The 57,671-nt window shown below is 41.2% G+C and carries 39 protein-coding genes, 1 tRNA gene and 1 other RNA gene (2 of these 41 only partly in view); 35 read left to right on the top strand and 6 right to left on the bottom strand.

What is annotated here, in order from left to right; all coding sequences use genetic code 11:
• The 6 genes from ACXAF2_RS08905 to ACXAF2_RS08880 all read left to right on the top strand — a co-directional run.
• Window positions 1-169 carry the 3' portion of a diguanylate cyclase gene (locus ACXAF2_RS08905; protein WP_475138227.1) on the top strand. 1,433 nt of this gene lie to the left of the window's left edge, so 169 of the gene's 1,602 nt are visible here — the last part of the coding sequence; its start codon lies off the left edge, out of view; its stop codon occupies window positions 167-169.
• An 82-nt stretch (window positions 170-251) separates the two neighbouring features.
• Window positions 252-1,217 (top strand): HEAT repeat domain-containing protein, encoded by a 966-nt coding sequence (locus ACXAF2_RS08900; RefSeq protein ID WP_475138226.1) that lies wholly within the window; start codon window positions 252-254, stop codon window positions 1,215-1,217.
• Window positions 1,214-2,626 carry a glycosyltransferase family 2 protein gene (locus tag ACXAF2_RS08895; RefSeq protein WP_475138225.1) on the top strand — a complete coding sequence of 471 codons (1,413 nt, stop codon included), beginning with the start codon at window positions 1,214-1,216 and terminating at the stop codon, window positions 2,624-2,626. The genes ACXAF2_RS08900 and ACXAF2_RS08895 overlap by 4 nt, the downstream gene beginning before the upstream one ends.
• Window positions 2,623-5,856 carry a hypothetical protein gene (locus tag ACXAF2_RS08890; RefSeq protein WP_475138224.1) on the top strand — a complete coding sequence of 1,078 codons (3,234 nt, stop codon included), beginning with the start codon at window positions 2,623-2,625 and terminating at the stop codon, window positions 5,854-5,856. The genes ACXAF2_RS08895 and ACXAF2_RS08890 overlap by 4 nt, the downstream gene beginning before the upstream one ends.
• A 2-nt stretch (window positions 5,857-5,858) precedes the next feature.
• Window positions 5,859-6,230, top strand: coding sequence for a response regulator transcription factor (locus ACXAF2_RS08885; RefSeq protein ID WP_475138223.1), 372 nt, complete (start codon window positions 5,859-5,861; stop codon window positions 6,228-6,230).
• Window positions 6,217-9,093 carry an ATP-binding protein gene (locus ACXAF2_RS08880; protein WP_475138222.1) on the top strand — a complete coding sequence of 959 codons (2,877 nt, stop codon included), beginning with the start codon at window positions 6,217-6,219 and terminating at the stop codon, window positions 9,091-9,093. The genes ACXAF2_RS08885 and ACXAF2_RS08880 overlap by 14 nt, the downstream gene beginning before the upstream one ends.
• A gap of 150 nt (window positions 9,094-9,243) precedes the next feature.
• Here ACXAF2_RS08880 and clpP read toward each other — a convergent pair whose 3' ends face one another.
• A complete protein-coding gene (gene clpP / locus ACXAF2_RS08875; protein WP_475138221.1) occupies window positions 9,244-9,840 on the bottom strand; it encodes an ATP-dependent Clp endopeptidase proteolytic subunit ClpP in 597 nt (198 codons plus the stop codon).
• A gap of 602 nt (window positions 9,841-10,442) precedes the next feature.
• Between clpP and ACXAF2_RS08870 the strand changes: the two genes are divergently transcribed.
• The 16 genes from ACXAF2_RS08870 (at window position 10,443) to ACXAF2_RS08795 (ending at window position 28,133) form a co-directional block, all read left to right on the top strand.
• Window positions 10,443-10,514: transfer RNA gene (locus tag ACXAF2_RS08870), tRNA-Arg, on the top strand.
• A gap of 285 nt (window positions 10,515-10,799) precedes the next feature.
• Window positions 10,800-12,050 (top strand): hypothetical protein, encoded by a 1,251-nt coding sequence (locus ACXAF2_RS08865; RefSeq protein WP_475138220.1) that lies wholly within the window; start codon window positions 10,800-10,802, stop codon window positions 12,048-12,050.
• Between the two features lie 513 nt (window positions 12,051-12,563).
• Window positions 12,564-13,904, top strand: coding sequence for an RNA polymerase factor sigma-54 (gene rpoN / locus ACXAF2_RS08860; protein WP_475138219.1), 1,341 nt, complete (start codon window positions 12,564-12,566; stop codon window positions 13,902-13,904).
• 80 nt (window positions 13,905-13,984) lie between these two features.
• Entirely contained in the window at window positions 13,985-14,230 is a 246-nt protein-coding gene (locus ACXAF2_RS08855) for a glutaredoxin family protein (RefSeq protein WP_475138218.1), read from the top strand.
• Window positions 14,231-14,379: 149 nt separating this feature from the next.
• Window positions 14,380-15,399: a sugar-binding transcriptional regulator gene (locus ACXAF2_RS08850; RefSeq protein WP_475138217.1), complete on the top strand. Its 1,020-nt coding sequence runs from the start codon at window positions 14,380-14,382 to the stop codon at window positions 15,397-15,399.
• 55 nt (window positions 15,400-15,454) lie between these two features.
• Complete coding sequence (gene gap, locus ACXAF2_RS08845; protein WP_044338275.1) at window positions 15,455-16,462, top strand: type I glyceraldehyde-3-phosphate dehydrogenase; 1,008 nt, start codon at window positions 15,455-15,457, stop codon at window positions 16,460-16,462.
• A gap of 182 nt (window positions 16,463-16,644) precedes the next feature.
• Entirely contained in the window at window positions 16,645-17,829 is a 1,185-nt protein-coding gene (locus ACXAF2_RS08840; RefSeq protein WP_282138550.1) for a phosphoglycerate kinase, read from the top strand.
• Between the two features lie 59 nt (window positions 17,830-17,888).
• Window positions 17,889-18,653 (top strand): triose-phosphate isomerase, encoded by a 765-nt coding sequence (gene tpiA, locus ACXAF2_RS08835; protein WP_475138216.1) that lies wholly within the window; start codon window positions 17,889-17,891, stop codon window positions 18,651-18,653.
• Entirely contained in the window at window positions 18,646-20,181 is a 1,536-nt protein-coding gene (gpmI, locus tag ACXAF2_RS08830) for a 2,3-bisphosphoglycerate-independent phosphoglycerate mutase (RefSeq protein ID WP_475138215.1), read from the top strand. Before tpiA ends, gpmI begins: the two co-directional genes overlap by 8 nt.
• A gap of 13 nt (window positions 20,182-20,194) precedes the next feature.
• Entirely contained in the window at window positions 20,195-21,487 is a 1,293-nt protein-coding gene (gene eno / locus ACXAF2_RS08825) for a phosphopyruvate hydratase (RefSeq protein WP_044338271.1), read from the top strand.
• A gap of 338 nt (window positions 21,488-21,825) precedes the next feature.
• Complete coding sequence (gene secG, locus ACXAF2_RS08820; protein ID WP_044338270.1) at window positions 21,826-22,053, top strand: preprotein translocase subunit SecG; 228 nt, start codon at window positions 21,826-21,828, stop codon at window positions 22,051-22,053.
• An 800-nt stretch (window positions 22,054-22,853) separates the two neighbouring features.
• Window positions 22,854-23,600 carry an alpha/beta hydrolase gene (locus tag ACXAF2_RS08815; RefSeq protein ID WP_475138214.1) on the top strand — a complete coding sequence of 249 codons (747 nt, stop codon included), beginning with the start codon at window positions 22,854-22,856 and terminating at the stop codon, window positions 23,598-23,600.
• 27 nt (window positions 23,601-23,627) lie between these two features.
• Window positions 23,628-25,970, top strand: a complete 2,343-nt coding sequence (gene rnr / locus ACXAF2_RS08810; protein WP_475138213.1) for a ribonuclease R — start codon at window positions 23,628-23,630, stop codon at window positions 25,968-25,970.
• A gap of 119 nt (window positions 25,971-26,089) precedes the next feature.
• Window positions 26,090-26,560 carry an SsrA-binding protein SmpB gene (gene smpB, locus ACXAF2_RS08805; RefSeq protein ID WP_044338267.1) on the top strand — a complete coding sequence of 157 codons (471 nt, stop codon included), beginning with the start codon at window positions 26,090-26,092 and terminating at the stop codon, window positions 26,558-26,560.
• A 158-nt stretch (window positions 26,561-26,718) separates the two neighbouring features.
• Window positions 26,719-27,059, top strand: a transfer-messenger RNA (tmRNA) gene (gene ssrA / locus ACXAF2_RS08800).
• Window positions 27,060-27,833: 774 nt separating this feature from the next.
• A complete protein-coding gene (locus ACXAF2_RS08795) occupies window positions 27,834-28,133 on the top strand; it encodes a hypothetical protein (RefSeq protein WP_475138212.1) in 300 nt (99 codons plus the stop codon).
• A gap of 103 nt (window positions 28,134-28,236) precedes the next feature.
• Here the strand turns inward: ACXAF2_RS08795 and ACXAF2_RS08790 are convergent, their stop codons facing one another.
• Window positions 28,237-28,407: a hypothetical protein gene (locus ACXAF2_RS08790; protein WP_475138211.1), complete on the bottom strand. Its 171-nt coding sequence runs from the start codon at window positions 28,405-28,407 to the stop codon at window positions 28,237-28,239.
• A 203-nt stretch (window positions 28,408-28,610) separates the two neighbouring features.
• On the opposite strand from ACXAF2_RS08790, the gene ACXAF2_RS08785 reads away from it, so the two are divergent.
• Window positions 28,611-29,117: an undecaprenyl-diphosphatase gene (locus ACXAF2_RS08785; protein WP_475138210.1), complete on the top strand. Its 507-nt coding sequence runs from the start codon at window positions 28,611-28,613 to the stop codon at window positions 29,115-29,117.
• Window positions 29,118-29,137: 20 nt separating this feature from the next.
• Here the strand turns inward: ACXAF2_RS08785 and ACXAF2_RS08780 are convergent, their stop codons facing one another.
• Window positions 29,138-30,052 carry a superoxide dismutase gene (locus ACXAF2_RS08780; RefSeq protein WP_475138209.1) on the bottom strand — a complete coding sequence of 305 codons (915 nt, stop codon included), beginning with the start codon at window positions 30,050-30,052 and terminating at the stop codon, window positions 29,138-29,140.
• 351 nt (window positions 30,053-30,403) lie between these two features.
• Between ACXAF2_RS08780 and qoxA the strand changes: the two genes are divergently transcribed.
• From qoxA to ACXAF2_RS08750, 6 genes are all read left to right on the top strand, one after another.
• Window positions 30,404-31,429: a cytochrome aa3 quinol oxidase subunit II gene (gene qoxA, locus ACXAF2_RS08775; RefSeq protein ID WP_475138208.1), complete on the top strand. Its 1,026-nt coding sequence runs from the start codon at window positions 30,404-30,406 to the stop codon at window positions 31,427-31,429.
• Between the two features lie 16 nt (window positions 31,430-31,445).
• Complete coding sequence (gene qoxB / locus ACXAF2_RS08770; protein WP_475138207.1) at window positions 31,446-33,410, top strand: cytochrome aa3 quinol oxidase subunit I; 1,965 nt, start codon at window positions 31,446-31,448, stop codon at window positions 33,408-33,410.
• Window positions 33,411-33,412: 2 nt separating this feature from the next.
• On the top strand, window positions 33,413-34,024 hold the full coding sequence (qoxC, locus tag ACXAF2_RS08765; RefSeq protein WP_148970166.1) for a cytochrome aa3 quinol oxidase subunit III: 612 nt from the start codon (window positions 33,413-33,415) through the stop codon (window positions 34,022-34,024).
• On the top strand, window positions 34,024-34,323 hold the full coding sequence (qoxD, locus tag ACXAF2_RS08760; protein ID WP_475138206.1) for a cytochrome aa3 quinol oxidase subunit IV: 300 nt from the start codon (window positions 34,024-34,026) through the stop codon (window positions 34,321-34,323). Before qoxC ends, qoxD begins: the two co-directional genes overlap by 1 nt.
• A 637-nt stretch (window positions 34,324-34,960) precedes the next feature.
• Window positions 34,961-35,599, top strand: coding sequence for a GNAT family N-acetyltransferase (locus ACXAF2_RS08755; protein WP_475138205.1), 639 nt, complete (start codon window positions 34,961-34,963; stop codon window positions 35,597-35,599).
• On the top strand, window positions 35,599-36,561 hold the full coding sequence (locus ACXAF2_RS08750; RefSeq protein ID WP_475139163.1) for an alpha/beta hydrolase: 963 nt from the start codon (window positions 35,599-35,601) through the stop codon (window positions 36,559-36,561). Before ACXAF2_RS08755 ends, ACXAF2_RS08750 begins: the two co-directional genes overlap by 1 nt.
• A gap of 80 nt (window positions 36,562-36,641) precedes the next feature.
• Here the strand turns inward: ACXAF2_RS08750 and ACXAF2_RS08745 are convergent, their stop codons facing one another.
• Entirely contained in the window at window positions 36,642-37,064 is a 423-nt protein-coding gene (locus tag ACXAF2_RS08745; RefSeq protein ID WP_475138204.1) for a VOC family protein, read from the bottom strand.
• Window positions 37,065-37,398: 334 nt separating this feature from the next.
• Here ACXAF2_RS08745 and aspA point away from each other — a divergent pair, with 334 nt between their 5' ends.
• Together aspA and ACXAF2_RS08735 are read left to right on the top strand one after the other, a co-directional pair.
• Complete coding sequence (aspA, locus tag ACXAF2_RS08740; protein ID WP_475138203.1) at window positions 37,399-38,829, top strand: aspartate ammonia-lyase; 1,431 nt, start codon at window positions 37,399-37,401, stop codon at window positions 38,827-38,829.
• Window positions 38,830-39,169: 340 nt separating this feature from the next.
• Window positions 39,170-43,231: a S8 family serine peptidase gene (locus ACXAF2_RS08735; RefSeq protein WP_475138202.1), complete on the top strand. Its 4,062-nt coding sequence runs from the start codon at window positions 39,170-39,172 to the stop codon at window positions 43,229-43,231.
• A 127-nt stretch (window positions 43,232-43,358) separates the two neighbouring features.
• Here ACXAF2_RS08735 and ACXAF2_RS08730 read toward each other — a convergent pair whose 3' ends face one another.
• On the bottom strand, window positions 43,359-43,751 hold the full coding sequence (locus tag ACXAF2_RS08730; RefSeq protein ID WP_475138201.1) for a hypothetical protein: 393 nt from the start codon (window positions 43,749-43,751) through the stop codon (window positions 43,359-43,361).
• A 308-nt stretch (window positions 43,752-44,059) separates the two neighbouring features.
• Between ACXAF2_RS08730 and ACXAF2_RS08725 the strand changes: the two genes are divergently transcribed.
• A complete protein-coding gene (locus ACXAF2_RS08725; protein ID WP_475138200.1) occupies window positions 44,060-45,319 on the top strand; it encodes a helix-turn-helix domain-containing protein in 1,260 nt (419 codons plus the stop codon).
• A 338-nt stretch (window positions 45,320-45,657) separates the two neighbouring features.
• On the top strand, window positions 45,658-49,836 hold the full coding sequence (locus tag ACXAF2_RS08720) for a S8 family serine peptidase (protein WP_475138199.1): 4,179 nt from the start codon (window positions 45,658-45,660) through the stop codon (window positions 49,834-49,836).
• A 249-nt stretch (window positions 49,837-50,085) separates the two neighbouring features.
• Here ACXAF2_RS08720 and ACXAF2_RS08715 read toward each other — a convergent pair whose 3' ends face one another.
• Window positions 50,086-50,742, bottom strand: a complete 657-nt coding sequence (locus tag ACXAF2_RS08715; protein WP_475138198.1) for a YdeI/OmpD-associated family protein — start codon at window positions 50,740-50,742, stop codon at window positions 50,086-50,088.
• Window positions 50,743-51,467: 725 nt separating this feature from the next.
• Between ACXAF2_RS08715 and ACXAF2_RS08710 the strand changes: the two genes are divergently transcribed.
• Window positions 51,468-55,331, top strand: coding sequence for a S8 family serine peptidase (locus ACXAF2_RS08710; protein WP_475138197.1), 3,864 nt, complete (start codon window positions 51,468-51,470; stop codon window positions 55,329-55,331).
• Window positions 55,332-55,679: 348 nt separating this feature from the next.
• Window positions 55,680-57,671, top strand: partial view of a S8 family serine peptidase gene (locus ACXAF2_RS08705; protein ID WP_475138196.1) — the start only. The gene runs 2,154 nt beyond the window's last position; only the first 1,992 of its 4,146 coding nucleotides appear in the window; the start codon lies at window positions 55,680-55,682; its stop codon lies off the right edge, out of view.

The raw sequence follows: 57,671 nt of genomic DNA, 5'->3' as shown, positions 1-57,671 counted from the left end.
TAAGATGAGTGATTCAGATCGTTACAAAGTGTTGATGCTTACTTCAAGGAAGAGTGAAAGGGACATCTCGAGATCACTCCAGCTTGGTGCTGATGATTATATGACGAAACCTTTTAAACTACTTGAGCTTGAAGCGCGTTTAGGACAAATGCTGAAAAGGATGAGGTAAATCAGTGTTCTCGCAAGAGCTTTTTTATTTTTTTGTTGTGTTAGTCGGTTTGCTGGTGATGTTAACAGGGTTGTGCCTGTACTTGTTGATAAAAAAGATAATAGATAATAAGAATCGGGCGCATATTGAGCAGTATAAAGAAGAATATCAGTTAGCCCTCTTTCAATTTCTCCATGAAGGGGTCAAGAGTGAAAGGTTGAATGATCGTTCTCCCTTGAAGATCAGGGCATTAGTGGAATTACTGGCCGGCTTTTCAAAAATGTTTGCCTCTGATGACATTCAAGAACGTTTACAAGCGTTTGCAGAAGAACACTTTCAACCGTTTATCCTTTCTCAGCTTAGGCACAGCAGATGGAGTATCAGGATGAATGCCCTCTATTGGATACAGGATTTTAAGATGAAGAGTATGGTAGAACCGTTGACGGAGCTTCACGCTTCAAAAAAAGTAAGCAAGGCCGAAGAAATCCAACTTTTGAAGATAGCTGCGCTGTTTGAGGAGGAAAATCTGGTTTCAAAATTAATAGATCCGAAGCATGAGCTGACAGAGTTCGAATACAGTCTGTTGCTTCATCCGTTAAGGAAAGAGCAGTTCGTGCCATTGGTTCATGTTTTTGAAGAACTGCCTGAGGTGATGAGGTTTGCCCTTATCGATTCGATCGGGGCAAGAAACAGAATGGAGCACGTACCTTTCCTTCAAAGACTATTGGAAGATGGCTCCACGGAACTAAAGATCCGCGCTTTGAAGGCAGTGGTAGGCATGGAATTTTATCTTGATGTTGAGAGACTTTCCGTTCACCTGCGTGCAGATTCATGGCAGGAGCGGCTGATGGCCATTAAGGCGTGTGAGTACATCCGTTCGAAGCAATTGACTCCTTACTTAAGGGAGCTGATGAGTGACCCGTCCTTTTACGTTCGTTCTCAAGCGGCTCAATCACTCTTGCGCCTGGAAAATGGAGAAGATGTGTTAAGGGATATTGCTGTTCATGCAGAAGATGAATATGCGAGAGATATGGCAGAACAGTGGTTGGAAAGGGGGGCGGTTTCATGAATGTAACAGCAGAGTGGGGGAGTATCCTGATGTCTGTTGGATGGTTTGTTCTCATTTATATGATTCTTGTCATCTCTTTTTATACGATTCTCCTCGTGATTTCCCTTTTTCAATTAAGGAAAACCTATGGACTGGATGATTGGGAGCCGTACGAAGAGCTCTTACATCTCCATCAAACGAAGCCGGTTTCCATATTGGTTCCTGCTTATAATGAATCAGTCGGAATTATGGCCACTGTGAGGTCATTGCTCAGTATTGAATACCCTGAATACGAAATCATCATCATAAACGATGGTTCAACGGATGATTCCATGGAAAAACTCGTGGAATCCTTTCAATTGGTGAAAATCAAATGGGTGATTCGAGAGCAGCTGGATACACAGCCGGTTAATGGTGTTTACCAATCCCGACTGTACAAGAATCTACTGGTGATCGATAAGGAGAACGGGGGCAAGGCGGATGCTTTGAATGCTGGAATCAATGTATCAAATTATCCTTATTTCTGTTCCATAGATGGAGACTCGGTTCTGGAGCGGACGGCCTTCCTGAAAGTGATGAAACCGATCGTCGAGTCCGATGGTGAGGTCATTGCATCCGGGGGAAGTATTCGAATCGCCAACGGATGCGAAATCGAAAGCGGGGAAATTGTGAAGGTGGGTCTGTCCAGGTCGCCTCTTGTCGTGATGCAGGTAATTGAGTACTTACGGGCATTTCTTATGGGGAGAATCGGCTTGAGCCGTCACAATCTTCTTCTGATCGTATCAGGTGCGTTCGGAGTATTCTCGAAACGCTGGGTCGTGGACGCGGGAGGATACTCCCACACAGTAGGGGAAGATATGGAACTCGTCGTCAGGCTCCACCGGTATGTGAAGGAACAGAAAGCAGATAAAAGAATCGTGTATGTACCGGATCCTGTTAGCTGGACGGAGGCACCGGAATCTCTGAAATACTTGCGCCGTCAACGTAGCAGATGGCATCGAGGATTGTTAGAAAGCCTTTGGATTCATCGGCGCCTTCTGTTCAATCCGAAGTACGGTTCGATCGGGATGGTTTCCATGCCATATTTTTTGATTATAGAATTTTTTGGCCCGGTTGTAGAACTGATGGGGTATGTGATTATGATTCTCTCTCTATTTCTTGGCGGGATTTATCTGGAATTTGCAATTCTATTATTCTTCCTCTCTATCCTGTACGGATCGATCCTCTCCATGGCAGCCGTGCTCCTGGAAGAATGGTCCGTCAGAAAGTATCCGAAAGCATCCGACATCGGGAGGCTTTTCGTCTATTCGTTAACCGAGACATTATGGTACCGACCGTTAACCGTTTTATGGCGGTGTGAAGGAATCCTCGACGTGATCCGCAAAAAAAGGGGCTGGGGAGAAATGGCCAGAAAAGGAGTGTCAAAATGACGAAGCTGAAATCCTATTTGTTTCTCTTGTTCATCATTAGCATTGTCCTCATTGTTTCTGCTCCTTTTTGGCTATGGCAAATAAAGAAAGAACAGAACCTGGATTTGCTCATCATCGATAAAACGGTACCCGATACTACTTACCGGGAACATAAAGGGCTGATGTGGCTTTTGAATCAACAGAAATATGTTCAGTCAGACGGGAAGTCGTATGATCTTCAAGAGGACTATATTGGATTCGTACCGAAAGACAATCAAACCTATGACATTAAAAATATCCCCTCCTCCTATGAAAAATATGATGCTGTCTACATAGCAGACACTTATGGAGTGTATGAAGAGGAATTCCAACATAAGAATGTATCCGGACAGCGCTCCTCAAAGCTATATGGAGGCTTGACCGACAATGATATGGATGCATTAAAAGACATGGCGATGAACGAAGGGAAAACGTTGATTGCCGAGTTCAATTCCATGGCACAGCCTACCACTGAAGAAACGAGGAAGAAATTTTATTCCCTGTTCAACCTGGAGTGGTCGGGCTGGATCGGAAGATATTTTTCCGAGTTGCAAAATAGTGAAGTACCCCAATGGGTCCGGGACAATTATGAAAACCAGTATGATGAGTCGTATCATTTCACAGGACCGGGATACGTGCTCGTGGACGAAAATGATCAATTGGTCATTTTAGATAAGGAAGACATCGGGAAAAAAGGTGTGGTCTTTTCAACAACCGAGCAAGGTGAAGGCTTCATTGGGGAAGAAATCAATGTCCCGTACTCGTACTGGTTTGACATTGTAGAAGCGATCAATCCTGATGAGGTGATGGCGAACTACACATTGTCTTTATCCAAGAGCGGGAAAGACACCCTTAAAGCATTGAATCTTCCGGTAACGTTCCCTGCCGTCATTCATGGTGAGAATCGACAATTCGACACCTACTATTTCAGTGGGGATTATGCGGATCAGGCTGATGTACCCAATCTCTATCAAACCGTCGGATTTTCAACATGGAGAAAATGGACGGAATCATCCAGTCCGGATAACATGTCCCAATTTTACTGGAAGGCATACAGCCCGATGATGAAGGCGATTCTTGACAGAATTCAAAATGGAAAGGACAAGAATGAGACCCAACCCATTCCAGTCACCTCTGAAAATGGTCTGAAGCTTGCAGGAAAAGTTGGCTCCGACTACATTCAAGTCAATCAGGATGGAAAATGGGAAGACCTCCTCCTCAAAGGGGTCAACATGGGAATCGCAAAGCCTGGTTCATTCCCGGGCGAAACAGCGATTTCGAAAGAGGAATACTTGAGATGGTTCAAACAAATCGGCGCCATGAATGCAAACTCGCTCCGGATTTACACCATTCATCCGCCTGCCTTTTATGAAGCCTTTTATGAGTACAATCAAATGGCAGAAAATCCACTGTATTTGTTTCATGGAGTATGGGTGAATGAAGAAATTTTCCTGAAGTCAGAGGATGCTTTCGCAAAGGAAAACACCGTTGAATTTTCGGAAGAAATCAAGAAAACCATCGATCTTGTTCATGGAAACGCAGAGATTCCAGAGCGGAAAGGACATGCTTCCGGTTCTTACACATACGATATATCTCCATACGTCCTTGGGTGGATATTCGGAGTGGAGTGGGACCCGGAAGTTGTATCAGCTACAAATGAAAAACATAAAGGTCTCCAGGACTTCGAGGGAAAATACATTGAAACAGAAGGTGCCCAGCCCTTTGAAATATGGCTGACAGAAAGAATGAATGAAGGAATCGGGTATGAAACCGATACGTATCAATGGCAAAGGCCCGTAAGCTTTACCAATTGGGTCACTACCGATTTGTTGGATCATCCAAGCGAACCCCTGGAGAAAGAAGATATGGTTTCCGTGAATCCGAACGTCATGAAAGGAACCGGTCGATTGCACACCGGCCTGTTCGCTTCCTATCACATATATCCGTACTATCCGGATTTCTTGAATTATGAACCCAAGTATGTCAATTATATTGATCATCGCGGGGAAAAGAACAACTACGCCGGCTACTTGAATGATATGAAGAAAGCCCACTCCATGCCATTAGTAGTAGCGGAATTCGGTGTCCCGGGATCCCGCGGACTCACTCACCGGAATGTCTATGGGATGGACCAGGGACATCATTCAGAGAAAGAACAGGGTGAAATCAACCGCTGGTTATTTGAAGATATCGTAGAAGAGAAAATGGCAGGCGGAATGGTATTCGCCTGGCAGGATGAGTGGTTCAAACGTACTTGGAATACGATGGACTATGATAATCCTGACAGAAGACCTTTCTGGCAGAATGCCCAAACCAATGAGCAGCAGTTCGGAATGCTGAGCTTTGATCCCGGTACTGACAAGACCTCGATGATTTATGTGGACGGAAGACCGGATGATTGGGCCTTTAACAGGGTAGAGCCTGCTTTTGATAAGAATGGGCACAGCATGTATGTAACAAGCGACGAGCGTTATGTATATGTTCGGGTTGATTCAGATGCAATTTCTGAGGAAAAAGAAACCTATCTTCTATTCAATACAATCAAGGGGCAGGGACAATCGTCTATATTGGAGGAAAGCGGGGTCACCACATCAGATGTTGACTTTGTCCTTCAGATTCAAGGTAAGAAGGAAGCCCGCCTGTGGATTGACAGCTATTATGATACATTCCACTATCACTACGGGCATGATCTCAATATGATTAAAGAGGAAGCCTATGCGAAGCAGAATAACAATGGATTCTATCATCCGATTCGATTGACATTGAACAAATCATTGGACGTCCAAGGGAAAAACATCCCTTTCCAATCCTATGAAACAGGAATCCTTCAGTTCGGAACATCCAATACCGGTGACCCGGAATATAACTCGTTAACCGATATCAGTGTCAATTCATCGGCTAACCGCTACGAAATCCGCATACCATGGCAGCTGTTAAATATGAAGGATCCCAGCCTTAAAGAAGCGATGGGAGACATTTGGTCGGATGAAGGATTGGATAGTACAACGACCATAGGATCCATTCATATCGGGTTATATGAAAAGGATGGAGAAAAAACCTTCTCCTTTCCGAAGCAAACGAAAGACGGGATGATCGATTCCAAACAGTTTTATCCTTACTCCTGGAACCCTTGGGATCAACCCTCCTCACATGAACGGTTGAAACAGTCCTATTATGAAATGAAAGAAGCTTTTGAAAAAGAAGGAGAATAAAAATGGCGAGAATATTAATTGCTGAAGATGAAGAAGTGCTTCGGATGTTGATGGTGGATACACTGGAAGATGAAGGTCATGAGCTTCATGAAGCCGCCGATGGTCAAGAAGCCATTAATCAAATCATGGAGAATGACTACGACCTCATTCTTCTCGACTACATGATGCCTCTTTTCACAGGCCTGGAAGTAATTGAAAATGTAAGAAACACACCTGAAAAGAGTGATGTAAAAATCATGATGGTGTCGGCTAAGAGTCAGCAAGCAGATAAGGATCTTGTATTGAAGTCAGGAGCCGATTACTTCATTGCAAAGCCGTACAGTCCACTCGAACTGGTTCAGCGGATTGAGGAAATATTGAATGAAGAGAATTAATGAATTATTCCAAACGAGCTTACGTAATCAATTCATTGGATTGATGAGCGGCTTTATCATCATCTTTTTCATTGGGGCCGCCTGTTTGTTCCTCTATGATCAATCCATTACAGCTGATTACCAGGTTCAGAGGGATCAGTTAAATAAAAAAGAAGACGTGGCTGAACAATTGGATAGAGACTTTCAAAAGGCTTTCTTTGATGCGAGGGGATACCTCGCATTTGGAAGACAAGGGTTTAAAGAAAGTATCTTTGATCAAGAGAAAAAAGTGGATGGCACGTTGAAAAAGTTAAAAGGATTAGAAGCAGGAACTGAAGATCAGCGCTTTTTTAAAGATGTTGAGGAATTCTCTACTCTGTATTTTAAGGAAATGGTGCCCAGTGTCATTAGCGATTTCGAAAAGGGGAATAGCGAGGCTGTGAAAGATGCATCGGCTGACGGTGCAACAGCTACAATTGAAACCTTTCAAACACAGCTCAATAGGTATGCGGATTCCATTGAACAAAGTAAGCGGAATGCCTATGACGAACTGAAACGTAAAGAGTCTTTAAGTCAAACAGCCTTTGTAATCTCTATTTTTCTCATGCTCCTTGTTCTTATGAGGATGATGAGAATGATTGCTAAACAAATCGGTCAGCCTTTGAACCAGGTGGCTTCAGCCGCTGAACAAATTGCTGAAAATGAAGTCTATCAGCAATGGTCTTTTGAAAACAAACGGAAAGATGAAATCGGTAAGATGTCCAGGGCATTTGAAAAGATGATCTATAAGATTCAGGAAAAGGAAGAGCATCTCCTTTCCCAAAATGAAGAGTTGATCGCTCAGCAGGATGAGTTGGAATCCCAGCAATCAGAACTTGAACATTTGCTTAATATGACGAAAAGCCGTGAGTCTCAGCTGGAGCGCAGAAATGAATTCATTCATGGGATATCAAGTTCCCTGAACAAACAAGAGGTTTTAGAGAGTATTGTCAAAAGCATGAGTCATGTAATGGGGGCTTCCCGGGGTATGATCGTTCTGATGGATGAGCAGAAGTCCAATGCGACGTTTGGCATATCCGAAAGTGGTGCGAGTCAATTCTTGATGTATATCTACAATGGAATTCATCAAAGGTTGTTTGATTCGAAGGAGCCCTTCTCACTCAAACGGGAGATGAGGCCTTCGGAAAAAGGATACCACGAAGAAATCCTTTATTCGTATGATTTATTCTTACCTATCCTTTCTGTGGACCAACAGGTGGAAGCCATCATGGTATTCAGTCGATTTGGAGATGATTTCAATAAGCAGGAATTAGAGGAGTATTCAAGCTTAGGGAAGCAAATCTCCATCTCTTTGCAAAAGATATATCTTTTCGAAGAATCCGAAACGAATCGTCAATTAACACAGGATATCCTCAACAATATACAGGAGGGGATACAGCTCATTGATAAGGATGGAAACAACTTATTAATGAATACGAAATTATCGGCATTGATTCGAGGGAAGATTGACGAACTTCAACAAGCAAACTATCAAACCTGGAAGCAAGCACTAGTTGATCGGGTCGAAGATAAAGAGAAACTGGATGAGTACTATGAAACGATTGTGACGGAGGGGAAGACAGGTAAGCATCTCCTTACCTATCACGTGGTGGATAGTAAAGAAGTATTCCAGGTTTATTCTGAAACCCTCTATCGTGGAGACGAACAGATAGGGACAATCTTTGTACACAGGAATATCACAAAAGAATTCGAAGTCGATCAAATGAAATCAGAGTTTGTGAGTACGGTCAGCCATGAGCTTCGCACCCCTCTATCAAGTGTGCTTGGTTTTACGGAACTGATGCTGACAAAAGAACTGAAACCGGAAAGAACGAAGAAATATTTAACGACGATCTATCAAGAAGCAAAGCGATTGACGTCCCTCATCAATGATTTCCTGGACGTCCAGCGAATGGAGTCCGGACGTCAAACCTTTGAGAAGAAATATGAAGATGTCGTTCCCGTCATGCAACATGTGATTGATACCCAGAAGGTAAACGCACCTCACCATTCCTTTAATATCGCTAGGGATACAGACTGCACGATCGTTCTTGGGGATAAGGACAAATTGTCTCAGGCATTCACCAACCTGATCAGCAATGCCATCAAGTATTCCCCGGATGGAGGTACCATCACCATCCATTTCCGTGAAGGAGAGGAGTGCATTCTTATCGATATCCGGGATGAAGGGCTCGGCATACCTCAGGATGCCATTCCAAACCTCTTCACGAAATTTTACCGGGTCGATAATTCTGACCAGAGAAGAATTGGCGGTACCGGCTTGGGCTTGACCATCGTGAAGGAGATCATCGAAACCCATGATGGGTACATCACCGTTTCATCAGAAGAAGGGAGAGGGAGCGTGTTCACCATACGTCTCCCAATCGTGACCATCGAAACCTTCAAAGAAGAAGAGAATTGCGGTGATGGGATGAATATCATCGTCATTGAAGACGATATCAATCTGGCATCCCTGTTGAAAGCTGAGCTGTCCGACAGTGGTTTCAAGGTACAGCACACGCCGTCAGGAACCGAAGCCCTGACAAAAATGCAGGAAGAGAAACCAGATGCCATCGTCCTCGATATTATGCTTGAAGGTAGCATGTCGGGGTGGGATGTATTAGAAAAGATGAAAGCGGATGAAGAGCTTTCCCAAGTCCCGATCATCGTATCCTCCGCGTTGGATGAGAAAGAAAAAGGACTCACGCTGGGAGCCAATGATTACTTGGTGAAACCATATCATCCCAGCAGGCTATCCAAAACAATCCTGCATCTCTTACTGAAAAAAGGGATGAACGGTGAGATTCTGATTCCGGTTTGTGAGAAAAAAGCTGAAAAAGAATAAAGGAGAGAGGCTTTCGGTGACGGAAGCCTCTTTTTTTGAGGGGTTACATAGATAGAAGGTGCAGGTTCGAAGATAGCAAGGTTTTTTTACTATTCCCGATAGAAAAATATAAAGCCCCTCACGGAATTCCGGGAGGGGCTTTCAGTAATTTTACTTATTGTTCATTTCATTACGAGTGATGATACGATCGATCAATCCATATTCAAGCGCTCTTTCAGCTGTCATGAAGTTATCACGATCTGTATCTTTTGAAATCACATCAAGTGGTTGACCAGTACGATCAGCCAGGATTTGATTCAGTTTTTCACGAAGGAATAGAATGCGCTTCGCTGCAATTTCGATTTCTGTAGCTTGACCTTGAGCTCCACCAAGTGGTTGGTGAATCATCACTTCAGCGTTCGGAAGGGCCAATCGCTTGCCTTTTGCACCTGCTGCAAGAAGGAACGCACCCATTGAAGCAGCCATACCGATACAAATCGTTTGAACATCAGGCTTGATGTATTGGATCGTATCGTAGATTGCCATACCCGCCGTGATACTTCCGCCAGGAGAGTTTATGTAAATCGAAATATCCTTCTCCGGGTTTTCAGATTCAAGGAAAAGAAGTTGTGCTACAATGGAGTTTGCCACATTGTCATCAATGCCGCTTCCAAGCATGATGACACGGTCTTTCAATAAACGTGAATAAATGTCATACGCACGTTCACCGCGGTTTGTTTGTTCAATTACTGTAGGAATTAAATTCATCCTCGTTCCTCCTTAGAAATCCTTTTTTATTTTTCTGAATTACTTATTCACTTTGTACTGTAATCATACACCCATGGTCAATAAAGGTCAAACTAAACGTTTCCTTTATTCCCCTGTATATAAATCCTTTCTACATGATACCCATTCATTCCTTTTTTAAACGGGAGAGTGTTTGTAAAGTTTATGGTTGCAGTAGAAGTTTATTTCCTTTGAAAATAAGTGGAGCCACCTTTTGATAAGTTACGGCGTGAAAACAAAGACCGTTCCTTTCCGCTGCAGGCAATTGCTTTCCGCGGGGAGGAAGTCGAGCCTCCTCGGGCGCTGCCCTGTGGGGTCTCGACTTTTCCTCTATTACCCGCAGGAGTCAATTGCCTTCCGCTTCAATCCACTCTGTGATTCTATTTTATGAATGACTAATTATAAGGGTAGACAAACAGAAAAACAGATTCTAATGCAAATCAAACTATTTACAAAGGAACTCCAATCAACTTTCACATCTTTAAGAAACAACCATTTATGAGGTTAGGGCTTAAAGAATAAAAATATTGCAAACAAGTATTTTCTAGCTTATAATATATATTCGTGACGGTTATTCATTTCATGCCCTCGTGGTGCAACGGATAGCACGTAAGATTCCGGTTCTTAAAATGGGGGTTCGATTCCCTCCGAGGGCGTACCAAATTACTGAAACCATTGTGTTTTTACAAAACGTGATGGTTTTTTTATGCTCTTTTTTAATGGGTGCAGTTCGTTCATAAATACCACGAAAAGCACCACGCATACCTCAAATTGCTCCTATAAATAACTTTAGGAGTGATTCCCATCAAACGAAGAAAATCTGTCTCCAGTTCACTTTCCAAACAAACCTTTCAATCTATTTCAGAAGATACTCAAGATGATTCAAGAATAATATGGATATATGGTATAATATTGAAATCAACTAATGAAGGTGAATTCCAATGGATTTAAATACTGAAGATGTCTTTACTGCTGGGGGACTACCGAGTATAACTTATTTTTCAAGGGATAATTTCCGTTTGGAAAACAAGTTAAAAAGAAGTTTAAAGATGAAAGGTAAAATGATTTCTATAACTGGTCCCACTAAATCAGGAAAGAGTGTCCTTTGCAATAAAGTTATACCTCCTGAAAATAGCGTATGGGTTATGGGTGGACAAATAAACGAAGAAGACGATCTCTGGAATATAATCACTAGCAAACTACAGATAGCAATTGGTAGAAATGATGAAGAGGCATCTGAAGATGGAAAGAAGTCTTCAATTCAAGCAAAAGGGACTTTTAATGCTTTATTTGGAAAGGCTTCAGTTGGATCAACAATTGACCGATCATCAAAAACAGGTACGAAGACAACAGATGTATATACTTTCGATAAAAAGCAGATAACAATAGATTTTTTAATAGAAAATGGTATCCCGCTTTTAATAGATGATTTTCATTATATTGATAGATCTCTGCAACTAGGTATAGTTAGGGCTCTCAAAGGTGGGGTATTGGAAGGATTAAAAGTAATATTATTAGCTGTGCCTCATAGAAGTTATGATGCTATAGAAGTCGAAAATGAAATGACAGGTAGACTTTTCCAAATAAAAATTTCACCTTGGGAAGAACAAGAACTCCTAGAAATCGCAAAGAAAGGATTTGAAGCATTAAATGTGAATTTTCCTGAAGAAATTGCGAAATACTTTGCTAAAGAGGCATTTGGAAGTCCTCATTTAATGCAAGAGTTTTGTTTATTACTTTGTTTTGAAAATGATATTTATTTTAGGCAAGATATTAAAAACTCTATTACTACTATTCCTGTCTATGAAGATTTTTTTGAAGAAATCGTTCAAACATCAACTTCAAATGTAATCTTTGAAAAATTAGCAATGGGGCCAAATAGGGGAGATAGAAAAGAACGCAACTTCAAATCAGGAAGACAAGGAGATATCTATGAAGCGATCCTTGCAGCCTTGGGTGAGATGCAAGAAACATCAAGGGTTACACCAGAGGATATTAGGCAGAAACTAGTAGACTTATTAGAGCCCAAGTCTGTTCCATTAAAACACCAGATTACTAGTGTATTAAAACAAATGGACAAGATTGCTAAGAACGATATAGAAGGTGAGCCTGCAATAGATTTTAAGGATGATATTTTGCATATCGTAGACCCGTTTTTTATGTTCTATATTCGTTGGGTTCAATTAGTTTAATATTTTTTTGAAGAGTAGTCATGAACTTATTCAAATTATGGCTGCTTTTTTGGTGTGAGTTTTGTACTAAATGGATTTTGATATGACGAAATTTACAATAATAGTAAAATATAAGGGTTTCCCTACGAGAGCGTATATTAATTCGAAGAGTTACTGTGTTTGTAAAGAGATTTTACAAGCATGGGAGTTTTGGTTTGTAAGCTCTCAATTCTACTGAATATAAATAAAAGAATCTTTTTATGACCATCACCATGACAATTGATTGGAGCGGAAGGTGCTCGACTCCTGCGGGAATAGCGGGAAAGTTGAGACCCCACAGGGCAAAGCCCGAGGAGGCTCAACTCACGCCCCGCGGAAAGCGAGCACCTGGAGCGGAAATCAACTACTGCTATCCTCGTGAAAGTTTTTGAGGGAAAAGACATATATATAGTACATACCCACCAACTACCAACGAATTCCCATTAACGAACCACCAATTTTATTGTAGAATAGATAAATGGGAGGTTAAGAATCATGAATTTGAAAGCAGGACTTTTTCAAAATCAACAATTAAAACTTCAAATGACGCAGCAGCTTTCTCAAGCCATCACCATCCTCCAATATTCTACGATGGAACTGAATGCTTATCTAGAAGCTAAGCAATTAGAGAATCCCCTTATACAATTAGAACCGCCTAAGCAAGACCCCCTTCATCAACGAGAACCTCAAACATTTAAACGAAATGCCGTCAATCACGAAAACACGGTGGATTGGTATGAATATGTATCCGTGCCAAAGAGATCCCTTGCGGATGCATTATCTGTTCAATTAAATTTGAAATCGCTTACTTCTTCAGGGAGAAAGATACTGGATGAATTAATATTTAGCTTGGATGATAACGGTTATTTGAGAATAGACGAAGAATCCTTCGTTCAAAAACATGGTCTGGAAATGTCTCAACTAGAAAACTATATTAGTAGGCTTCAGGAATTAGAACCGGCTGGAATAGGAGCCAGATCACTGAAGGAGTGCATAGCCCTTCAGTTGCAGCGGAAAGCCAATGTACCCCCTCTGGTTACGATGATTGTAGATAACCATTTTCAAGCTTTTGCAGAAAAGAAGTGGAAGGCAGTCGCCAAGGATCTTGCGGTTGAGCTAAAAGACATCCAGCTGGCAGCGGATTTCATCCAGCAGTGCAATCCGAGACCCGGATCAAAGTATTCTCATCATATCGCTGAATACATTATTCCTGAGCTTGTCGTAAAAGTGATCGATGGTCATACCGTGTCCGTATCGTTGTATGACGGTACGACTATAAACGTCACATATAATGAAGAGTACACAGATTTCCTAAAATATCACCGGGATAAGGAAGTCCAGTCCTACCTTCAGGAAAAGGAGCAGGATTTCCAATGGCTACTACAAAGTTTACGCCAGCGAAAACAAACCATCCTGAAAGTGGGAAAGATGCTTGCAGAAAAGCAGAAAGCATTCTTCTTAAAAGGACCATCAGCAATCCAGCCCTTGACCTTGAGACAGGTGGCAGAAGAAATCGATGTTCATGAATCGACCATCAGCCGTGCTGTGAAGGGTAAATATATGCAAACTCCATATGGGGTTTTTGAACTGAAGTACTTCTTTACCTCGGCGATCAAATCGGTCAAGCTCGATGATTCAGAAGCAGCTTCAGCCACATCGGTGAAAAATGAGTTACAAAGGCTTGTTGATGATGAAGACAAGAAAAAGCCACTGTCTGATCAGAAAATAGTGAACCTATTATTGGATAAAGGGTATGATGTCTCTAGAAGAACGATAGCGAAATACCGTGATCAATTAGGGATTGCTTCTTCCACGATGAGGAAGAGATATGAATAGAGGGTGTACCAGGTACATTCCAACCATCTTGTACCTGGTACAAACCCTATTCTCAACCAATGAAAAAGCGAGGCTCCAACATGAAACAAGTCCTATTCTATACACGAAACCAATGCGGACTTTGCCAAGACGCAAAAATTACATTAAAGTTGCTCCAGGATGAACTTGGATTCGAAATTAAAGAAATCGACATTGATGAAAGTGACGATTTGACCGAACGTTTCGGACTGATGATTCCAGTCGTGGAGATGGACGGTGAAATCCTTCAATATGGGCAAATTGATTATTTTACGCTAAGCAAGCGTTTACATGAAAAAACCCGATAGTTTCTAGTTGAATTACGATTCATACCCTGATAAAATGAACTTTGAAAGCAGGGATGAATTTTTTTTGGAGGTAGTGGGACATAATATGTCTAGGTGGGACTTTTATAGTCCACCACATCCACGCACTTCATTTGAAGGAGCTTTTATCTATGGAATCTTTAATTGACATACAAAAGCGATTATTACCTGACCTGCTTGAAGTTATGCAAAAAAGGCATCAAATTCTTCGTTCCATCCGATTCATGCAGCCTGTCGGACGCAGAAGTCTTGCTCAGAACATGGGCCTGACCGAACGTGTACTGAGAAGCGAAGTGGAGTTCCTTAACAACCAAGATCTCATTGATATTAAAACCTCTGGCATGATCATGACGGAGGATGGCATTCAGCTTTTGGAAAGCCTTGAAAGTATGGTGAGAGAAGTTTCGGGAATCAACGTAATGGAACAGGAATTAAAATCTTTACTTAATCTTCATGAAATTGTAATCGTTCCTGGGAATAGTGATGAGTCTCCTTGGGTAAAAGAAGAATTAGGGCGTGCATCAGCTTCTAGTATGAAACGTCGCCTGAAAGGAAATACTATCATCGCTGTGACTGGAGGCTCGACGATGGCCGCTGTAGCAGAGATGCTTACACCGGATTTCTCTGACTCTGCCTTGTTTGTTCCTGCTCGGGGCGGGATTGGAGAAGACGTTAAAAACCAGGCTAACACCATATGTGCCAAGATGGCTGAGCATACGAGAACGCGACATCGTGTTTTATATGTGCCGGATCAGGTTAGTAAAGAAGTATACAAGTCCTTCTTGAAAGAACCGATGATCAAAGAAGTTTTGAATTTAATCAAATCGGCTAACATGGTCCTCCATGGGATTGGAGATGCTATCACAATGGCTGAAAGACGAAAGACCACGGAGGAAGACTTTGAGAAGATCACAGATGGTCATGCAGTCGGGGAGTCATTTGGTTATTATTTTAACGAAGCGGGTGAAGTGGTACATAAGGTGCCAACGATCGGCCTGCAATTAGAAGATTTAAGTCACATCGAAAGCGTCATCGCCGTCGCTGGCGGCAGCTCGAAAGCGAAAGCGATTCGAGCGTATATGAAGAGTGCTCCACCGAAAACCGTGCTCATAACGGATGAGGGAGCCGCAAGAGAGCTTTTAAAAGGGTAAGCCCTTTTGAAATATAAAAAAATCATCCTTAACGATCTAAAGGAGGAAATTATTCATGGCAACAAAAATTGGTATTAACGGATTTGGACGTATCGGACGTAATGTATTCCGTGCAGCACTTAAAAATAACGACGTAGAGGTAGTAGCGGTTAATGACTTAACTGATGCAAACATGCTTGCTCACCTTTTACAATATGATACAGTTCACGGAACTCTTCAAGAGAAAGTAACTGTTGACGGTGACTACCTTGTAGTTGGCGGTAAAAAAGTAAAAGTATTAGCTGAGCGCGATCCTGCTCAACTTGGTTGGGGAGATCTTGGTGTAGATATCGTTGTTGAATCTACTGGACGTTTCACAAAGCGTGCTGACGCTGCGAAACACATCGAAGCTGGTGCGAAGAAAGTGATCATCTCTGCTCCTGCATCTGATGAAGATATCACAGTGGTTATGGGTGTTAACGAAGACAAGTATGACGCGGCTAGCCATGATGTTATCTCTAACGCATCTTGTACAACAAACTGCTTAGCGCCATTCGCTAAAGTTCTTAACGATAAATTCGGCATCAAGCGTGGAATGATGACAACCATCCACTCTTACACAAACGACCAACAAATCTTAGACTTACCACATAAAGATTACCGTCGTGCACGTGCAGCTGCTGAGAACATGATTCCAACCACTACAGGTGCTGCAAAAGCTGTATCTCTTGTTCTTCCTGAGCTTAAAGGGAAACTGAACGGTGGAGCGGTTCGTGTTCCAACTCCAAATGTGTCTCTAGTAGACTTAGTTGCTGAACTTGATAAAAACGTAACAGCTGAAGATGTGAATGCTGCGCTTAAAGAAGCGGCTGAAGGCGATCTTAAAGGAATCCTTGCGTACAGCGAAGAGCCTTTAGTATCAACTGATTACAACGGCAGCCCGGCTTCTTCTACAATTGATGCATTATCTACAATGGTTCTGGAAGATAACATGGTAAAAGTAATCTCTTGGTATGACAACGAGAGCGGTTACTCTAACCGTGTAGTTGACCTTGCAGGTTATATCGCTTCTAAAGGACTTTAATCGATAAAGTTTTGTAAATTGACATCATTAGCATGGTGATTGATGGATAAATTTTGTCCCACCATCTATAATGAAGATGTGATGAAGGGGAGCGGGGAAGATTCCCCTCTCCCTTTTCTTATTGCTATTTCTATTTTCTTGAAAAAGATGTAGAAATTGAAAACTAAAGGAGGCCTTTTACGATGAACAAAAAGTCGATTAAAGATGTCGATGTAAGAGGGAAACGCGTATTTTGCCGTGTAGACTTCAACGTACCGATGTCTGAAGGCAAGATTACAGATGAAACTCGTATTCAAGCTGCACTTCCTACCATTAAGTACTTAGTGGATGGCGGGGCGAAAGTCATTCTGGCTAGTCACTTAGGTCGTCCTAAAGGTGAAGTGGTGGAAGAACTGCGCTTAACCCCGGTAGCAGAAAGACTTTCCGAACTTCTTGGGAAAAATGTAGCAAAGGCCGATGAAGCTTATGGTGAAGCTGTTCAATCCAAGATCAGCGACATGGCTGAAGGCGACGTTCTTGTACTGGAAAACGTCCGCTTCTACCCGGGAGAAACAAAGAATGATCCTGAACTTGCAAAAGAATTTGCAGCTCTTGCTGATCTTTATGTAAACGATGCATTTGGTGCTGCTCACCGAGCTCATGCTTCTACTGAAGGGATTGCCAAGCACCTTCCAGCTGTAGCAGGCATTCTAATGGAGAAAGAGCTGGACGTATTAGGAAAAGCTCTATCTAACCCTGAACGCCCTTTTACAGCGATCGTTGGTGGAGCAAAAGTAAAAGATAAAATCGGTGTCATTGACAACCTATTAGATAAAGTGGACAACCTGATCATCGGTGGAGGACTTGCTTACACATTTGTGAAAGCCCAAGGCCATGAGGTAGGGAAATCCCTTCTTGAAGAAGACAAGATTGATTTAGCGAAGCAATTCATGAAGAAAGCAGAAGAAAAAGGCGTCAAATTCCTTATGCCTGTTGATGTAGTCGTTGCCGATGACTTCTCAAATGATGCAAATACGAAGGAAGTGGATATCGATTCGATTCCTTCCGATTGGGAAGCACTTGATATCGGGCCTAAGACTAGAGCATTATTCCAGGATACGATCAAAAGCTCTAAGCTTGTAATCTGGAACGGACCGATGGGTGTATTCGAATTAGAAACATTTGCAAATGGAACGAAAGCCGTAGCGGAGGCGTTAGCCGATGCAACAGATACATATTCTGTTATCGGTGGCGGTGACTCTGCAGCAGCCGTTGAGAAATTCGGCTATGCTGATAAGATGAGTCATATTTCTACAGGTGGTGGAGCTTCACTAGAGTTCATGGAAGGAAAAGAACTTCCTGGAGTAGTGGCTCTTAACGATAAATAATCGCTTTTCAAAGACCAACAATTTTTGGAACCGATTATAAAACAGAAAGGATGGGTACAATGCGTAAACCGATCATTGCAGGTAACTGGAAGATGAACAAGACGTTATCGGAAGCAAAATCTTTTACCGAAGAAGTACAAGGATTAGTTCCTGATCAAGAGGTTGTCGATTCTGTCATTTGTTCTCCAGCTCTATTTTTAGAAAGCTTAGTGAACATTTCAAAAGAATACAAGGTAGAAATTGGTGCTCAAAATATGCACTTTGAAGAAAACGGAGCATTCACAGGAGAAGTCAGCCCTGTAGCGCTTTCTGATTTAGGCGTAAAGTATGTCATCCTTGGACACTCAGAGCGTCGTGAAATGTTCAATGAAACAGACGAGTCAGTGAACAAAAAGACTCTTGCTGCTTTTAAACACGGCTTAACTCCAATCGTTTGTGTAGGAGAGACCCTCGAACAACGCGAAAACAATGAAACAAAAGAACTTGTCGGTAACCAAGTGAGAAAAGCACTTGCCGGTCTATCAGCAGATCAAGTGAAACATACCGTCATTGCTTATGAACCTATCTGGGCAATCGGAACAGGTAAATCGTCTACAGCTGAAGATGCGAACGAAGTTTGTGCTCATATCCGTCAAGTGGTTGCAGGAGAATTCTCTCAAGAAGCAGCAGATGCAGTGCGAATTCAATACGGTGGTAGTGTGAAACCTAACAACATTAAAGAATACATGGCCCAATCGGATATCGATGGTGCCCTTGTCGGTGGAGCAAGCCTTGAACCACAAAGCTTCTTGCAGCTTTTAGAAGGGGCAAGTACACATGAGTAAGTCACCAGTAGCGTTAATCATCTTAGATGGTTTTGCTTGCCGTAACACAAAAGAAGGAAACGCTGTAGCCCAAGCGAACAAGCCGAACTTTGATCGTTTGTGGAATCAGTACCCTCATAATCAATTAACTGCAAGTGGCGAAGCGGTAGGACTTCCTGAAGGACAAATGGGGAACTCCGAAGTGGGTCACTTAAATATTGGTGCCGGACGTATCGTGTACCAAAGCTTAACACGTGTGAATTTAGCGATTCGTGAAGGTGAATTCGAAACGAATGCCACTTTCCTTGACGCCATCAATCATGCGAAGGAAAAAGGCACGAATCTTCATATCTTCGGACTACTTTCGGATGGTGGTGTGCACAGCCATATCGAACATCTTTATGCCCTTCTTGGTTTAGCTTCTAAAGAAGGAATGAAAGATGTCTATGTCCATGCCTTCCTTGACGGCCGAGACGTCGGTCCTCAAACGGCGAAGAAGTATATTGAAGATGCAGAAGCGAAAATGAAAGAAATCGGCGTTGGCCAATTTGCGACGATTTCTGGTCGTTACTATTCCATGGACCGTGACAAGCGCTGGGAACGTGTGGAGAAATCCTACCGTGCCATGGTATACGGTGAAGGTCCAAGCTATCATGATCCGATGGAACTTGTGAACGATTCATACGAAAATGGAATCTACGATGAATTCGTCATTCCATCTGTGATGACGAAAGAAAACGGAGAGCCGGTTGCAACGATTAAAGACGATGATGCTGTCATCTTTTACAACTTCCGTCCTGACCGGGCGATCCAGATTTCGAATACATTTGCAAATGCAGACTTCCGTTCATTTGTGCGCGGAGACAAGCATCCGAAGAACCTTCACTTTGTCTGCTTAACACGATTCAGTGAAACGGTTGATGGATTTGTTGCTTTCAAACCGACAAATCTTGATAATACACTTGGTGAAGTCCTTTCACAAAACGGACTGAAGCAATTGCGTATCGCCGAGACGGAGAAGTATCCTCATGTCACGTTCTTTATGAGCGGTGGTCGTGAAGATGAGTTCCCGGGGGAAAAACGAATTTTGATCGATTCTCCTAAAGTGGCAACGTATGACCTGAAGCCTGAAATGAGCGCGTATGAAGTGACGGACGCCTTACTTGAAGAAATTCGTGAAGACCGTCAGGATGCCATTATCCTGAACTTTGCAAACCCGGACATGGTCGGACATTCAGGTATGCTTGAGCCGACGATCAAAGCCGTGGAAACAGTGGATGAGTGTCTTGGGAAAATCATTGACCTCATCACTGAAAAAGGTGGAACAGCCATCATCACAGCAGACCACGGGAATGCAGATGAAGTTCTGACTGAAGAAGGCAAGCCTATGACGGCACACACTACGAACCCGGTCCCTGTCATCGTAACGAAAAGAGGAATCGAGCTTCGTGAAGGTGGAAAGTTAGGAGACCTTGCTCCAACTATGTTAGATTTATTAAATGTCAATCAACCAGCTGAAATGACTGGAAAATCATTAATTAAAAAATAAGGAGAGATTCTAAATGCCATTTATTACAGACGTATATGCTCGTGAAGTATTGGATTCACGCGGGAACCCAACAATCGAAGTAGAAGTTTACACCCAATCAGGTGCTTTCGGACGCGCACTAGTTCCATCTGGAGCTTCAACTGGTGAATACGAAGCAGTTGAACTTCGTGACGGTGAAAAAGGCCGCTACCTTGGTAAAGGGGTACAAAAAGCAGTTGATAACGTAAACAACGAAATCGCTGAAGAACTGATCGGTTATGACATCACTGAGCAAGTGGCAATCGACCAGGCGATGATCGCTCTTGACGGTACAGAAAACAAAGGTAAACTTGGTGCGAATGCAATCCTTGGTGTATCTATGGCTGTAGCTCGTGCAGCTGCTGACTTCTTCGGAGTTGAATTATACCAATACCTTGGTGGATTCAACGCGAAGCAGCTTCCAGTACCAATGATGAACATCGTTAACGGTGGAGAGCACGCTGACAACAACGTAGACATCCAGGAATTCATGATCATGCCTGTAGGAGCTTCTACATTTAAAGAAGGTCTGCGCATGGGTACAGAAATCTTCCACAGCCTGAAATCAGTACTTAAAGGTAAAGGCTACAACACGGCAGTAGGTGACGAAGGTGGATTCGCTCCAAACCTTAAGTCAAACGAAGAAGCACTTTCTACAATTATCGAAGCAATCGAAAAAGCTGGTTACAAGCCAGGGGAAGAAGTTCTTCTTGCTATGGACGTTGCAGCTTCTGAAATTTACAACAAAGAAGACGGTAAATACCATCTTTCAGGTGAAGGCGTTGTTCGTTCATCTGCAGAAATGGTTGATTGGTATGAAGAAATGTGCAACAAATATCCAATCGTTTCAATCGAAGACGGTCTTGACGAAAACGACTGGGATGGTTTCAAACTTCTAACTGAGCGTATCGGTAAGAAAGTTCAGCTAGTTGGGGATGACTTATTTGTTACAAATACAACTAAGCTTTCTCAAGGTATCGAGCAGGGTATCGGTAACTCGATCCTGATCAAAGTGAACCAAATCGGTACACTTACTGAAACATTCGATGCAATCGAAATGGCGAAACGCGCTGGTTACACAGCAGTCATCTCTCACCGTTCTGGTGAAACAGAAGACAGCACAATCGCTGATATTGCAGTAGCAACAAACGCGGGTCAAATCAAAACAGGTGCTCCATCACGTACAGACCGCGTAGCGAAGTACAACCAACTTCTTCGCATCGAAGATCAATTAGCTCACACAGCTCAATATCTTGGAGCGAAAACATTCTATAACGTAAATCGCTAATACAAGCAATTTGAAAAGCAGCCCCGTCTTTGGAGGGGGCTGCTTTTTTTGACTTGAATGGCATTATTATATCTATAATCAACGGATCGATGGAAATCCAGCCGGTTTTGGTGAAAATCCGGCCGTTTTCGAGAAAAATCCAGCCGGAATTATCCATAATCCAGCCGATTATCATATAATCCCAAAAACGAAATGGACATCGATTCTTAATCCACACCGACGCACACTCTAATTCCTAACCAACTCTTTCCACAATTCAAACAATATTACCTTGTCCACTCCACAATCCCTATGGTAAACTAGTAGTAATGCTATGTTCGTATCAGGAGGTGGGACTCATGCACACAATACTCGTCACTTTACTTATTATTGTATCAATCGCACTAATCGCCATTGTATTACTTCAGTCAGGTAAAAGTGCTGGACTTTCAGGGGCCATCTCTGGTGGTGCAGAACAACTTTTCGGAAAACAAAAAGCTCGTGGTATTGACTTAGTACTGCACAGAATCACAATTGTATTATCAGTACTATTCTTCGTACTAACCATTGCCATCGTAGCTATCTAATACGTACAAAAACCTGATCATTAAGGTCAGGTTTTTTTATTTAAACAGGATTAAATCTTAAAGATTATTTTTTTAACGTATGATCTGCTTTGGCTCTGTAAATGAGGACTTGCTTGATGGTGAGTGGTGTGCATGACAGAGCTAAAAGTGTCGAAAAACAATCCAATTAGAAATATACTTCATAATACTTAAGGCAATTTTAGCAAAGAAGAGATAACAAACACTCGAAGGGAATTAGTGTATCTAATATAATGCGGAAATATACTTATACATACGATGGAAAAAAGCTTTTTGAAAAAATGAATGACATATTCATTAGTTTATAATCTCATGCTTAGAAAGTTGATTCTCGCTGCAGGTGCTCGACTCCTGCGGGAAAAGCGGGAAAGTTGAGACCCCACAGGGCGAAGCCCGAGGAGGCTCAACTCACGCCCCGCGGAAAGCGAGCACCTGGAGCGGAAATCAACCAGCACTCACTCTTTCGACGGGAATCTTAAAAAAGAGTTCTGAAACAAACAAAAACTAAACTGTTTTTTCAAGCGAAATATTGGATTGTCTGACCAATGTTTGCTAAAAATAGAGAAGAAGAGTGGTTTAAACGATCGTTTAATCGAACGAAGCCTTTGGTATCAAGCTTTTCCATAACTAATCAAACGTTTGTTTAACAAAAATCAATCAAAAATCACAGTACATAAGGAAATCATTTAAACAATCGTTTAACAGGTTGAGGCCCTGCAACTCAAGGTTCCAATCAACTAATCAAACGTTTGTTTAAAATCAGATAAAAGGAGTCACTAGCTATGAAAACCGTATTACCAAAACCATTCACCTTTGAAGCAGGTCCCCGTGCCGTTTTATTACTTCACGGATTCACTGGGAATTCCGCGGACGTCCGGATGCTAGGCCGTTACTTAGAAAAGAAAGGCTATTCATCCCATGCCCCTCACTATAAGGGACATGGTGTACCACCAGAAGAATTGGTTCATACGGGACCTGAAGATTGGTGGCAGGATGTCATGGACGGATATGAGCATTTGAAGAGTAAGGGATATGAAGAGATTGCTGTTGCCGGTCTTTCCCTTGGAGGGGTATTTTCTCTTAAATTAGGTTACACTGTACCTGTAAAGGGTATTGTCCCTATGTGTGCGCCGATGTATATAAAAAGTGAAGAAGTCATGTATAAAGGGGTCGTGGATTACGCCCGTGAATTTAAGAAATTTGAAGGAAAACCAGAAGAACAAATTGAAAAAGAAATAGAAGAGTTTAAGAAAACGCCGATGAATACATTGAAGGCACTGCAGGAATTGATTGCAGACGTGCGTGAAAATGTGGATATGATCTATTCACCGACGTTTGTTGTACAGGCAAGGCATGACCATATGATCAATACGGATTCTGCGAATATCATCTATGATAACGTTGAATCCGATGACAAAGACATTAAGTGGTACGAAGAGTCCGGTCATGTGATTACATTAGATAAAGAAAAAGAACAGCTTCATGAAGACGTCTACGGTTTCTTGGAGAAATTGGACTGGATGGTTTAATGAATTCGATGATCAGGAGGGATTGTCATGGACGAAAATATTAAAGGGCATGTGGATAGACTCCTTTCCTACATGAAGGAAGAAGCATACAAGCCATTGACGGTACAGGAGCTTGAAGAAGCATTCGGAATTGAAGGGTCCACGAACTTCAAGGAATTCGTAAAGGCTCTTGTCGTAATGGAAGAGAAAGGGCTGGTCGTACGCACAAGAAGTAACCGCTACGGCTTACCTGAAAAAATGAATCTGGTAAGAGGGAAAGTATCCGCTCATGCAAAAGGATTTGCGTTTGTGATACCGGAAGAATCAGGAATGGACGATATCTTCATCCCTCCTAATGAAACGAATAACGCCATGCACGGCGATATCGTATTAGTAAGAGTATCTACTTCTTCATCAGGTTCCAGAAGAGAAGGAACCGTTGTAAGAATCGTAGAGCGCGGTGTCGACCAAATGGTTGGGACGTTCACGGAAAGTAAACATTTTGGATTCGTCATACCGGATGATAAGAAGTTTGCCAGTGATATCTTTATCCCAAAGTCTGCTCAAATGGGTGCAACGGAAGGCCATAAGGTCGTCGTGAAATTAACTTCCTATCCTGAAGGGCGCAAGAGTGCAGAGGGTGAGGTCATTGAGATCCTTGGTCATAAAAATGATCCAGGAGTCGATATTCTCTCTATCATCCATAAACACGGAATTGACATCGAATTCCCTGAAGAAGTCATGGATCAGGCGAATAATGTGCCAAGTGAAATCGACGAATCAGAAATCCCGAATCGGAGAGACCTGCGTGACCAGACGATCGTGACGATTGATGGTGCTGACGCCAAGGACTTGGACGATGCTGTGACTGTAACGAAGCTTACCAATGGAAACTACAAGCTTGGGGTACATATTGCTGACGTAACGTACTATGTAAAAGAAAGCTCTCCGATTGACCAGGAAGCTTTTGATAGAGGTACATCCGTATATTTGGTAGACCGGGTCATCCCAATGATTCCGCACCGATTATCAAACGGAATTTGCTCTCTTAATCCCAAGGTGGACCGTTTGACTCTATCATGTGATATGGAGATTTCACCTGAGGGGGATGTCGTGAAACACGAAATCTTCCAAAGTGTCATTAAGACAACCGAACGAATGACATATTCAGATGTGAATAAGATTCTTGTGGATAAAGATGAAGAACTTCGTAAAAAATACGAGCCTTTGGTACCGATGTTCGAGGAAATGGAAGACTTGGCACAGGTTCTCCGTACGAAACGTATGAAACGTGGAGCCATCGACTTTGATTTCAAAGAAGCGAAAGTGCTTGTAGATGAAGAAGGAGAACCGACGGATGTGGTCCTGCGTGAACGTTCAGTAGCCGAAAAGCTGATCGAAGAGTTCATGTTAGTGGCGAATGAGACGGTTGCTGAGCATTTCCACTGGATGGAAGTACCGTTCATCTATCGTATCCATGAAGATCCAAAAGAAGATAAGCTGCAGCGCTTTTTCGAATTCATTACAAATTTCGGCTTGATTGTAAAAGGGACAGCCAATTCGATCCATCCACGGGCTCTCCAGGAGATTGTCGAGGACGTACAAGGGCAGCCTGAAGAAATGGTTGTATCGACAATGATGCTGCGGTCCATGCAGCAAGCGAAATACGATCCTGAAAGCTTAGGACACTTTGGACTCGCTACAGAGTTCTATACTCATTTCACATCACCGATCCGTCGTTACCCTGACTTGATTGTTCATCGCTTAATCAGGACTTACCTGATTGAAGGCAAGATTGACCAGGCAACACGGGAAAAATGGGGCGCGCAAATGGGCCATATCGCTGAGCACACGTCAAGCCGCGAGCGACGAGCGGTAGATGCAGAACGTGAGACAGATGAGCTGAAAAAAGCAGAATACATGGAAGACAAAGTGGGAGAAGAATACGACGGTATCATCAGTTCCGTTACGAACTTCGGAATGTTTGTCGAACTCCCTAACACAATTGAAGGTCTTGTCCATGTGAGTTATATGACGGACGACTACTACCGGTTTGATGAGCGTCATCTTGCCATGATCGGTGAAAGAACGGCAAACGTATTCCGGATCGGAGACGAGATCACAGTTCGTGTCGTGAGCGTCAATAAAGATGAGCGAGCCATCGACTTTGAAATCGTAGGAATGAAGAATAATCGCAAGGAACGGGAAGAACGTGTCCGCTCGATCCGCTCTGATAAAGGAAAATCGGACCGTGGAAAATCGAATCGATCTTCAGACCGAAAAAAGGACGGAGAATGGTCAACACGTCCACCGAAAAACAACAAGAAGAAAAAAACGAATAAGAAACACTTTGAAAATGCGCCTAGAAGCAAACGCAAAAAGAAGAAATAAAGGTTCAGGAGCAATGGGATAACCTTTGCTCCTTTTCTTTTCCAAGTGTAACAATACAATTTTTCTAAGATATATGAGATAATAATGAGTAAACCAGCGGAAAGACTAGGGGGATTCCAATGCCAAAGGGAGAAGGCAAGCTTATTGCCCAAAATAAAAAAGCGCGTCATGACTATGCCGTAGAAGAAACATATGAGGCGGGTCTTGTGCTGCAAGGAACAGAAATCAAAGCGATCCGTGGTGGTCGTGTAAACTTGAAAGATTCTTTTGCCCGTGTCCAAAATGGAGAAATTTTCGTTCATAATATGCACATCAGTCCCTATGAACAAGGAAATCGATTTAATCACGAACCTCTCCGAACACGTAAGCTCCTGCTTCACAAAAAGCAAATCAATAAGCTGATCGGTGATTCCAAAGAAGCAGGGTACTCCATCGTTCCTTTGAAGCTATACATCAAAAACGGTGTGGCAAAGCTTCTGATCGGTCTTGCCCGTGGTAAGAAGAAGTATGACAAACGTGAAGATCTGAAACGTAAAGAAGCGAACCGCTCTATCCAGAGAGAACTTGCTCAGCGTCAAAAAGGTATGTGATTGTACAGATTTCCGGAATCTGGTATTTGCAATTATCTCAGGATTTGTTATACTAATAGATGTCGCGAGGTAATCTTGTGGCTGTAAGAACAATTGAATAAGTGACTTACACGCTGAACTTATTCTTTCCCGTTCTTCCCTTTCTATCATGGGGACGTTACGGATTCGACAGGGATAGTTCGAGCTTGGGTTGCGAGCCGTGGGGATCGTCCACGATAAAACGTCAAAGCCAATAATAACTGGCAAAACTAACAATAACTTAGCTTTAGCTGCGTAATAGCGCTTTAGCTGTTCCTCCCTCCATCGCCTATGTGGTAGGGTAAGGGACTCACTCTTAGTAGGCTACGCCGGAGTCCACCGTCTGAGGACAAAGGAAGAGATCAATCAGACTAGCTGCACGGACGCCCGTCGATAGGCAGAAGCTGCAGTGAACTTGCGAATATATCGACTACGCTCGTAGACGCTTAAGTGGCGATGTTTCTGGACGTGGGTTCGATTAGTTATAGTCGCCTTATGTGGCAACACATAAGTGAAAATTTGGCTTTATCGGTGAAACCTAAGTCACACACAGTGTGATAAGGCAATGCCGAGCGGTATGTGGAGCAATCCAACAGCCGTGTATCGACTTATAGGCTGCCGAAGCTCGGTAGTACTAGGATGCGGAATTTATATCTCTCAACAGATAAATCTATATTTCGCATAATACGCCAAAGGACCTCTACTACAGGTTCAAGATATAGTCAGTGCCATGTCGAAAGCATGGAAGTGCACGTCCCACCGTCTCCACCAAATACATATTTGGTGGTTTTTTGTTTTTTATAATTTGAAAAACTCATCTTCAAACGTTAATTTTTGCTTTAGACATTCTTGATTGTATTTCCCATTTCTAATTGTTACTCTATCATAATGTTTAAGGATCCAGTCCGCACGTTTTCTCTTCTTTTCCACTTTAAGAAAAGCTTAGCTTCCCAATCTTTCAACTCCTATCATTCAATTTGATCTTCGATTTTGTAGCTCATATCCCCCTTAGTTAATCATTACCCCCATAAAGTGATTAAATCAACTGCATTGATGGAATTTTTTATAAATTCTCTAAATCTTATGACTTGTTAAGTTTCCCTGCTGCAATTTAAATCTGTTTCACTATTTTGGATAATTAAGTCAGTTCAAGCCTATATCAAAACATTGCCAGCATTTTTATATTCCTGAATGCCAATATTAAATGATGAAATGGAGTTTTGCTATCCAAATCAAAAAGGAGGAAGTGGTTGAAATGCTTAACTGGATAACAGCGTTTTTAAATACAGGGGGAAGACAAAGACAAAACATTTTAAAAATGTTTGGGATGAAAAGAAACAACAGAGGTATGTTGTGGGTATCTTTATTAGGTCTAGGTGTCAGTGCAGCGATGTTTGGGTTTGGGAGGAATCAAAACAGACATTTGCTTCAACCATTTCAAAATATCCTAAATAATATAAGTACTCGATCAAATAGCCAAATGCCCAATGCTGCTGCCCTTACAGAATTTTCAAAGGAATTATTACCCGATAAAAGTCCTTTAACAAATAGATAAAATTCAGTTAATAAAAATGCCTATTTTAATGTAGGCATTTTTATTTTTAGAAAGTGAATATTCAGCTTTTTTATATTTGACATTCTTAAGTTACTACCAAAAACTATATTTCAATATCATCAGCATTTGTTGCGTTTTTTGACATATCCTCATCAATCATGATGGTTTCCTTTGGTAGAGAAGGGTCAAAGTATGGAGGATGTTGTTCGGAATGCTTAGTCTCATCTTGTTTGTAATAATGATTCTTTTCCTTGTGGTCCCGTTGAATTGACATGATCATCACCTCATATTTATTATCTATTCATTTTACATTTCCCCATCCCTATTCTTTCTATGTGAAAAATAAGTCAGACTCAGGAAGGATAAATAACTAAAATTCAATCATTTCAATGCCTCTAGAGAATTCTTTTATCAGTTATACATACTTCTTGCTTATTAGGGAATTTTATTTGTATCCCTAAAAAAGGAGATATTCTTATGGACTACGAAGTATTCAAGGCAATCAATCGGCTTTCTGGACGCTGTTCTCCAATGGATCACCTCATGATATTCATTTCGAAAAAAATGCGTTTTGTGTTTATTTTTGTTTTGATTTTCATGTGGTTTAGAAGTGACGCGTACAGAAAAATGTCTCGTAATGCCATTAAGTCTTCGGCAATTACTTTGCTTCTGCACGCTGTGATTAAGTTTTTTTACTTTAAACCACGTCCATTTGTGAAACAACGGGTTGGCATACTCATTCCCTCAAAGTTAGATTCTTCATTTCCAAGTAAGCATACCCTTCTTGTATTTGCGGTATCTGCTTCTATCTTTCTTTATGACCGTGTCCTTGGTTCAATCCTTGGGGTATTATCTGTGCTGACAGGTTTTTCTCGTATTTGGTTGGGACATCATTATCCATCTGATATTATCGGTAGTGCCTTTATTGCCAACATGACAAGCATTATTGTGGCTAAATTCACGAATGAAGGAAGGCCCCACTGAGTTTAGGTTCACTTTACCGATCAGTAAGCCTTCCATTTTACTTTTCTGGCTTCGTTGTAACGATTTTCAACTTCCTTCCAATTGACGATATTCCACCAATTTTCTACATATTTCCCTCTGTTATTTTCATATTGTAAGTAATAGGCATGCTCCCAGACATCCAGTACGAGGAGGGGAATGACGTCCCATTGGCTCAGGTTTTGATGTTTCTCCGCTTGTAATATTTCAAGACGGTTCGATCGGGGAGACCATATGAGAATTGACCATCCTACGGCTTCTACATTTTTGGCTGCTTCTGAGAAATGACGCTTGAATTGATCAAAACTTCCAAACCACTGATTGATTTCAGTTAAAAATGCGCCTTGAGGTTTGCCGCCGCCTTGAGGCGCCATTACATTCCAAAAGATTGTATGCAAATAATGTCCCGCTCCATTAAATGCCGCTTCTCGTTCCCAATGTTTAATCAATGAATAATCATTCTTTTTTCTGGCTTTCTCCATTTCCTTTTCAGCTTTATTAAGCCCATCTACATAACTTTGGTGATGTTTATCATGATGGAGCCTCATGATTCTCCGGTCGATGTAAGGTTCAAGGGCTTCATAGGAATAAGGGAGCCGGGGCAGTTTATGTCCCCCAATGGGTGTTGGAGTGTGATTTCTCTTCTCAAGGTCTTCCCTTATAATCCCTATTGTTTTCCATTGTTCAGTTAAACTGAAATAGGTTAGTTCCAGTTGATGTGCCGTATGATGATCAATCAGGTTACGGTTCATTTTGATTTGCTCAACTTGATTGACGAAATTGTCCAAATGATCGCTATATAAAATGGTCTCTTCACAAATCGGAAGCTGATTGAGATTGCATGCTCTGTTCCATTCCTCGATCAAATGTAAAGCTCGCAGGTCCATATCATCCAATAAACGCTGTACCTCGCTCATATTATCCCGCCTTTCTTCATCTTTACACTATATGTAATTCATGCAATTTTTAATTCCTACTCTGTAAGGGAGTAATAAAAGGTGAATTGCAGGAGAAGGTTATTGTGTAAATCTGTATTATTCTGAATAATCGATCCATAAACCGCTCTCAAAATTATTCTCGAATAATTTTGAGAGTTATTTTTTTGAGTTGTGAGCATTTCTTTCCAACATTGTTACCGTTCTGTGAATAAACTTCGACGAAATTTCGAAAATCTGTTTAAAGTTGAGTGAAACAAGGGTACCTTTTAATAGAATTTGATAGTATAGGTCTACAGTGATAAATCCGACATAAAGGAAGGTGAACTCCCTATGTTTAATAAATTCAAGCCATACTTGATTGTGTTGATCAGTCTGGTTTCATTATTTTTCATCATTATATTCAGTTCGGGAAGTGAAATGATCATTCTCGATCCGAAAGGACCTGTTGGGGCCCTGCAGAAAGATCTGATCATGCTGTCAATCTACTATATGCTTGGCATTATGGTGGTCGTTCTTTCCTTCTTTACTGTTATTCTCCTAAAATATCGTAGCAGTAAAAAGGATAGTGATTACAAGCCCGAAATGCACGGGAGTACGAAATTAGAAATTATATGGACGCTTATTCCTGTATTGATTGTCATTGCCTTGTCTATCCCAAATACAAAGGCATTATATGAATTAAAGGAAGCTCCAAAAGCAACAGCTCATAAAGATCCGATTGTGATCCATGCTACTGCTGCGGATTGGAAATGGATCTTCAGTTATCCGGAGGAAGGGATTGAGACCGTTAATTATATCAACGTTCCCGAGGATCATCCGATTTTATTCAAAGTGACGGCTGCTGATTCCATGGCTTCTTTCTGGGTGCCGCAACTTGGCGGACAGATTTATGGGATGCCGGGAATGGTGAATGATTTATACTTACAGGCTGATGAGCCGGGTACTTATGATGGAAGAAACTCAAACTTCACTGGTGAAGGAATGACACACCAAAAGTTTGATTTTGTTGCGTTAGAAGAAGAGAAGTATGAAGAGTGGGTTCAAGATGCTCAGGAAAATGAGCCAAAATTAACGGAAGAAACATATGAAAAACTCATGCTGCCTGACACGGTTGATAAAATGACCTTTTCATCCACTCATTTAGCCTTTGTTGACCATGGAAAGAATTCTGAATATGCCATGGCGATCCGTGAGAAGTATGGTGTGGAGGCCTCTTCACATGGTGCGGATAAAGATGCTGAGTCAGGTCATGGAAATCACGGTGGTCACGGTGATCACGGAGACAAGGAAGACCATGATAACCATGACGAAGAAGAGCATAAAGATCATGAAAATAACGAAGGACATGAGCACTAAGAAAGGAGGACTCTAGATGTTTGATTTTATTAAAGATAATTTAATCCTCAATGATCCATTGATTCTTGGAGCCAACATTTCCATCGTTTTCACTGTAATAGGGATCGTCGCGACCCTTACGTACTTTAAAAAGTGGAAATGGCTGTGGAATGACTGGATCACGAGTGTTGATCATAAAAAAATCGGGATCATGTATATTATTGCTGCATTGATCATGCTCTTCCGCGGAGGAGTCGATGCCCTTTTAATGAGGGCGCAATTAACGGTGCCTAACAATGAATTTTTATCATCACAGCACTACAATGAAATCTTTACAACTCATGGTACGATCATGATTCTATTCATGGCGATGCCATTTCTATTGGGATTAATGAACGTCGTCGTTCCCCTGCAAATCGGGGCAAGAGACGTCGCCTTTCCATTCCTGAATAACTTAAGTTTCTGGTCATTCATGTTTGGGGCGATCCTTTTCAATATGTCATTCGTATTCGGTGGATCACCGGATGCCGGATGGACGAACTACGCACCATTGGCAATTGAAGGGAGTCCCGGACCGGGAATTAACTATTACCTTCTTGGCTTGCAGATTTCCGGAATTGGTACGTTATTAACGGGGATCAACTTTGTTGTCACGATAATCAAAATGCGTGCACCAGGCATGACGCTTCTTCGTATGCCGATGTTCACATGGACGACATTGATCACAGCATTCATCATTGTATTTGCTTTCCCGATCTTAACGGTGACATTGGCGTTGATGACATTTGACCGATTATTCGGTACGCATTTCTTCACGCTGACAGCAGGCGGGAATCCGATGCTCTGGTCGAATTTATTCTGGTTATGGGGACACCCGGAAGTATATATCGTTATTTTGCCTGCTTTCGGTATCTTTTCAGAAATCATTGCAACATTTGCAAGAAAAACATTGTTTGGTTATAAATCGATGATCATTTCACTTGTAGCCATTTCAGGGTTAAGCTTCGTTGTGTGGGTTCACCATTTCTTCACGATGGGCGGAAGCGCTGCGGTTAACAGTGTATTCTCGATTTCAACGATGGCGATTGCCATACCGACCGGGATCAAGATATTCAACTGGCTGGGTACCCTTTACAAGGGACGGATTGAATTTACCGTCGCCATGATGTGGTCCGTTGCGTTCATTCCCACCTTCCTGATCGGTGGAGTGACAGGGGTCATGCTCGGTATGGCTGCAGCCGACTTCCAATATCACAACAACTACTTCCTGGTTGCTCACTTCCACTACACGCTGATTGCCGGTGTGGTATTTGCCTGCTTCGCAGGACTCGTGTACTGGTATCCAAAAATGTTTGGACATAAGATGAATGAACGCATAGGGAAATGGGCTTTCTGGTTCTTCTCTATCGGTTTCAATGTATGTTTCTTACCGCAATTCGTCTTAGGATTTTCCGGTATGCCAAGACGTGTGTACACGTACGGACCAGAAGACGGCTGGATGGCATTGAACGTCATCTCTTCTGTCGGGGCTTTCGGAATGGGAGTAGGATTCATGATCATTGTCTATAACGTTTATTACAGCTACCGTTTTGCCAAACGGGAACTATCAGGGGATGCTTGGGATGGACGTACGCTTGAATGGGCAACTAGTTCGGCGATTCCACCTCATTATAACTTCGCTCATGTTCCTGAAGTGAAGAGTGCGGATGCATTCTACTATATGAAGCAAGAAAGTAAAGACTCCGGTAAGCCTGAAAAGGTAGAATATAAACCGATCCATATGCCGAGCAATGCAGGGACACCATTCATCATGTCCGGGTTATTCTTCGTTGGTGGATTTGGCTTGGTGTTTGAACTGTGGTGGATGGCGATTCTTGCCCTTATCGGTATCTTCGGATGCATGGCCTACCGTTCACTATTCTCACACAAACAGGACGCTGGTTACTATGTAAGTGTGGAAGAAATAGAAAAAGCAGAAAATCCGTATAAGAGGGAGGCGTGAATATGGCACATAGTACGAATGTAGATCCAAATACGCCACTTGAATATCAATCGGAGATCGGCAAACTGAATATTTTTGGATTCTGGGTTTTCCTGGGTGCGGAAGTAGCTCTATTTGCCACTATTTTCGCGACATTCTTTGCCCTTGAAAGCGGCACGGTTGGAGGTCCGCTTCCATCTGAAGTGTTTGATCTGAAGAATACAATCATCATGACGTTACTATTATTAATCAGTAGTTTCACGTCAGGGTTATCAATAAATGAATTAAGAAGAAGAAATGTCAAAGGGATGATGGTCTGGCTGATCATCACATTGCTCTTTGGCGCAGGGTTCCTTTACATGGAAATCACGGAATTCCTTCATCTGATCCATGAGGGAGCCGCCATGGGAACCAATGCTTACTGGTCTTCATTCTATCTATTGACCGGTACGCATGGTCTACACGTATCATTAGGTATCCTATGGATCATACTTGTGATGTTCCAGGTGAAAAGACAAGGCTTAAATCCAGATACCGCTAAAAAACTATTTGTATCCAGCTTGTATTGGCACTTCTTGGACTTTGTATGGATCTTCGTGTTTACAAGCGTGTACTTACTAGGGATGGTGGGATAATGGATCACAATACAGCGAATCATAGTCGTATTCCTTGGACACAGATCATTGGTTTTGTCTTATCGATTGCATTGACATTCTTAGCCGTTTGGTTCGGACTATATGCAGGACTGGCATACAATGTGATGGTTGCTCTTGTATTTGTTCTTGCCTTTATCCAGGCGGCAATCCAACTGTTTATGTTCATGCACGTAACAGAAGGAGAAGGCAAATGGCAGGTAGGAAAAATGATGTCAGCTGCATTTATCGCCCTTGTAATTGTACTTGGATCGATTTGGGTATTGAGCAATATGCATTAAAGATTGACCGAAAGAGGTTGTTGAATTCTATTTCAGCAGCCTCTTTTTTTATTGGCTCTTTTCGAAAAGATTGTTGTTTTTTCTAGCATAGAATCTGCCAGGGCTCTGTCAACCAGTTTATGCTGGATGGTGAGGGGAACTGCTCCGCTTGCAGCTAGCGTTCGGCCGAGCCTCTTCAGCTTAGCCGACACGCCCAAAATCCGCCGGAGTCTGCGCAGTTCCCCTCACCATCTTAAACAGTATTTTCATGATAGAAGTTCAAGGTGTGCAAGAAAACAATGTCACTAAAAAAATACCTTCTTTCTTAAAATGAAATTCAATCTCTATGTACCTTAAATGAGATTGTTTGCTAAAATTCTTGTTATTATTGATTTCCATTAAGGATACATGCTTAGAAAGTTGATTGGAGCATCCTGGAGCGGAAATCAACTATTACTTTCTCCTCTACAATAGCAACAAACTACACGAAAAGAGCCTTTTTATTGTTGGCTTTTTTCGCAAAGTCTGGTCAGAAAGTATACATAGGTCAAAAGGTTGGTTGACAAGTGTAATCATAAATTCATATAATATCAATATATGTGATAATGATAATCATTATCACTATAGTTGAATACGTGAATGAACAGGGGGATAGGCCATGATTAAAACAGTTAATGAATCAGAATTCTTTATAATAAAAGGGGACAAGGCAGACAACTTCTTGTTCCGTCCGGTGGATTTCGAACGGGATTTGTCCACTCTCCATGAATGGATGCATCAACCTCATATTGCCCCATTTTGGAAGTTGAACCTGCCGATGTCAGAGTTTAAACATTGGTTAAAGCAGTCTATCGAAGCAGATCATAAAGATATTTACATAGGAACATATAACGGAGAACCAGTGTGTTACCTGATTGCCTACTCCATTGAAAAAGATCCAATCAAGGAATTCTATGAGTATCAGAATGGAGATTTAGGTATGCACTTATTGATTGGTCCCAGAGCATATTTAAATAGAGAAGACGGACTTTCAATGATTAGAGCGATGATCATTTTTTTATTTGATCACTATAAGGATGCAAGCAGAATTATCGGAGAACCTGACATTCGCAATCGGATTGTGATACCAATATTAAAAAAATTGGGAGGGGAAGTAATAAGCAAAATTAATCTACAGAATAAAAAAGCTTCGTTGATTGTGGGAGAGAGAGATTCGGTAATTGAGAAAATGAAGGATGAGAATATTCAGGTAGAGTGGCTGAAATCTATGAATTCGCAAAGGAATGAATTAGTTTGATGAAAGTGAAGGCACCTCTTAATCCTCAAGTAAGCGAACTATTACATACGATTCGTGAGAAAATGAAAGAACTTAATCATCCCCCATTGGATATTCTGACTCCAGAGCAATCCAGAGAATACTATAAAAGTGCCAGAGAATTCTTCACGACAATTTCCGTCGATGGTTTAGTGGTTGAAGATACCTTCATTCCTTCATCAGAGGGCCATGACATTCCGGTTCGAATCTATACACCAAGTGGAGAGGGTCCTTACCCTGTCCTCATTTACTCTCATGGGGGAGGCTGGGTATTTGGAGATTTGGATAGCGCAGATAACCTATGCAGGTATTTTTCTAAGCATGCCGGCATCGTCGTCGTTTCTGTCGGTTATCGACTCGCCCCTGAACATAAATATCCTTCAGCGTTTCAGGATGTAATTGAATCCATTAAATGGACATTTAGGAATGGGGAAAGATTAAAAGGGGACATAACTAAAATCGCCGTTGGTGGTGAAAGCTCGGGAGGCAATTTGGCGGCCGCTGCTGCCATATACTTCAGGGATTATGAAGAATACAAGTTGTTCCTTCAAGTACTCATCACCCCGGTTATGGACTATAACTTTGACACACTTTCTTACAGGGAAAATCATACATACAATCTAACAAACGAAAAAATGAAATGGTTTTGGCAACACTATTTGAATGATCCTTCTGAAGGCTCGGATGTATATGTTTCACCCCTAAGAGTACACTCAATGGACGGTTTGCCAGAAACACTGCTTGTTACAGCTGAATTTGACCCTCTGAGAGAGGAAGGGTTGGCTTTCGGTGAACGTCTGGAGAAGGCGTGCGTAAATGTAGAGCTGCTGCATTATGAAGATATGGTCCATAGTTTCATTAACATGATAGGAACGGTGGATGGAGCCAAACATGCCCTGGATGAAATCACTATAAAGCTTAAAGCTATGATGTACATTGGTTGAGCCAGCGAATGTTAAAAAAGGTTATAGAAACGTTAAAGTTTCTATAACCTTAATCAATTGATGACTAAATAAAAAACGATTTACACGTCTTCACTCTCATAGTTAAACTGCCACTGAATACCAAATTTATCGGTAACCTGACCGTACAACTTACTCCAGAACGTCTCCTGAAGCTCCATATCGACTTTACCGCCTTCTTTCAATTTGTGGAAACGGGTCGTTAACTCTTCAGTATTCTTACTTACCAGAGCAAGGGTGATATTGTTACCTTCTACAAAAGGCATATCAGGAAACACATCTGAAAACATGACGTTGCTGCCATCGATTGTCAGTCTTGTATGTAATACCAGGTTCTTAGCTTCTTCAGGAAGGGGATAATCAGGGTGGGGAGGTGCCTCCGCAAATGTCATGATCTGTGGTGGCTCGGTACCGAATACCTCTGCATAATACTCAACGGCTTCTCGACAATTTCCATTAAAATTAAGGTAAACATTGACTGACATGTCTATCACTCCTATTGATTATAATGACTACATTTTTTATTGTATCATCATCACATCAATACTAGTTATAAAAAAATGAATAATCAAAAAATTTTACAAAAAGGAAGCGAGATTTTGCTTCAGAGCCTGAGACACTTTGTGGATAAAAAGGGTGTCATAAAATATTGTGTTAAACCCCAATATCTTTCATTCAAGCGTATTTCTTAAGAAATGCGTTTTTTTTATGGAGAGTAATGAAATTATTGGGGTTTTGGCATTAATCGTTGCCTCCTGTGTCAGGAATTGATAGAATCATCAATTAGAGTAACTGTAATTCGAAAATAAGGAGAAAAAAATGATAAATGTCACTAGTGGATTTAGAATCGAAAAAGATTTTCTTGGAGAAAAAGAAGTACCTGAAGATGTGTACTATGGAATTCAGACCTTACGGGCAGTGGAAAACTTTCCGGTTACGGGGTACAAAATCCATAAAGAGATGATCGATGCCTTGGCAGTCGTGAAGAAAGCGGCAGCACTGGCAAACATGGAAACCACACGTCTTTATGACGGGATCGGTCAAGCCATCGTGCAAGCATCTGATGAAATATTGGAAGGGAAGCTTCATGAATTCTTCATCGTCGATCCCATCCAGGGAGGGGCAGGGACTTCCATCAACATGAACGCTAATGAAGTCATTGCCAATCGTGCCCTTGAGCTCATGTCCCATCGTAAAGGGGAATATGGCAAGGTAAGCCCGAACAGTCATGTGAATATGTCACAGTCAACGAATGACGTATTCCCGACAGTCATCCATATCTCCACTCTGAAATTAGTAGAGAAACTTCTTATCACCATGGAACATATGCTGAACGCCTTTAAAAAGAAAGCACAGGAGTTTGATCACGTTATTAAAATGGGACGTACCCACCTGCAGGATGCTGTCCCGATTCGCCTTGGCCAGGAATTTGAAGCATATAGCAGGGTAGTGGAGCGTGATATTAAACGGATCGGACGAACTCGGGATCACCTCTATGAAGTAAATATGGGGGCGACTGCAGTAGGAACTGGATTAAACGCGGATCCTGTTTATATCAAGAGTGTTGTGAAGCATCTGGCTGATATCAGTGGTTTGCCACTTACCGGGGCTGAGCACCTTGTCGATGCTACGCAAAATACCGACGCATACACGGAAGTTTCGGCTGCATTGAAGGTATGTATGGTCAATATGTCCAAGATCGCCAATGACCTGCGCATGATGGCTTCAGGGCCACGGGCCGGACTTGGTGAAATTTCATTACCGGCAAGACAGCCTGGTTCTTCCATTATGCCTGGTAAAGTGAATCCGGTCATGCCGGAATTGATCAATCAAGTAGCCTTCCAGGTCATGGGGAATGATCAGACCATCTCCTTGGCGTCAGAAGCCGGCCAGCTTGAACTGAACGTGATGGAGCCAGTACTCGTATTCAACCTCCTTCAATCCATCAGTATCATGAACAATGCGTTCAGAAGCTTTACGGACAATTGTCTTGTCGGGATCGAAGCGAACGAAACACGTATGAAGGAATATGTTGAAAATAGTGTGGGAATCATTACAGCTGTGAATCCTCACTTAGGGTATGAAGTCGTATCCAGAATCGCCAGGGAAGCCATTCTTAAAGGAAAATCAGTGAGAGAGCTTTGTCTGGAATATGATGTGCTGACCGAGGAAGAGCTTGATTTGATTTTGAATCCTTATGAAATGACGAATCCGGGGATTGCGGGACGAGTGTTATTTGATCGGGAATAGGTTTTAACCAGAATAACAAATGAAGAGAAATTTCCCTTTATGAATAGGGGAGGTTTCTCTTTTCTTATTTTTAGAAAGAACACTTGGGAAAGTTTATTAGCGGTCTGATTCTCCTTATACTACAACCATAAGACTTTTGTAGGGTTTAATTGGTTTATACATTAATCACTATAAACTCATAAATCCTGTATCAAAATGTTTTAACAGCTATTATTTCTAAAGGTGTCCCTATCTCAGTAGGGACTATATTCCTGCCTTATTCCCCCCATACACCACTCCATGGCCCTATGCTATATTCTAAATGTTAGAAAATTTAGATAAAAGGGGATGCCACCATTTCATGAATCCAAAAAAGAAAATTCTTGTTTGTGCATTGGGAGCCGGAATGATTATAAGCTCAGCCAATATACCAGGTATCAATGTATTAGCCGAAAAACCGGACACAATTGAATCAGTATTATCCAGCATGACTACGCAACAACTGGAAAACTATAACCAGCTGCAGTCTGTTGAAAGAGAAGGATTGTACTTATCACAAACCGTAGATCTGGAAAGTGAGGAGCCTATCAAAGTCATTGTACAATTGGACCATCACCCTGAGAAAATAGCTAAATTAAAAGCAGAATTAGAAGGGAAAAACCTTTCTTCAACTGACGCGAAAGCAAATATAGAAATGGATCAAAAAACATTTAAAAACAATGTAGCTAACATGTTTAAAGGAAAGAATGCTAAAGGCTACAAGCTTGGAAAAACCTACAAAAATGCCATGAATGGTGTTTCCATGGAGCTGCCTGCCAACAAAGTAAAAGAATTGTTGAGTTTAGACGTAGTAAGGTCCGTTTGGAGCGATGTCGAAGTACAAGTAGAGCCTCCTGTTATAGATGAAAATCAAGAGAATAAACAAGTGAAACCTTATATGATGGAAAGCATTCCTCATTTAGGAATCGATAAATTACATAAGGAAGGATTTACGGGTAAAGGCATCAAGGTTGGGGTGCTCGATACTGGGATTGATTACAATCACCCCGATCTTGATGGAGTATATAAAGGTGGATATGACTTCGTAGACGATGATAATGATCCAATGGAAGCCACATATGAGGATTGGAAAAAGTCAGGAAATCCAGAATTTGCAGGTAGCAATAGTTATTATACTGAACACGGGACCCATGTCGCAGGAACCATTGCCGGGGAAGGAGATAATGAGAGCGAGTATCATATAAAGGGTGTTGCACCTGAAGCTGATCTATACGCCTATCGTGTTCTTGGACCTTATGGAAGTGGATCAAGTGAGGGGGTCATTGCGGGAATCGACCGAGCCATTGAAGATGGTATGGATGTCATCAATTTGTCTCTTGGAGCCATGATCAATGACCCGCTTTATCCGACTAGTATAGCGGTTAACAATGCGGTCCTAAGCGGTGTCACCGCTGTGGTATCCGCAGGGAATTCCGGTAGTGGTGCCTTCACTTTAGGTTCTCCCGGAACAGCCGCACTGGCTCTGACCGTCGGAGCAAGTGATGTCCCAGTAGATATTCCGACGTTTAATGGACAATATGGTTCTGAGAAAGTCAATCTTCAGTTGATGGCTAGAAATTATAGTGATAAATTAGAGGAATTTGAAGGACTGAGTTCAACTGTGGTTGATGTAGGTCTTGGGAAAAACACAGATTACTATGGGAAACCAAGTGTAGCTGGAAAGGTCGTTTTGATCAGCCGTGGTGAAATTGCTTTTGTTGACAAGATCAAAGTGGCTAAAGAGAAAGGAGCCAAAGCAATCCTACTTTATAACAACAATGCGGAAGAAGGGCAAATCCCTCATTACCTGGGAGAAGGAGTCGACTTCATACCGACTTTCACACTGACGAAAGAACATGGAGAAGCATTGAAAAATAGCCTGGAATCAGATCAGGATTTCACGTTTAGCGATATGGGAGCCATCACGACGGAGGGTGACCGATTGGCAGATTTCAGTTCAAGGGGGCCATCTAGATCTAACTATGATATTAAGCCTGAAATCACTGCGCCAGGTGTGGGGGTCCTCTCAACAGTTCCTTCATATATAAATGATAAAGAAAACGGTAGCTATGACTATGCATACGCCAGACTTTCCGGGACATCCATGGCATCACCACATATTGCAGGAATCTCAGCGCTCCTCTTACAATCGAACAAGGAGTATAAGCCGGAAGATATCAAGTCTATCCTGATGAACACTTCAGATCCCTTGAATGGTGATTACAGTGTGTATGAAGTGGGCGCCGGTAGAGTAGACCCCTATGAAGCGATTCATTCGGATATGAACTTCCAGGTCATAGATGAGACGACCAATCTTCAGAACGGGGAACGTATGACCATCGATGAGGTAACAGGCGGTATGAGTTTCGGGTTACAATACGTGGGTGAAAAATCACTCCGAAACCAGCGTACGATTTTAGTAGAGAATAACGGTGAAGAAAACAAAACATTTGTTGGAAAAGTAGAATTTACTAACCAGTCTCTCAATGCCAGTGAAAATGGTGTACAAGTATCCTTTAATAAGAAACTCACAGTGAAAGCCGGAAAGAAGAAGAAAACGAATGTATTCTTAAATGTCCCTAAATCAGCTGAAAAGGGGTACTATGAAGGGTATATCCATTACGTAAACGAAGCGGATGAGTCAGAGAACTATCAAATTCCATTCGGCATACGTGTTTCTGAAAAAGGCATCGAATACGTCAATGCATTAAATTTTTCTACAAAAGATAATAATCAATTCAGGCCGGTAATCCAATTCACTCCAATGGATTTCGTCCTTAAATCACCAATGGATCAACTGAGTGTTGTCCTGGTCGATGGAAAAACGAATGAAGATTTAGGGTTAGTGGGAGTCATCAATTCTAAAGGTATTCCAGAAGGACAGAGGATTATTTTGAATGATGCGTTTTCAGGAAACTATTATCCGTACGAGGATCATTCCATCTCCATTAATCCGACGATGGCACCTGAGGGTCATTACAAACTTAAGTTGGTGGGGGTAAACAGTGAAGGTGAGACCTTTACATCTGAAGCCGATACGTATATCGATAATACAGCTGCTGAATTCTCAAGCTCCTTACCGACAGGTGTCTATGAATATGAGAATGTAGAAGACACGATGGCGTTTTCTATGAAACTTTATGATAAAACCATTGAGGATATGAAAGCGGCGGGATTACAAGTCGATCAATCCAAGAACGGGATTGAATATTACTACGGATCTTCGTTTCCAACTGGTATGTTATATCCTGACGCAAATGGAAATCTTTCAGATGAAATTCAAATGAATAGTCGTTTGAGTGTCTATCCATTAGGATTCTTTGGATATGACTCAGTGGGTAACTTTAGTAAACCGGTTATAAACTTTTTTGTCCCAAAAGGTACTCCTTACGTAACGGCATCGATGAATCAGGATGAAGCAAAAGCTGGTGACCTGGTAAAGTATACTTTATCAGCAGAGAATGTGGAGAAATTAAGCGATATCCATTTCTCTACAACGTATGATACGAACCAGCTGAAATTGGTCGATGTAAAGATTCATCCGGATTTCGAAAAGTACGGACATTCCAGTTTAGAAAAAGTAGTGACGAAGAAAAGCGCATCTTCAAATCAAATAGACATTGACGTATCCATTGACGAGAATTCCGAAGTGGAGGCAACTGGTGATATTCCGGTTGTAGAAATCACTCTTGAAGCCCAAGATACAAACTATAACAAAACAAGCTTTATTACAGGTCCAACCCTTTCTGGAACGTATACGAATGTAACGGGTACAGATACAAACCTGCGAGGTTACTATGAAGGGGAGTTTACGGAACTATTACGAAGCCATTCAGAGGTAAGAGGAAGAATCGTACCACAAGGATTCTATGGTACGGATGGTAAATTTGACTATGAGATGGATTTCTCAAATGCTCCAATCACCATAGATGTAACAGATTCTGAAGGAAACGTGTTTGATGGTGAAATTAAAAATGATAATCAATTCAGAGTAGAGCTTCCTGTAACGGATAAGCCATTTAACATGGCGGTAAAGGTTCCCGGTCACTTCCCGGTTAACACGACATTTCATGTGTATGAACAACGAGAAGACAAAATTGTCGCAACTTGGAGTGACCTTGCCCTCAGAACGCAAGATGCAGGAGATATTAATCAAGATAGCGTGATTGATATTTTAGACGCCCTTGCGCTTAAAGAAAACTGGGGAACGGATAAACAAGAAGCTGATCTAAACTTTGACGGAAATGTAGATGAAAAGGACTTTGAATTAGTAGAGTTTAACTACATGGAAACAGATCCAGGGGTGAAAAACGCTCCAAAGCCAAAGGATAAATATAAAGGCCAGACATTAAAAGACATAAAAACTGAGTTGGGAATTGAATAATTAAAGATATAAAGCTGGCTCATAGATCATAGCCAGCTTCTTTTTACGTTTTAAAGCATACGAGAAAGGAGGGGATTGGGTAACAAAACTACGAGTAAAGGGAAATCAGGTAGACCCAAATGTGTATCTAGCTACGATGTTTGTCAGTGGACCGGTGTGGATATTTAGAAGGACATACTTTAAAAATAGCAATTTCTTCGTCTAACAATTCATTCGTCGTTTGATCAAGTAAAGCTACAGTAAACACGTATTCTCCAGGCTTAAGAAACCTCCCGAAACGGTTTGCACACGAGTTCAGTATCACATCATCATAAATAAAGACACCGTTAACATTAAATGGAACAATGGTTCCGTCAGATGTAGTAAATACAACATCGTCTACATGATCAGGATTTGAAAGAGAAATTAATATCTTCGTATCTCTAGAGGTTCCTTCTGTAGAGTAGGCGCAGATTTGAATATATTCTTGAAAATTCACTTGCGTATATAAAGGTTTATTTAACTTAACACTAAAAGCCATAAAATCACCTCGGAATATTAATAAAATATAAACTACTAACTCTATTATTGGGTCTTGCCATATATAGTTAGTACTTCAATATAGTATGTGTATAAGGACAAGTTCGTTACTAAGTTCTTGAGAGTACTTGGGTAGATATTGAAATTTTAACGTCGAATTCAACTTACTATTCAAGGTAAATATGTATAATTATTCATAATCCGTATATATTATCTGCCTGGATGAGGATAAATACTTACCATTAATAGCTTATAAGATACCAATATCCTATGTATAATGATAGATATATACAAGGGGGAAGTGAAACGATGTCTATCGGCAGGATCATTTACTATCATCGGAAAAAACAAAATAAAACACAAGAGCAACTTTGCAAAGGGATATGTTCAACGACTCATCTAAGTAAGATTGAGAATAGTTCTAAAGAGGGGAACCTGGAAACATTAGAATTACTTTGTAAACGACTCGGTGTATCGATTGAAGAGGAAACGGCAAAAACGCTGTATTTAAAAAGGCAGCTGGCCCAATTCTATGAAGCGATCGAAAGACTTCATCGAGATCATGCCGAAAGACTATATCAAGAGTTAGAAAAGCATAGAGACTATATTCAATGTACGGAAATGGTTTACTTATATGAACTATACATGCTTCGATATCTATTATTCACAAATAACCCGACCGAGTATGAACACGCATCGTTTGGGTTGAAAAAGAATATGAGCAAGTTTTCTTCGTTTGAAAAGTATCTCTGGGAGTTCTTTCAGGGGATCTATTATGGACAGAAACAGCAATATTCCAAGGCGATTACCATCTTTGATAAAATAGAGGATAAAGCCGATCTGTATAGTGAAAAAGTGACAGATTATTATTATTATAAAGCAGCCAATCATGGGCTATTAAAGCATTTTACGTTGTCTCTTCACTACTCCTACAAGGCTTTGCGAATCTTTCAGAACACAGGGAATATCTTACGGATCCTTCATGTGAAAATAGGACTTTCAGCTAATTTAATTTATATTAACGATCTTGAACGTGCAGAAGTCATGCTGCATACGGCTTTAAACGATGCAGAGATGTTAAAAGATAACGAAACAAAGATTACAGCTCTTCATAATTTCGGTTTGTTAAATAGAAAAAAAGGTAGGCTAAAAGAGTCTTTAGAATATTTCTCACAGTCACTTAAACTGAAAAAGAAGCAAACAATCAGTTATTATGGCACATTGGTGGAATTGGTTCAAGTATTGCTGGACTTGAAAGAGAGTGAGAAGGCGATCAATCTTTTGCAGGAGAATTTAAGAGATTTTAAAGATCAGCAGTCCAGTAAATATGTAGAATTAATGGTGTTGTATTTAGATGCAATAAAGGATGACAAACGGCTTAGTGATTTTTTAATCGATCGTGGCTTGCCTATGATGAAACAATATGATCTCTATAAGGCAGCAACATTTTCAGAGCGATTAGGGGTATATTTTAAAGAAAAAGGAGACCTGATCTCTTCCAATCAGTACCTTCATTTATCCAATGAGCTATTAAAAAAATTGATCTTTAATCATAATGAACCAATCTAAATGAAAGGTTAAACAAGCAACTGTTAAAGGTTGCTTGTTTTTGATTTTTTGAACTTTTAATAGGTGATAAATATCTTTCTTGAATAGTAAAATATGCCTGTTTTGTTGAATGGGAATATGACTATATAGGTATAATTACTTCTTCATCAGAAACTTTCCCAACTTTGCCCTACCCTGAACTCTTACGTTACGATAATGCCTTCATGAAATGAAAAGGAACTTGAGAGAAGTGTCGAAATGTATTAAGAATTTTCCCAATTAACAGATTCTTAGAAAAAGATTACTATTTAGGTTGTAAACAAATCTGCGTCACGGATGAATATCAGAGGGGGAAGAGTATGAACAAGAAGCGTTCAGCTAAAATTTTGACGGTTGCACTGGCTGCAAGTCTAATGGGTACATCAGGAATTCCATTTAACGTTATGGCAGAAAGTGCCCCTGGTACGTCTAAATTTACACAAATCAAAGATGTAGAAGAGACGTTGATGAGTCTATCGGATGAGCAAAGAAAGGCTCTGAAACAGATTGAAGCAAAACCGGATTTTGAAATCGCTCCGAATATCAATACGGAAAGCGAAGGGCTTGTTGATGTAATCGTTGAATTTAAACAGGCACCTGCGAAAGTTGAAGTGATGAAGCAGGCGGCTAAAGGGGTTCGTACGACTACGAAAGCAGCGGCTGAAAAGGTAGAGAAATCTCACAGTGAATTTAAACAAAACTTCCAGTCTATGAAAAATAAAAAGAGTGCAAGCCCACAATTACAAGAGGCAAAAATCACGAAGGAATATCGTTCTGCCATCAATGGTGTAGCGATGTCCATCCCGGGGAATGAGATTAAGAGTTTGCTGAGCTCTGGAGTAGTGAAACGGGTATGGAAAGATGAAGTCGTTCAGCTTGATCTTCCGGAAATGAAAGGGGAAGCTTCCGAATCCAAAATGATGGACAGTATTCCACAAATCAATGTGGACAAGCTTCATAATGAAAATATAACGGGTGAGGGAATTAAAGTCGGAGTCCTCGATACAGGAATTGATTATCATCACCCTGATTTGCAGGATGCCTATAAGGGTGGATATGATTTCATTGATAACGATAATGACCCTATGGAAACCACCTATGAAGATTGGCAGAATTCAGGTAAACCTGAGGTCAATCCTGCTTCTGGAACAGCCTACTATACTGAACATGGTACACATGTCTCAGGAACGATTGGTGGCGAACAGAAAAATACAGTCGACTATGCGGTGAAAGGAGTAGCCCCTAATGTCGATTTATATGGATATCGAGTTCTTGGTCCTTATGGTTCGGGAACAGCCACAAGTGTCCTTTCAGGGATTGAGCAAGCTGTCATCGATGACATGGACGTCATGAACCTATCTTTGGGTGCTGCAACGAATGATCCGCTATATCCGACTTCCGTTGCAGTTAACAATGCGATGCTCTCTGGTGTGGTAGTAGTAGTGGCTGCAGGTAACAGTGGACCGGAAGAAGGAACACTTGGGGCTCCAGGTGCAGCAGCCCTCGGCATTACGGTTGGGGCAAGTGATTTTGACATGGATATCCCTACTTTCCAATCCATGAGTGTAAATGGTGAAACATTTGAGAACGTTTTATTACTAGGGAAGAATTTTTCAGATGATTTGACATCTCTTCAAAGCCAGTCCAAACAAGTGGTTTTTGCTGGACTAGGTTATGAAGCTGACTTCGAAGGGAAAGATTTAACGGGTAAAATCGCCTTGATTCAGCGAGGTGAAATTGCCTTTGTGGACAAAATGATACATGCGAAAGAAGCAGGGGCAGAAGCTGTCATCATCTACAATAATATAGATGGAGAGATTCAGGCTTATCTGGGAGAAGGATCAGAATATATCCCGACCTTCCGTATGACAAAAGCGGATGGTGAGCGTTTGAAAGGGTTAGGTGATAACGCATCCATTGCGTTTGGGGAATTAGCGACTGTTCAAACAGAGGGGGATAACCTGGCTAGCTTCAGCTCAAGAGGACCTGTGGCTGGAAGCTATGATATTAAACCGGATGTTGTAGCACCTGGGGTAGCGATCTTCTCAACCATTCCTGAATATATCAATAGTCCGGAAGAAGGGGAAGACTATTCTGCCGCATATGCCCGCCTTCAGGGAACATCCATGGCAACGCCTCATGTAGCAGGTGTAGCGGCATTAATGCTTCAAGAAAATCCTGATTATACTCCGTTTGATGTAAAAGCAGCCTTGATGAATACAGCAGAAGACTTAAATGGTGACGTATCCGTTTTCGAACAGGGAGCCGGACGCATAGATGCTTATAATGCTGTTCATGCCGATGTATCCATCAAAGTGATGGATAAAACAAAAAATCTAAATCAAAACGGTGAAGAGGTAGAGATTGATGAAGAGACCGCATCCATCTCTTTCGGAAGCCACTACAAAGAGGATAATGAAATTAAAGCAGACAGCAACATGATCATCGAGAATAATGGTGAAGAAGAAAAGTCATTCAAGGTAGAAGTCGAATACCATGGTGAACGTACCGGCATCAAGGATTCAGCAGAAAACGGAATTGTTTTAAACACTCCTACAAGTGTAGTGGTGGCCGCCGGCGATTCGAAAGAAATTTCACCAACGATCACGGTTCCGGAAGATGCAGAGGAAGGCCGTTATGAAGGGTATATTCATTTGACGAATGCAAGTGATGCGAGCGAGACGTACCAGGTTCCGTTTGCGATTCGAGTTACAGAAAAAGGGTTCGACTATCTTGAAACAGATAGACCAACTGTAGCAAATAATACACCTAAGTGGCAGTACTACAATCCATACATCTCAGCAGCATTTGAAATGAATAATCCACTGACGAGGATAGATATTGTGGTGAAAGATGGACAATCAGGTGATGCAATTGGATTCATTGCTTCCCTCAAACAAGCGAATGCAAAGCCTGACTACAGGTATTACATTCGTGCTGTTTTCACTGGAAACGTTTATCCATTTACCGGTGACAACAAACATCCGATCTCAGATCAAATGGTAGATTTGCCGGAAGGTGACTATGAAATGGAGTTCATTGGGTATGATGAAGAAGGAAAGACGTATACGATTGATACTCCTGTCATCGTTGATAATACAAAACCAGAAGTGAACTTCGATAAAGCTCCTGGTGTGTATGAAATCAGTGAAGATATGTATACAGAAGAGTTTGAGGAGAATGCCTTCTGGATCCATGGAAATGTGCAGGATGAAACAGTGGACGTATTGCAATCAAAAGGGATGGACTATGATCAATCATCGAACAAATTCTTGATAGCAACTGGCTCCCGTGAATACTACAACTGTTGTTTCCCTACAGCGGATTCTAAAGGGGATACTCAGTTTGGTATAGAGCCTTCGGATATTGCAGAAGAACCATTAAGGGTAAGTTTGGCAGCTACCGATATTGCGGCAAACGTCAATTACTCAAGATATATCTTTATGAAGGAAGGCACTGAGTATGTAACATCTGATTATAATAAAGAAGAAGTCAGATTAGGTGATACAGTCACCATGACTTTGAGCTTGAATAACGTAAAAAGCTTTGCTTCCGGAGAGTACACGATTCAGTATAAAGGGGAAATGTACTCATTCGAATCGGCGCAGCTGAACGATGAATTTAAAGCTTATGCAGAAGAAAACGGACTTCAAGCCTCACTTCATGATCCGGTTGAGAGCGGTTCAGGTTATTACAAGACTGTCACGGTAGGAGCTGCTTTGAACGGAGAAGGGTTCTCCGGGTTGGATGGGGACATGCCTTTAGTGGACGTAACGTTCAAAAACTATAGGGATGACTGGTATTATGGATATGACAAACTTGATGTCACAAAGTCAAGCTACACAAAGACCGGTGAAGAGAGTGCTGTGTCTCTTCCATATTACAGCACTTCATCCTTTGATTTCGTGTCCAATCATTCAAGGGTGGAAGGAACTATTAAACCTGAAGCATTTTTGAAGGAAAGTGGTAGTGGCAATCTCTTTTTACCAGCTGGTGTAGCTCAGAATATCGGAGCGAAGGTATATGCTTTATCCCCGGATGGTGATAGATATGAGGGCAGCATCGATTCAAAAGGGAAATACATCATCTATGGAGTCCCGGCTTCACGTGAGATATACAATGTCGTCGTGGAAATCCCAGGACATTTAAAGGCTTATACACCATTCATACCTGGTTATGAATTGGAAGGTGAGAATTTGGGTAGATATGTTAATGCAGGATACAAGATGAATCTTGCGGGTGATGTCGATGGAGATCATATGATTGATATTAATGATGCCATCATCACAGTCTTCTCTTACGGAAAAGAAGGCGTTGGAGTAAACAAAGGTGACCTGAATCAAGATGGCAAAGTAGATGAAACGGATCTGCGTTTGATAGAGAAGAATTTCTTAGAAAAAGGTCCAGATGCCAAAAAGAATAAAAAACCAAAAGAAAAGCACGGCAAGGTGACTCTGGAAAAATTATTCCGTTCAATTGGCCTTGAGTTAGAGAAATAAACAAGAAAAGTGAAAGAGGTGTCCTAAGACTAAGGGCATCTCTTTTCTTATAGGAAAATTGTGCTAAGTAAATGCTTATTCTAATGTATTAAACAGTCCAATCCAATTTTCCAACTTTTGAAATGGAAAAATTGGGGTTCAATCCTTGATAGAGAAATGGAGGACATGAAAGAAGCAGGGTTTCGTCATCTTAAAGAAGGTAGAGAAAATCGAGTGAATGACAAAGTCGACTCACTCGTTTCTCTTTTCCTACTTCTTTTTTCTGCGATATAAATCCAGCGTCTTATATCCTTCAGACAAGATTTCAATCATCTGATGGGTTCTTTTGTCACGTGTGGATTGCTGTTTAGCCGAAAAGATTTGCCTCGCCCAGTCTTTTTGATAACCAGGAGTCAGGTTTTGATAGAATTTTAACTCTGCAGGATGGTCTTTAAGTAATACTTCAACATCCTTTACATTTTCCTCATAATCTGCAACACATTGACTGGATGCAGGGGTCTTCGCTACTTTTTTCTTTTCACGTTTCATGCCGACAACCGTAAAGACATCGTCCATACTCACCATACGCGAAAACTTTATATCACTGTTCAGGATATAACCATCTTCTCCAACGTTTAATGCCGGAAACATCTCATCACGGTGAATATAGGTGTCAAATCGAGTATTCCCTTTTTTGGGATAGGCAAAGAACAGATACCCTTTTGGAAGCAGGACTTTTTCGTTCTGAAGGATAATGTTTAAATGTTCTACCATTTCATCAATCGTTTTAACAAATATAAAGATAGCATCGTGATTCTCAGAAAGAGACGTCGGCATGCCTGTAAAGATAGAGTAATCATCGGGCTGAAGAAGTACTGCCATATTTTGATATTTGGTTAACTTTAATTTGTCAATAATCGTCGTCATAGTATTTCCTCCAAGAATTAGAGTAGAGTGAAAATGAATTCAGTTTTAATGAAGAATGGAATTCTACTTTTGTGGATTGATTCAGCGATTGACAAGTGGAAACATTCATAGTTGACTGAAGCGGAAATCGACCACTGCCCTCTTGGCTGAAAAATAAAAAGGTTTACGAAAACAGCATGATACTACAAGTACCATCCTTACCCTTTTTACCTATTACTTATTATAGAATACAAATGTTTATTGTAAAGAAATGGGGGATTTTATTATAGAAGCTTTTATCAACAGATAAGAGACTTATTGATCATAAATTGATCCTTCATCCTATCATTTTTCATTTTCCTCAACAATTCGAGGATTTTTCCCCAATGAACAAATTGTTTTTCCATTCTTTTGTCACTTTCAACAGGTAAGATACAAACATTTCATGAAGCATTCAAGGATAAAGTTCCTATTATTTTATAAAACTTTCTCTTTATTTCCCCCAATAGGAAATTTTTAGTTTCAGTAGAACGAGTATAAGAGGTGCTCACTATTTCTTGATTAATAGAAAAGGGAGGAGGAAGTTAGACACAAAGGTATAGGCGACATGTATCTGTTATCCATGTCTTCTACTGATAGTTGGCGCATCCATCAAATAGCAATATTACGTGATTGGCTAGGAATTATGCTGTACTATAGCATAATCCTAATCTACTTCTAAGTTTCTTCATCATGTGTAGTAAAGAATGAAAATTATACAAAAGGGTGAGAAGATGAAGGGTTCTTTGAAAAGTAGGTTATCTATTGTATTAATGTTCGTTTTACTTTTAAGCAGCTTTGTAACACCCGTTGGTGCAGAATTCCATTTTTCAAAAGATGGACAATCGGCTATTCCAAAAACACAAAAAGCTGAACTTCCTATGGCTGATTTAGTTGAAGATAGTGGAAAACATCCATTATATGGACAGGATGGGACTTCTATTGATCCAAACGAAAAAGTTCGTTTAATTGTCGAAGTCGATGTAAATGAAAAGGCAAAATCCTTGCCTGAAAAGCAGGTAGAACAAGTAAAGAATACGTTTATGAAAAAAAGAGATGGTTCTTCGAAAGTGATCCATACATATCACACAGGCTTTTACGGATTTAGTATGGAAACGACGATGAAGGAAGCGGAAAAGATCAAAGTGGTAGACGGAGTAAAGGATATCCGCATCGCGAAAACGTATGAACATATGGATGTAAAGAGCAATGAACTTGTGGAAGCGATGAATGTATGGACTAAATACAATTACAGTGGAGACGGCATGGTCGTTGCGATTGTAGACTCAGGAATCGATTATCGCCATGAGGCCATGAAACTCTCCGAAAAGGGGAAGTTGAATGCAAAGTATAATGAAGAGAATATTCAAGCAAAACTCTATGAAACAGATGTAAATGATGTCTGGTATACAGACAAAGTACCTACTGGCTATGACTGGGCAGATAAAGATAATGATGTTATTCCTTCAAGTGATTCCCACGGAACTCATGTAGCCGGAATTGTCGGGGCATATGAAGAGTCTCAGAAAAAAGCAATCGGTGTAGCCCCGGATGTACAGCTTTTAGCTGAGAAGGTATTCTCGGATAATAGTGGCGGTGCGTATGATGATGACATTGCAGCTGGAATTTATCATGCAGTGGAAGTCGGAGCAGATGTCATTAATTTAAGCTTAGGATCAGATGCAGGAATGGTAGACCCTGATGATCTTGTTCAACGTTCGATCAAGTATGCTACTGAACAGGGAGTACTTGTAGTAGCTGCGGCAGGAAATGCTGCTTACAGTACAAAGCAGAACCTGCTTGAAACGTCTCAATTACCATTAGCTAAAAACCCTGATATCGGACTTGTCGGAGATCCTGGAGTGACACCTTATGCCCTGCAAGTGGCTTCTTCAGAGAATGATCAGATGAAAGTCGATGCTCTTCGTCTAAGTGATGGAAGCTTGTTAGGATATCAGATATCCCCTTACGCGAAAAAATTGATTGATACATTAGAAGCCGATAAGGAGTATGATCTCATTTTCGCAGGTGAAGGATTTGGGAAACATCTGGAAGGTTTGGACTTGGAAGGGAAAATTGTTATTGCCAAACCAGGAAGATACTCCACTTACACTACCCTTCAACATGATTTAAAGAAAAAGGGTGCTGCAGCTCTAATGGTTATACCACCAAGTGACTTTACACCATATTCTACATTGAGATTTACTACTAACTCCATTCCAGCCGTGACAACGGACCAAGATGTTTCGATACAATTGGTGGAAAGGCTAAAAAATGGAGAAAAGTTGACTGCTGAATTGTCAGATGAAGGACTTTGGGTGCAAAATACTGAAACGGAAACTATGTCACACTTTTCTTCATATGGTGCTCCAACTGACTTAAGCTTTAAGCCTGAAATTACAGCACCTGGAGGGAAAATTAATTCAACCGTCCTCAATAACCAATATGAAACGTATAGTGGAACATCGATGGCTAGTCCACACGTTGCTGCTGGAGCGGCTTTGTTATTGCAATCAATGTACGATAGGGGACTTAATCAATCCGAGGAAACAGCGTTAAAAGCAAAGCTTGCTTTAATGAATACGTCGTCCGTTCAATATGAGCCAAATTCAACGGTTCCTTATTCCCCAAGAAGACAAGGGGCCGGGTTAATGCAAATCGAGAATGCAATCTCGACACCAGCAGTCATATCAAACAATGACGCCTCTTTAGAGCAAGCGGGCTCTGTTGCGTTAAAAGAAGTAGAAAATAAATTCAACTTTTCTTTAAATGTGAAACCATTACAAGTCAAAAAATTTAGTGTATTCAAAGACGAGGAAGAAACAGGTAACCAGGTTGATTCTGATATTACGATCGAAGTTAGCGGTCGATCAATGGACAATCTAAACTTTGAGACGAAGTATTTAGAAGGTTCTCATATCCGTGAGAATGCCAAACTTAACATTTCTAACTCAAGTTCAGAAAATAAAACGTTTACGTCAATAATTGAATATACGGATCTGTCCAATGACGCAGAAAAAAATGGTGTACAACTTTCTGTTTCAAACAAGGTAAAAGTGAAAGCTGGGAAGTCAAAAAATACAAATGTTTTCTTAAGTGTTCCTAAATCAGCTGAAGAAGGGATATATGAAGGCTATATCACATTTGTTAACGAAGAAGATCATAATGAGAGATATGAAGTTCCTTTCGCAGTTAACTTAGCAAAGCCTGCAGAATATGACGTTTATGTCGACGTATTAAAAGATGGTACGGTAACGAAGGAATTTTACATAGACAAAGATGGAGTTGTAGACGGAAGTAACGAGTACCTGACTCTATCCAGCGAGCGAGTAGAGAGCGCATCAGTTAAAGTGAATGGTAAAGTGGTGACCAATCAAAACGGTACGTCGGTTTCAGTTAAAGACAAGGATGTAGAAGTAAACGTTTCAATTGAACTTCCAAAAGAATTCCGTGAAAATCAGTTCGTAGAAGGCTTTGTCAGACTAGTACCAAAGAATGAAGAAGCGCCTTCCTTAACTATGCCTTATATGGGCTTTTACGGTGATTGGGATTCACTCGATAACATAGACGAGAGTCCTGTAAACGGAGATCCTTATTTAGGATATACAGTATTGTGGAATGACATGTTCGACCTTCCACTCGGCTATGATCAACAGACAGATACATTTGATAAAAAAGCAGTTGGTTATTCTTCAAATTCGGTTGCATCGGGTATTTTTCCTTCATTTACTGCATTTCGTAATTTGAAAGAAATGTCCTTTAGTATCCAAGATGAAGAAGGAAATACAGTTTCCAACATAACTGATTTTAGTGAGTATACGGAAGATGGAAGTCCTTATACCTTTAGAAAGAATATCATGAGCTACCGGGATTACTATTACAAATTTGATGGAATCTTATGGAGCGGTACAGATGATGAAGGTAACCTTCTTCCTGATGGAAACTATTATTATGTATATGAGAGTACGTTGAATTATGAAGGAGCCGAGCCTCAACAAACGAAAATACCTTTTAGTCTGGATTCTGTCTCACCTGTTGTTGAAAATATAAAAATAACCGATCAACAGGATGGAAAGTATAAAATTACATGGGATGTCATAGAAAAAGGAAGCGGCTATATTGGAAGCTTCATTTGGGTCAATGGCAAACGCAAGAGCGTGGCAGCTGGTTCCAAAGAGGTCATTTCTGATGAAAAACCTGAAATTGTCATGGTGTCAGCAATGGATAATTTCCGTAATGTAGGCGTTGGATATACAGGTAATGAAGACCTGCTGCATGCAGATCCATTTATCAATTACTTCCATGTATCTGGAACTAACATCAACGAAGATAAGCCTGCGTCCATCCTGGTCTTTGGTTACAAACGAATGGATTGGCACTTTGAAATTTCTGATGCAGAAGGCAATGTGTTAGAATATGCAGATATTGAAAACGAACATTCCATCTATGGATTGAAATGGTACCCTGGTGAAGAATACCCAGACGGCGACTACTATGTGACCGTGACGGGTACAGATGAAACAGGATTATCGTTGACGTCTGAGAAGAAGAAAATTACCGTGAAACATTAACTAATGGGAAGGGCCAAGAACATGACGTTCTTGGCTTTTTTTCGTGTGAAACGACATTTGATTGGTGAGATGACTATATCCTCTTCCTTCAAGAAAGGAGAGCCTCAAATATGTTCAATTACCCATTATTGGTTTTTCTCCTGGCATTGGATGTATCAACCAGGTTAAATTCCATTCTTCCATATGTCTTGAGCATTTTAGGAAAACAAATAAATGATAATCTTTATTTTTCTTGCTAAAACTCCCTCGATTTAAAAACTGAATTTGATGAAATTTCGCAAAAGTTACATTCTATCAAATTCAAATAGTATGAATATATCAACAGATAAGAAAGAAGGGAATTGACGGATGAAAAAGCGGATTATTAAAAATGTAACAATGTTGGCACTGAGTGCTGGTCTAGTAGGCAGCAGTTTTACACCAGCCTCTCTTACAGACAATGTTCAAGCAAAGTCATCTTCAGGCATTGAACAAGTGCTGGCGAATCTTACTCCAGAGCAGCGTCAAGCGATTAAACAATTACAAACGAATGACCAAGGAGGGCTGCAGCTATCTTCTGAGGTAGATCAAAAGAGTGACGATTCCATTTCGGTCATTGTTGAATTCAAGGAAAAGCCGGAAAAGACAGCGGTACTGGCAGCAGAGTTAGAAGGAAAAAAACTGTCTAAGACGGAAGCAAAAGAAAAAGTAAATGCAGCTCATGAAACCTTTCACAAGGATCTTCAAACGATTTTTAAAAATGAATTAAAACAAAAGAAATCATCATTTAAGATCAAGCAGTCCTACAAACATGCATTTAATGGTGTGTCGATGACCATCCCTGCCAACAAAGCAAAAACACTGCTTGATTCTAAAGCTGTAAAGGCTGTTTGGAGCGATAAGGAAGTACATATTGAACCTCCTGTCACTGAACATGAATCCGGGGAGAAAGCCGAAACGCACTCGAATGTCACTTTTCCCGGCATCGAAAAGCTTCATCACGAAGGATTCACGGGAGAAGGCGTGAAAGTCGGGATTCTGGATACAGGAATTGACTACAACCATCCTGATTTAAAAGATGCCTACGAAGGCGGATATGATTTCGTGGATAACGATAATGATCCGATGGAAACAACGTATGACGATTGGGTAGAAGCAGGAAAACCATGGGCTGCACAGACATATTATACGGAGCATGGAACACATGTGGCTGGAATCATAGCCGGACAAGGTACAAACGAATCAGATTATGCAGTAACGGGCGTAGCACCCGATGCTGAAATTTATGCATATCGTGTGTTAGGTCCTAACGGTACAGGCAGCACCGGGGCGATATTAGCCGGGATTGACCAGGCAGTGGAAGACGGTATGGATGTCATTAACATGTCCCTTGGCGCCAATTACAACGACCCATTGTATGTAACAAGCATTGCCGTTAACAATGCCGTGCTTGCTGGCGTAACCGCGGTGGTGTCAGCGGGTAACTCCGGAAACGGAATGTATACACTTGGCTCACCTGGTACTTCACCATTGGCCCTTACTGTCGGGGCAAGCGACACATCTGTCACGATTCCAACATTTAATGGAACGCTTCATGCCGATACAACTGTATCAGCGGACTTAAAGCTGATTGCGAGAGGATTCGACGATAAAATAGAAGAATTAAAAGGTCAAAATTTGCCTATTATAGATGGAAGAAACGGTTCATTTATTGACAAAGATGTAAACGGAAAAATTATCCTTGATACACGCGGATATATTGATCTCAGATCTATGATAAATAACGCGAAAAAAGGAGGAGCGAAGGCTCTTCTTTTATACAACGCTTATCCACTGGAAGATGTTTATTTAGGAGAAGGTTTTGACTCCATCCCTGTATTTTTTCTAAACAGTGAGCAAGGGACTGCAATGAAGCAAGCGTTAACTTCCGGTAGTGCGACGTTTTCCTTTGATGAATTGGGTGAACCGGTTGTGACCGGAGGGGACGTATTAGCTGACTTCAGCTCACGGGGTCCATCCCGCGTCTTATATGATATAAAGCCTGAAGTAACTGCACCTGGAGTGTCGGTCTTATCTACGGTACCATCCTATATGCATGGAGAAGATCAAATCGGGAATTACAAAAGTGCTTATGAACGTTTATCCGGTACATCCATGGCTTCGCCAAATGTAGCAGGGGTTGCGGCACTTTTGAAACAAGCGAATCCCGACATGACACCTGCCGAGATCAAAACAACGCTCATGAACACAGCGGATCCATTAAATGGAGAATATAGTGTCTTTGAAGTAGGTGCAGGACGTGTAAATCCGTATAAAGCGATTCATGCTCAAACAAACATTCAAGTAAATGACGAGACGGAA

The organism is Rossellomorea sp. ABR4_004 (assembly GCF_056159585.1).
Note: the sequence above shows the minus strand (reverse complement) of the source record. Positions and strands in the feature narration are given on the sequence as shown.

What these genes read in the sequence shown, in the direction of transcription:
- ACXAF2_RS08895 (WP_475138225.1), top strand. Translation starts at nt 1,214, where the DNA reads ATGAATGTAACAGCAGAGTGGGGGAGTATCCTGATGTCTGTTGGATGG.
- ACXAF2_RS08890 (WP_475138224.1), top strand. Translation starts at nt 2,623, where the DNA reads ATGACGAAGCTGAAATCCTATTTGTTTCTCTTGTTCATCATTAGCATT.
- ACXAF2_RS08885 (WP_475138223.1), top strand. Translation starts at nt 5,859, where the DNA reads ATGGCGAGAATATTAATTGCTGAAGATGAAGAAGTGCTTCGGATGTTG.
- ACXAF2_RS08880 (WP_475138222.1), top strand. Translation starts at nt 6,217, where the DNA reads ATGAAGAGAATTAATGAATTATTCCAAACGAGCTTACGTAATCAATTC.
- clpP (WP_475138221.1), bottom strand. Translation starts at nt 9,840, where the DNA reads ATGAATTTAATTCCTACAGTAATTGAACAAACAAACCGCGGTGAACGT.
- ACXAF2_RS08865 (WP_475138220.1), top strand. Translation starts at nt 10,800, where the DNA reads ATGGATTTAAATACTGAAGATGTCTTTACTGCTGGGGGACTACCGAGT.
- rpoN (WP_475138219.1), top strand. Translation starts at nt 12,564, where the DNA reads ATGAATTTGAAAGCAGGACTTTTTCAAAATCAACAATTAAAACTTCAA.
- ACXAF2_RS08855 (WP_475138218.1), top strand. Translation starts at nt 13,985, where the DNA reads ATGAAACAAGTCCTATTCTATACACGAAACCAATGCGGACTTTGCCAA.
- ACXAF2_RS08850 (WP_475138217.1), top strand. Translation starts at nt 14,380, where the DNA reads ATGGAATCTTTAATTGACATACAAAAGCGATTATTACCTGACCTGCTT.
- gap (WP_044338275.1), top strand. Translation starts at nt 15,455, where the DNA reads ATGGCAACAAAAATTGGTATTAACGGATTTGGACGTATCGGACGTAAT.
- ACXAF2_RS08840 (WP_282138550.1), top strand. Translation starts at nt 16,645, where the DNA reads ATGAACAAAAAGTCGATTAAAGATGTCGATGTAAGAGGGAAACGCGTA.
- tpiA (WP_475138216.1), top strand. Translation starts at nt 17,889, where the DNA reads ATGCGTAAACCGATCATTGCAGGTAACTGGAAGATGAACAAGACGTTA.
- gpmI (WP_475138215.1), top strand. Translation starts at nt 18,646, where the DNA reads ATGAGTAAGTCACCAGTAGCGTTAATCATCTTAGATGGTTTTGCTTGC.
- eno (WP_044338271.1), top strand. Translation starts at nt 20,195, where the DNA reads ATGCCATTTATTACAGACGTATATGCTCGTGAAGTATTGGATTCACGC.
- secG (WP_044338270.1), top strand. Translation starts at nt 21,826, where the DNA reads ATGCACACAATACTCGTCACTTTACTTATTATTGTATCAATCGCACTA.
- ACXAF2_RS08815 (WP_475138214.1), top strand. Translation starts at nt 22,854, where the DNA reads ATGAAAACCGTATTACCAAAACCATTCACCTTTGAAGCAGGTCCCCGT.
- rnr (WP_475138213.1), top strand. Translation starts at nt 23,628, where the DNA reads ATGGACGAAAATATTAAAGGGCATGTGGATAGACTCCTTTCCTACATG.
- smpB (WP_044338267.1), top strand. Translation starts at nt 26,090, where the DNA reads ATGCCAAAGGGAGAAGGCAAGCTTATTGCCCAAAATAAAAAAGCGCGT.
- ACXAF2_RS08795 (WP_475138212.1), top strand. Translation starts at nt 27,834, where the DNA reads ATGCTTAACTGGATAACAGCGTTTTTAAATACAGGGGGAAGACAAAGA.
- ACXAF2_RS08790 (WP_475138211.1), bottom strand. Translation starts at nt 28,407, where the DNA reads ATGTCAATTCAACGGGACCACAAGGAAAAGAATCATTATTACAAACAA.
- ACXAF2_RS08785 (WP_475138210.1), top strand. Translation starts at nt 28,611, where the DNA reads ATGGACTACGAAGTATTCAAGGCAATCAATCGGCTTTCTGGACGCTGT.
- ACXAF2_RS08780 (WP_475138209.1), bottom strand. Translation starts at nt 30,052, where the DNA reads ATGAGCGAGGTACAGCGTTTATTGGATGATATGGACCTGCGAGCTTTA.
- qoxA (WP_475138208.1), top strand. Translation starts at nt 30,404, where the DNA reads ATGTTTAATAAATTCAAGCCATACTTGATTGTGTTGATCAGTCTGGTT.
- qoxB (WP_475138207.1), top strand. Translation starts at nt 31,446, where the DNA reads ATGTTTGATTTTATTAAAGATAATTTAATCCTCAATGATCCATTGATT.
- qoxC (WP_148970166.1), top strand. Translation starts at nt 33,413, where the DNA reads ATGGCACATAGTACGAATGTAGATCCAAATACGCCACTTGAATATCAA.
- qoxD (WP_475138206.1), top strand. Translation starts at nt 34,024, where the DNA reads ATGGATCACAATACAGCGAATCATAGTCGTATTCCTTGGACACAGATC.
- ACXAF2_RS08755 (WP_475138205.1), top strand. Translation starts at nt 34,961, where the DNA reads ATGATTAAAACAGTTAATGAATCAGAATTCTTTATAATAAAAGGGGAC.
- ACXAF2_RS08750 (WP_475139163.1), top strand. Translation starts at nt 35,599, where the DNA reads ATGAAAGTGAAGGCACCTCTTAATCCTCAAGTAAGCGAACTATTACAT.
- ACXAF2_RS08745 (WP_475138204.1), bottom strand. Translation starts at nt 37,064, where the DNA reads ATGTCAGTCAATGTTTACCTTAATTTTAATGGAAATTGTCGAGAAGCC.
- aspA (WP_475138203.1), top strand. Translation starts at nt 37,399, where the DNA reads ATGATAAATGTCACTAGTGGATTTAGAATCGAAAAAGATTTTCTTGGA.
- ACXAF2_RS08735 (WP_475138202.1), top strand. Translation starts at nt 39,170, where the DNA reads ATGAATCCAAAAAAGAAAATTCTTGTTTGTGCATTGGGAGCCGGAATG.
- ACXAF2_RS08730 (WP_475138201.1), bottom strand. Translation starts at nt 43,751, where the DNA reads ATGGCTTTTAGTGTTAAGTTAAATAAACCTTTATATACGCAAGTGAAT.
- ACXAF2_RS08725 (WP_475138200.1), top strand. Translation starts at nt 44,060, where the DNA reads ATGTCTATCGGCAGGATCATTTACTATCATCGGAAAAAACAAAATAAA.
- ACXAF2_RS08720 (WP_475138199.1), top strand. Translation starts at nt 45,658, where the DNA reads ATGAACAAGAAGCGTTCAGCTAAAATTTTGACGGTTGCACTGGCTGCA.
- ACXAF2_RS08715 (WP_475138198.1), bottom strand. Translation starts at nt 50,742, where the DNA reads ATGACGACGATTATTGACAAATTAAAGTTAACCAAATATCAAAATATG.
- ACXAF2_RS08710 (WP_475138197.1), top strand. Translation starts at nt 51,468, where the DNA reads ATGAAAATTATACAAAAGGGTGAGAAGATGAAGGGTTCTTTGAAAAGT.